Consider the following 57,671-nt stretch of genomic DNA (forward strand, 5'->3'; position numbering starts at 1 on the left):
ATCTGCAGGCCAACCCGGCCAACATCGCTTCCCGTAAAGCTTCTCAGAACGCGCTGGAAGCCTTCGGCAAAATCCTGCCTGAATTCATGGGCGGCTCGGCAGATCTGGCACCTTCCAACCTGACCATGTGGTCCGGTTCCAAGTCGCTGACCGCAGATGACGCATCCGGTAACTACATCCACTACGGTGTGCGTGAATTCGGCATGACGGCCATCATCAACGGTATCGCCCTGCACGGCGGTTTCGTGCCTTACGGCGCGACCTTCCTGATGTTCATGGAATATGCCCGTAACGCCATGCGCATGGCCGCGCTGATGGGCGTGCAGAACATTCAGGTCTATACCCACGACTCGATTGGTCTGGGTGAAGACGGCCCGACGCACCAGCCGGTGGAGCAAATCGCTTCGCTGCGCCTGACCCCGAACATGAGCACCTGGCGTCCGTGTGACCAGGTTGAATCTGCCGTGGCCTGGAAACTGGCCATCGAGCGTAAAGACGCGCCGTCAGCGCTGATCTTCTCGCGTCAGAATCTGGCTCAGCAGGAGCGTAACGACGCGCAGGTTGCGGATATCGCGAAGGGTGGTTACATCCTGAAAGACTGCGCCGGCAAGCCTGAGCTGATTTTGATTGCCACCGGCTCTGAAGTAGAGCTGGCGGTGAACGCAGCGGCTGAACTGAGTGCCGAAGGCAAGCAGGTGCGCGTGGTGTCTATGCCATCAACCGATGCGTTCGACAAGCAAGACGCCGCTTACCGCGAGTCTGTACTGCCATCGGATGTGACCGCCCGTATCGCTATCGAAGCCGGTATTGCCGACTTCTGGTACAAGTACGTGGGCTTTGACGGCCGCATCATCGGCATGACCAGCTTCGGTGAATCGGCCCCGGCCGGTGAGCTGTTCAAGCTGTTCGGTTTCACCACTGAAAACGTGGTCAGCACAGCGAAAGAGCTGCTGGCGTAAGTTAACCAGACACGCACCCAAAGCCAGTCTGCGGACTGGCTTTTTTTATCTGTAGGTCAATACACCACCTTCGGATACCACATCTACTGGTAATTGACTCTGGTTTGCTAATTCTACTAATACGCTGACAGGTTCAAGATACAGCGCATAGGTAGAGTGATGAATCGGCAACGTTCTTCCCGGCTGCAACTGCAAAATTGCCTCCCTAACTTCCTGAGCACCCATTGATATCATTCCCAGCGGTCCGGTTGTCCCTACCCTGCCGACATGAGGCACAAATACATCTGGCTGACCCAATTTACGTACCGTACTGATCAATTCTGGAGTCATGAAACTGTCGCCACTCCAGTAAAGTGATTTTCGCCAGTCGCCCTGCTCAAAAGTCATCCAGTAACCATTACCATGGCCCAGCAACGATTCCATTGCTGGTGCTAGCGTATGATAAGCAGGTATAGCCGTTATCGTAACTTTATGGCTGCCATCTTCTAATCGCCAAGTATCACCCCAGATTAACGCCTGACTGTTGCTGAACTTCAGCGAAGACATTAAAGCAATATCAGACTCAGGTATCACCACAGGTAAGGATTTAGGCAAAATCTCACGCGCCACCTGATCAAAATGGTCTTCATGCGTATGACTGATCAGTACAGCATCGACCTGCTGGAGATCGAAATCAGGCAATGGGGCTAATCGAGCATGATCCTTCACATTTGGGCCTTGTTTAAGATCAAACGCTTCATTAGGATCCGCCATTCGGTAAGCTTTCTCTCCTTCACCCAACATAGGATCTGTCAGTAATTGTATGTTTCCAAACTCAATCAGCATCGTTGGTCCACCCAACCACTGTATATTCAACTCATTTGCTTGAGCTATGGGCAAGCTCATAACCATAGCAGCAGCAATCGCAACCCGTTCAAATCTCATTTTTATTCCTTTTTACTGTTCATCGACAATAAGTGAAGAATACGCTGAGATTTAGTGGTAAAAAATATGAGATATTCGATACAACTTGGCTGATTATTTTAGACAATGAACTTACTCGCCCCTTTTAACAGCTTTATACTGGTCGCTGAATGTTTAAACTTCTCAGAAGCAGCGAGGCGCCTGAACGTACCCAGAGCAACAATCAGCGCACGGATAAACGAACTGGAAAAACAATTAGGTGTCCGGTTATTTCTGAGAAATACACGGCATGTCTCTTTAACGCCAGAAGGCGAACAATACCTGCTGGCCTGCAAAACAGCTTTAAATACATTAGAGGCGGCAGGGGCACAATTTACGCAGGCAGCAACACTGGCAGGAGACATCCGTTTATCCGTACCGGCAAGTTTACCAAATGCACACTTTCTCTCATTGTTACAGTCTTTTCACCACAAATACCCGCTAATTCGTATCGAATTAGTATCAAAAGATGATGTACTGGATTTGGCTGAACACCGGATTGATATTGCCATCAGAGGCAAAGATCCTGTCAATACTGAACTTATAGCCAGACCGCTGCCACCAGCCGAGATGCTACTGGTTGCCAGCCCTGAGTGGCTGGCAAAACATGCGCCAATCAGTGAATGGCATAACGTCGAACTGCATGACCCGCTTGGCCTTAGCCCGTTCAGCGGCCAAAACCCAGCCATTCGTTCTTCCAATCTGGAACAGTCGTTATCCTTATGTCTGTCTGGTACTGGTATCGCACTACTGCCATTGCCGCTTTGCCAAAGCAGCTTGCAATCATCTGCCTTGAAAGCCGTTCCTCCGCCTGTACCTTTACCCTCCTTACCGCTGTTTCTGATTTATCAGCAACGTCGGCTACTGCCTCAAAGAGTTAAAGTGCTCATCGACTTTCTGCTTTCAGCGATGAGACCCTAACCAACCAGACACTGGTGATTCAGCCCAGTATTCTGGGCTACCCGCCACTGCGCCTGAAAACCTGTCGCCGTATCTCTTTTCCATCAGTCAAAGATTTTCGCAGTTCTGCGTCGACAATATTCTGATCCAGCCCTATATCATCCAGTAAATAGTCAGGTAATTCACTTAAGTGGCGTAAGTCACGCTCCCGCTGACGCCAGCGTCGATAATAAGAAAAGCCAGACTTAATCATATTCACCACTTCTCTGCTCGCGGTAAACGCAAGCTTATATGTTGTCATCCCCATATCAACCACCTATCATCATCGAAAGATAGATTTATCTTCGACCAGAGTCAGCCGTTCCTCAAACGATAGATCCTGACAGTCAGTTAAGGAAAACTAATGTCATCGCCAAATGAACTCCGACACCGTATGCCACCATTACAGGGTTTATATTATTTTTATCAGGCGGCACATTACGGCAGTTTTAAAGCCGCAGCCGAGCACCTGCATGTCACTGCGGCTGCCATCAGCCAGCAAATCCGGTTATTGGAGGACTGGCTGGGTACCGCCTTGTTTTACCGCCAGCACCGGCGAGTGGTGCTGACCCCGGAAGGTCAGACTCTGTTTGAGCACAGTCAGGAAGGCTTCAAACACATTCAGAATGGCGTTTGGCTGATCAACAATGACCCGGAACCCCAGCGTTTATCCCTGTCGACACTGCCCTCTTTTTCCGTCCATTGGCTGGTACCTCGCATGACAGCATTTCGTTCGGATCATCCAGACATCTCTGTGTTAGTTGAGTCGAAAAATGAACTGGTGGATTTTGAGCAATCTTCGTTAGATCTCTGCATCCGATACGGTGAAGGCTGCTATCCGAATTTAACCTGTCAGTGGCTGATGGATGACTTGCTCTACCCCGTCTGCCATCCGATTTATCAGAAAGAACATCAGATTTTTGCGGTTGAGGACTTACAAGATGCTCATCTGATTGGTGATCTTTTACCGGATATGGATTGGGAGCGCTGGATGTCGATTGTTGGCGTTAAAGGTGGTTCCACCTCATTGGTATACGATGGTGCCAGCTATGTGCTTGAAGGGGCCTTGTCTGTACAGGGTGTTGCGCTGGCTCGGCACAGCCTGGCTCACCGATTTGTCGAAGATGGCACCCTGGTACGTATCGGTAACATTGCGGTACGGCCCAATTACAGTTATTTCCTGTGTGCACCGGAAGGTTATTTTAAACGTGAAAAGATCCGGTTATTCAGTGACTGGATTCGCCGGCAGGCAGAAGCGTTTCAGCACACTCGGCCTGCCGATCTGGTTATCAAAGAAGCATGAAGGCAGCAAACAAGAGGGTATAACAAGTACTGTTCGCTATATCTATCCCTGTCACTGTCTCTGCCTCTGCCTCTGCCTCTGCCTCTGCCTCTGCCTGAACATTTTACTACCTGCTATTTTTTCAGCGCCGCCTGTAACAGGGCAATGACAGCTTCAGGAGCAGGTAACGAGGGATGACCAACCATACGACTGAGCGACGCATCAAAATTCTCATGCCAAACCGGTTCAACCACGTCATAACCGTCTTCTCGCAGTTGCTGGACATTGCGCTGAACCGCCGGCTTCTTCCACATTACGGCTCCCATCACGGGCAAAAAGCACACGGGAAAATCCGCTGCCAGGATCACGGTCGTCAACCGATTGGTCGCACCGCCCTGTGCCGCAGTCGCAAGTGTATTTGCTGTGGCTGGCATCACAAACAGCACATCATGATCGGCGACGATCCGGGAAGGTTTATCCGTCGGCCAGTCCCGGGGCTGCTCACCCGCGATCACCCGGTCACAATACAATGCCATGCTGGATGCGGGTATGAATGTTTCTGCCGTCGGTGTCATCAGAACGGTCAGTTCACAATCAATTCCCCCTTTGATCGCCTGTAAATATTTTGGCAACAACATAATATCCACAGAACCTGATGCTCCGATCAGTATCTTAGGCTTTGCTGTTGGTTGGTTCTGGAGCTTGTCCATATTTGATTTCCTTATTTATTGCCGAATCTGTCCCTGACACAGCTCAACATTTCTGTAGTGCTGTTCGATCTGAAGCCTTACATCAAGAGTGTGTCGAGTACCGTTAACATGCCGGACACATCACGGCCATGCCTGTCTTTCGGGTAACCTAAAGACACTTCAACATGCGGTATTCCTTCCAGTACCGTGGAACCATGCATATGAAGATGCCCGTACACGACAAGGCAGACCGGATAACGGCTTAACCAGGATGCAACCAGTTGTGTGCCGCACCAGATTGAAAACTCCTGCGGTTGCACAGACTGAGTCAGGACCTGCAGCATTGGAAAATGATTGATAAATATCATGGGAAGCTGTCCCGATACTGCATTCAGTCGGGCTTCTGTGTACTGAACACGCTCGGTACACCAGCTTCGGATATCCGGATAGGGATACGTTTTGAGAAAAAACGCGTCTGAGCAAACCGCACCTGCCCGTCTTGCTCTCTCCAACCCCTGCTCTGGCGTGAAGTCAGAAGGGTGGCGAAACGAGTAGTCATACAAGGTGAAAATAGGGGCAATCAAAAATGATTGCCCATTCTCAGCGGTATAAACCGGATAGTCATCCTCCGGGGTCAGGACGCCATATTGGTGGCAAATCTCGATAAGCTGGCGATATCGCATTTCACCGGGTAACGCCATCGGCTCTTTGGGTGTACACCAAAGCTCATGATTACCGGGCACCCAGATGACCCGGTAAAACCGCGCGGCGACCAATCGAATAACCCACTCAAAATCGGTGAGATCGTCGGCCACATCACCACCCAGAATAAGCCAATCCTCGCAATGTCCAGCGCACAGTGCTTCTACAGCCCGCCTGTTTTCCGGGTGAGAGACATGCAAATCACTGACAGCCACCAACATAGCTTTGCTCCTAAAGTGTGCCCGGAGGCGCTTCTCCCCATCCCCATCTGGGCACGGTATCTCGCTTCGAAGGCTTAGCGCCCGGTTGTGAATTAGCCATTGCCCTGCGAGATCCCCACTCTATGTATGCCGTAAACGCTGACCGGAATTCCGGATCACTTGGCAGTTCAATTTCATCCGCACTTTGCATCATCAAAGATACCCAACGATCACGCTGTTCCGCCTGAATCGAACGCCCCCTGTGCTTGCGGATCATATTTTTGAACCCTCCTCTGTCATTGGTATACAGGGGCTCACCGCCAAAGACTTCTTCAAACCACATAGCAACATGGACATGGTGATCTGGTGGCATATGCTGAAAAAGGGGCTGAAGTAAGTCATCTTTTTCGACTTTTGCGTAAAATACTTGCAGCAAGTGACGGATCGCGTCGCGTCCCCCCATCCACTCCAGCAATGTGGGTGTTGATGTACTCATCGCTTGGCCTTTTTCAGCTGTCTCAACGTTCTCAGCCATGGTTTCTGTCATAGTTTCTGTCATAGTGTTTTCACTCATGATTAACCAAGCTCCAATGACGCAATGCACCAAACCTTGTGCTCCTGCTCTTTCGGCGGCTCGCCGCGATACATACGAAGTGTATGGAAGATGGATTCAAATCCATGCTTTTCTGCCAGCTTGATCAACGTTGGATCTGCTTTTTCAGGGACATCTAATGTGACTTGTCTCCCCTGCGGTACAGCGGATAATGCCGCGACGAACAGAGGTTCCACCAGATCGGGAGTATTGGCGAACAGCGGACCAACTCGGTAACCGTCTTGCGACTGACGGACTCCAACAATACCTGTCACTTCCTGACCGGTTCTGCAAATGAAACCGTAACGTGTTTCACCGATAAACCAGTGTTTCAGTAAGGCACTGCGGTCGATACCAGTACAGCTTTTATCGTATGCAACGATATCGTCGATATCCGCAGCCTGTACCAACTCAATATAATCGGGACAATGGTAATCCTGCTGTACCTGGCCCACCATGCGCAGGTTATTCCGGCCCCCTGCAAACCCCCATTTTGCATAGTTATCAACCTGGGCCGGCATTCCATCCAGTCCCATGCAACGATCCCCACCGTGGGCGAACGCACTTTGGCATAGCTTAAGACCATAGCCTTGCCCACGGTACGTTGGGGAAACCAAATAGTGCCCGAGGAAACTAAAGCTGGACGAATAATTAACGATTGACATCGCAGCAACAGGCTCTTTACCCAAATAACCGATAAAAAAGCCCTGATCATCAACCTCAAAAAAGGCGTTGGCATCACCAAGGCCCATGTCCCAGCCTTCATCTTTTGCCCACGCCATCACCGCTTGCCATTCCGCCAGAGTAGCGTGCTCTACATGCCAGACGCTGTTGGATGTTTCCGTTTTGTTTTTTACGATATCCATTATTTCCTCTCTAAAGCCCCATGGATTTACTGACGACTTCCAGCATGATTTCACTGGTGCCGCCATAAATTTTCTGAACCCGGCTGTTGACCCACAATTTGCCGATCGACGAATCGCTCATATAAGCACTGCCGCCATGCAGTTGCAGACATTCATCCGCCACCTTGTTCTGCACTTCTGTTGCCCACCATTTCAGTCGGGCTGCATCTTCCAGACTTAACGATCCCGCATTAAAACGTTCAATGGCATCATTGAGATAGCTGCGGGTGACTTTGATTTGAGTATCCAGTTGCGCCAGCAAAAAGCGGTTGTACTGAAACGCACCGATCGGCTGACCAAACGCCTTGCGCTGCTTAACGTAAGTCAGCGTCTCTGCCATCATGATTTCCGCGCTTGCCACCGCCACGGTACTGATACTTAAGCGTTCGCGTGTCATTCCTGTCATAAAGTAATAACTGCCAAGATTTTCACGTCCGAGCAGGTTACTTTTTGGCACAACACAGTGATCAAACGCTAAGTTCGCCGTATCACTGGCATGCCATCCCAGCTTTTTCAGCGCTTCACCCTGAGAAAAACCAGCCATGCCTTTTTCCACCACCATCAGGCTGATTCCCTGCCCTCGCGGCCCGGCGTCAGTCTTCACAGCGACGATGAACAGATCTGCATTCACGCCATTGGTGATAAACGCTTTACGGCCATTGAGCACATAGTTATCGCCGTCTGCTGTCGCTTCCGTGCTCATCCCGGCCGAATCTGAGCCACCGCCTGGCTCGGTAATGGCAATAGCGGCTATCCGTCGGCCACTGCACAAATCCGGTAACCAGCGCTGTTTCTGCTCTTCGGAAGCAAACTGGTTGATATAGCTGGCAATCACATCGTTATGGGAAATCACAATCGGCGCTGTCATTCCAATTGCCAGCATTTCTTCAGTGAGTGCCAGCGCGTAGCGATAATCTGATTTATCTTTTCCTCCCAGATCCTGGCTGACGCCCATCCCCAGCAAGCCATGTGCTCCCATGGTTTGCCAGAAATCGCGGTCAACCAGGCCCTGCATCTCCCATTTTTCAAGATGGGGCTTCGCGTAATGGTCAAAACACTCCCGGCAAGACAGCCGGAATTCCTTTAGCTCATCTGTGGTTGTACTCACTGAAACACACTCCAACTGTCCATTTTGTTTTCCGCCGCCAGCCTTAATGAGGCTTCGGTATCCATTGCCTGCTGAATCACAGGCCAGTGCCGGTAAACCGCAAAATGATCGCCATCCACCCGGATCATGCTTGTACGTTCCGAGGTATGCTGCCGCCACTTCTGAAGCTGCTCCTCAGTAACGTGCGGATCGTCCGATGCGGCCACCAGCAGCAGGGGCTGCACGACTCGAAGATCCCTGAGCGAAGGAAACTGACTGCGCACCAGAAAATCACAGCGCAACTGAGCCACATAGCGCCTAGCCAGCGCCGGTTCATTCAGCACAGTATTCGGTGTTCCCTGATCCTCACGCATTTTTTGCAGCAGCGATTCATCCGACCATAAGTGCAAATCATCGATATCTTGCTCACTGGGCGGGACTGATCCCGACACCATGCTGTACACAGGCTTGATCCCATACTTTTTATGCATAACGTCTGTGACTGCTACACTGAGCACACCGCCGAAGCTGTGGCCAAATGTCGCCCAGCACTGAATCCCCTGCTGCTGCTTTTGCTGAAAATCGCTAAACAGGGTATCTGCCAGTTTTTCAGCCAGCGTTTGCAGGCATGTCACCTCAGGTTCACGACCCAGCATTCCACGTCCGGGTATTTCAACCGGATGTAAAACAGCCGTCCCCTTGTCCTGATGAAGCTGGCAGAAAGGGCGGTAGACATTGGCACTGGCACCGGCATGGGGGAAGGCATACACAACCAGATTTTTATTTGCTGACATCCAGACCTCCTGTTTTCAATGCATGCGCGATACGCTCTGCCACCATGATGGTGGTTAAATTAGTCGGCATGGAGGGAATCACAGGAAACAGTGAGGCATCGGCAACAGTCAGACCACTGACCCCGTACACTCTGCCGTTCTGATCTGCCGCGCAATCCGGGTTATGTTCAGGCCCCATCCGAACCGTTCCGGATGCGTGCCAGCCCGGGTTGAGCATGTTTTTTACCGCGCTGTGCATCACACGATCACTGTTAATCATGGCGTCAGACCAGAACTGAATCCCATCCAGAAAGCGGGCAACATCCGGGTCATGCAGTGCGCGCCACATTTGCCGTACAGCACCTACCATGCGGTGAACGTCCTGCTCGTTTTCACGTAACGGGAGCTGGATAGATGGCAGCACTTCTGCCTCGCGGCTGGTGATAAAAACCTGTCCCCGCGCAGCAGGCTGCATCAGCATGGCAGAAGCGCCAACGATCATGGGATACTCAAGCCTGTGCCTGAATTTGGGAACGGTATGACTTTCGACATTGTTGAGCAGACCAATCTGGACATCGGTTTCCTCACCTGCACCACTGCAAATACGGGCGGCAATCTGGCGCCACGGCAAGCCACGACGGCAGACACCGGCTTTGGGAAGCGCCCAGATCACCAGAGAGGCATGATCCTGCAAATTGCGGCCAACGGCTGGCCGGTCAACCCGCACAGGAATGTTCAGGGAATCCAGGTGGGCCGGATCACCAATTCCGGAACGCTGTAACAGAGCAGGGGTGCCTATTGCTCCTGCTGCCAGTACAACTTCACTGGCTTCAAAGCTATGGCAGCGCCCCTGATAAATCGCTTCAATGCCTGACACCGCCGTCCCGCTGAACCTGATGGCAGAGACAAGAACGTCTGTCAGTACCGTTAAGTTCGGTCTGTCCTGAACCGGTGCCAGATAAGCCTGATAGGCATCCAAACGCTTGGCCTGCTGTTTAACGTTGGAAGGTACAGGACCGATACCGGGTGCTTCGCCAGCATTCAAATCTTCTACATAAGGAACGCCTTGCTTCTGGCAGGCGACAGAGAAAGCCAGATCTAACGGATGCAAGCTGTCTGTGTCGGGACGACGCAGTACCATAGGCCCCTGATCGCCATGCAGGTCATCACCAGAAAAATCCGTATCGGTTTCCAGACGGCGATACCAGGGTAGTACGTGTTGCCACGACCACTGCGGACATCCCATCTCTGCCCAACGCGCAAAGTCACGAGGAAAAGTCCGCAGTGCAACGGCGCCATTCACTGCTGATGATCCGCCCAGCACTTTCCCCACTCTGTAGTCAAAGGGAGGCGGATATGTCTCCTTCTGTTGACCACGAACCCGGTCACAGGCCGGGCTAAGGCTGCCTTTTAATTGCGCTTGATACGACCAGTTGTAACCTTCGAGCACCAAACGTGATGCATCAGCAAGCGGACTGTCAGCAAGGTGAGCATCTGACTCGGGTCCGGCTTCGAGCAACAACACCCGTTTATTGCTGTCTTCCGTCAGGCGGGCTGCGAGCACACAGCCCGCAGACCCTCCACCGACAATGATGAAATCAAACTGGCTCTGAGCCAGTGGTTCTTCGGCTAGAGCACTCATCCCAGACTGACTCCATCCAGTTGTTTCATTGATTCAATAATCTGGGCAAACTGACGGATGCTGGTGTTCATGAAGAGGCCTTCGATCAGATCCTGTTCCTGTACAGCCGTGACCTTGAACTCTTCGCGCAGCGTGCTTAACAGCGCCACGGCAATCAGCGAGTCTCCGCCAACATCAAAGAAACCGGCATTCACATCCAGATCATCATGTTGAAGCAGATCCCGCCAGAGATTGAGCAACCGGCTTTCCGTAACAGAAACGGGGGTGCTCTCTGCTGGCTGTGCATGCTCTTCCGGCCAGGGTGCCGGCAATGCTTTTCGATCTATCTTTCCGTTTGCGGTGAGTGGCATGTAAGGCAGAATAACGAAGTAAGTGGGCACCATATAGGGTGGCAAGGTGCTTTGTACCTGCTCCCTGCAGCGCTGTTTCAGGGTTTCATGGTCATAAGAATCTGCGCTCTCATGCAGTACCAGATAGGCGACCAACTGCCGTTGTCCCGATTGAGGATGAGCCGGCGCATCAATCACAACATGGTTGACAGCTTGCAAACCCAGCAAAGCAAATTCCACTTCACCCAGCTCAACCCGGTAACCATTGATTTTCACCTGGTTATCTTCCCTGCCCAGAATTTCTATCAAGCCGTCCTGGATATAGCGCCCCAAATCCCCTGTTTTATACAGACGCTCTCCGGTTTTCGGATGGGTAAAAAATCGCTGCGCCGTTTTCTCCGGATCGGCCCAGTAGCCTTGAGCAACCCCTTCACCCGCGATATACAACTCACCAATCCCCCATTTGGGACAATCTTCCAGCCACTCGTTGAGCACATGAAAGCGCTGATTCGCCAGGGGTTTACCATACGGAATGCTGACCCAGTCTTGCTCAACATGCTCAATGGGATAGCAGATAGACCAGATGGAGCCTTCCGTTGCACCGCCAAGGCTGATTACCTGAGCGTCCGGCAGTGCGTTGCGGATCGCATCCGGTAAATCCACCGGAATCCAGTCTCCGCTCATTAAAATCAGTCGCAACTTGCTGCTGGCTAGCAGATCACTGGCCCTGTCAACCATCACTTTGACCGGGGCAGGAACGCTGTTCCAGATTGTGATGCCGTGATGAATCAGAGTCTCACACCAGATTTTGGGATCGTTCTGGGCGTCTGCGGCCTGGAACACCAAACGGCCACCTGCACCCAACACCCCGAAATAGTCATACACAGATAAATCAAACCCTGCCGGTGCAATAGAAAGGACGGCATCGTCGGCTGTAACCTGGAAGCGACGGTTAATGTCCTCAAGCGTATTGACGGCATTGTTGTGACTGATCATGACGCCTTTCGGCTCGCCGGTAGAGCCGGAAGTGAAAATCACATAGGCCAGATCATCAGCGCACTGAATGGGTGACACAGTTGCCAAAGGTGTATCGTCCGGCAGGGTATCCAGATCGACTCTTAAAAAAGACTGATATTCGTCAGGGTTGGTGAAAACCTCTGTGCTGGTCACGACCGCTTTGGCCTGACAACGGTTCAGCAATTGCAGTCGCCTTTGTTGCGGTAAAGCAGGATCTATCGAGACATAGGCGCCGCCTGACTGCAAGATCCCCAAAATACCGACGATCAGTTCAGGCCCTTGCGGCAAGGACACCGCTATGATGTCTCCGGCTTCAATAAGCGCAGATTCCCGTAAGGTCGCTGCCAGTTGCGTTGATTTGTCAACCAATTCGCCATAAGTGAGATGGTTATCACCTTGCTCTATGGCAACAGCATCCGGACGATTTTTCGCCGCATCCAGCAGCCCGTCCTGCAGTAGCCTGGGGCTTACATCAACAAAAGTGTCATTCGCCGCCTGGCGTTCTGCCCTGTCTGATTCAGGAATGCTCACCACAGCGCCGGTTTTCTGCCAGATTGTTTGCTCTGAGAGCGCTTGATCTGAGACAGCTTCATCTGAAAGAGCCTGATGCAGCAATTCCAGATAAGCGTCCATCATGTCTTCGGCCAGGTTGGGCGGGAACAAGCTATCCACATAATTAAAGTGAATTCCCAGACCTTGCTGTTCGAGGGTGATCTGGTTTTCCAGCCAGATCTGCGGTGTTTGATTGCTGGCATACACCTGCTTGCTGTCTGGTCCCCGCCAGTCGGGCACCCACTCCGCTAACTCAGGGGTCAATGTATTACTGAACACTACTGGCATTGAGATCGCGCGATTTTCCTGTTTACGACTGGTCAGATCGCGCAACACTTGAATGCCATTAAATGAGGCATGCAACTTTCCCTGATAAAGCAAGGTTTGCACTTCTAGCATCCGCTCTGAAAAAGTCCTTTCCGCAACACAAGAGACTGGCAATAGTTGGGGCTGAAGAAAGTTTCCTACCGTTTGATCAATCGCATCTTCGTAAGGCCTGCGCCCCATCTGAGTCAGTGTCAGGGTGAAATCCTGCCGTTTTGACCATTGACGGATGACCTCTGTGTAGCACCCCAGCAATAAGGCTTCCGCTGTCAGGCCATGCTTATCAGCTGCTTGTTTTAATGACGCTAAGGTCTGCATAGGTAACAATCTGGAAAGGCGTTGAATATTGGGGTGTTCAATTTGTTGCGGGGAAATATTGAGTGGCAGTTCAGGCGCTGGGGGAAGATGATTAATGCGTTCAAGCCAGTATTGCTGGTCGTTCCGGCCCTGCGCCTCCCCCTGAAGTATGCGCTCTGCGGCGACATAATTCAGGAAATCCGGTAACTTTACCGGTGTGGCATCTCCCTTCTGCTGATATTCACGCCAGATATCTTTCAGCACTAGCCTTACACTGATCACATCCAGAAACATGAGATCAAAATGGCAATGCAAACGCCATGTCTTTTCCGTTAACCGGGTGATTCGCATTTCAAATGACGGCGCCTCGTCTAGCGTTAGCCGCTGCTTTTCCAAGCTTTGGCGCAGTGTGGTGAGATACTTGTCCTGCTCTGAAGCTTCCCAGGCACTAATATCTTTTGATTTAATGCAATACAGGCTGCAAGCCGGCACAATTTTTTGTTTGCCGCCAGATACAGCAACGGCCCTTAGCATGGCATGCCTGCCAATGATCTGGTTCACGGCATACTTGAAACGCTCCTCATCCAGAGCGTCGACATCCAGTTCCAGATAGTAACTGCTGGATAATCCTCCGAGCTCCAGGCCTGTATTCCGTCCAATCAGATACGCATACTGGATGTCTGTTAATGGCTGTTCCTGTGGTTCAGAAACAGCGGTTGTTTGCTCGGCCAGTGGCTGATGCAAGGGAAGTTGCCCGCGGTACAGGGCATCAAGATATTCTTCTTCCCGGTCTGCTTCGTGCGACGCTTGCCCGTCCTGCCTGAATGACAGACGGCCGTGATTTTTAACTATCTGTTTATTAACGACCTGTTTTTTAAGGGTTAGTTTGCCAACTTGATCAACGTTCATAATGGGTCATGTGTCCTTAGTTTGTATTTCAATATTTGCATTTAATAAAATTGTTATTATCTAAAACGCAAAAACCTATCTACTCGTTACTATGCAACAAGTGGATAGGTTACAAACTAGAAGGCGATATGTTATTCGGTCAAATAATCAATTGATTGTTTTTTATGCACCTGTGACATATGTGATCAAAGACAATACTTACAGCAACTAGAGATGTCGCTCTTTAAGCACTTTATTGCTTCATATCACGGCTAACCTGATTGCTCACTCGCTGTTTGCACTGTCGATTGATATCGACGCCTGGTGATCAACCATGCCAGCAAGGCTGCCGCTACATAAATGCCCGCAGCTGTAGCAAACGCCAAACTATATCCCCCGACTACATCAGAGGCTATGCCCGTAATTGCCATCAAAGAAGCCAGTCCGAATGTGGGGCCTAATTCCATAGAAGTATTCATCACACCTCCCGCCAGACCGGCCTGATGCTGAGGGACATTCATAGTGGACAACACAGCTGATCCCGAAAACATCAGCGATGTCCCCAAAGTCAGAATAACGATGCCCGGCAGTAATCCTGACACATAGGTGACTTCCTGATGAATGCCCGCCAGCAGGCTTAACCCGATAGCACCAATCACTAAACCGCTGATTGTTACTTTCAGTGCCCCCAGACGCCCGACAATGCGGCTTGCCGCCTGATTCATGATCAGTAAGGTTAAGGTATAAGGCACAAAAGCGCCTGCTGTTTCAAGCGGAGTCCAGCTTTGCTGAATCTGGAGGAACAGGGACAACAGGAAAGTGACCAGACCCATACTGGCGGCAGCCAGAAGAATACCCACCAGCCCCACGATACGGTTTGGTTCACCAATAAACCCTTTTGGCAGCAACGGATCATTGACACGCCGTTCAGCAACCAGAAACAGGGCGATAAGACAAAGACCCACCAGTACGGGGACAAAAACGACAGGGGTTGACCAGCCCAGTTCGCCGCTGGCTATCAGACCATAGCTACCAATGGAAATACCCAGTGTAGCCAGCAAGGCGCCGAGAGGATCAAGCCCGATCTTATGTTTAACTGTCTGGCTATCCTCATCTTTCGGTAATACCCATTTCACAGCCATTAGTCCGATAATGGCGATAATCACAGGAACAACAAACATCCAACGCCAGGAAACCCAGGTCGTTACCACGCCTGAGGCCAGAAAACCCACACCACCACCAAGCACAGACACGCCTCCCCATGTTGCCATTGCTCTCATAAAAGCGCTCGGATCCGGAAACAGTGTGCGCAAAACAGCAACAGCAGCAGGTGCTGTCAAAGCGGCACCCACTCCTTGCAAAAAGCGCATAGCAACCATCATGTTGAAGTGGGTTGAAAAAGCCGCAACCGCGGAAGCCAGACCAAAGACACAAAGGCCAACGGTGAATAGTTTCAATCCGCCAAATCTGTCGGTCAACCGGCCTCCGAACAACAACAATCCACTGAAAGGCAAGCCATATGCAGTGCTGACCAGAAGCAAATCTGAAGCCTGCAGCCCGAATTCACGCCCTATATCCGGCAATGGAATGCCTATCATAACAATGGTGAAAATCAGTGTCGCCTGCACCACAGCCAGCAGGGGGAAAGCCAGTTTAGAAGCAGACGACAAGTCCGTACCCATTGCCACCTGTGCATCCTGTTGTTCCTTGAGAGTCATCCCGGAATCCTTATGTAAATAGCCAACGAACGTCTGTTGAACCTTAAAATATCATTCAATTGAATTATTGATTGATATTGAGCATAGGATACGGATGACCTATGTGTCAACGTTCAACTGATATTCTGGATGTTTATTCGGGGGCTTGCTCTGGATGCTTAGAAAGACAGGTTTCTCACCGAACCCTCTCAGTGTGAAACCTGTCTCAATAGGAAACCCATGTCATTATAAACCATTAAAGCACTCAGTTTTGATCAGGTAGCATCGACTTTAAAGCCGGCCGCTTTCCATTCAGGTACACCATCGTTTAAACGGCGGGCAGATAAACCTTTTTCTTTGAGCGCATTAACCGCAGTAATAGATAACGAACAATAAGGGCCACGGCAATAGGCCACAATTTCCTGCTCTTTCGGCAGCTCTGACAGTCGCACTTCGAGCTCGCCAAGGGGAATATTGATAGCGCCGGGCAAGTGCCCCTGTTCGAATTCTTCTTCAGGGCGTACATCCAGTAAAGTCACACTGTTTTCCTGCATTCGGACCAGTAACTCTTCCCGTGAAATGGCTTCCACATCCTGCTGATGATGCAAAGTGCCTTTAACCAGCATTCTGATCTCTGAGTGATTAAACTCGGCAAACTGACGCAATGCCATCAAGAGTTCAACAACAGGCGCATCAGCGAGACGATAAAACACATGCTTGCCTTCACGGCGGGTCTGGACATAACCATTTCGCTTTAGCTGCTGCAAGTGCTGGGACGTGTTGGCCACAGTCAGATCCGCCAGTTCTGCCAACTTTTCAACGGACTTTTCCCCCTGGGCGATATGTTCCAGCAGTATGAGCCGGTGGGCGTTTCCTAAAGGCCGGGCGAGGTCAGCCAACTCTGAATAAATATGATACTGATTGTTTATTATTGACATAGAAGATTAACTGCCCCATCATTCAATCGATTTATTGAATTATATAGCATTATCAGTGGATTGATACCGCCGCTGCCTCATTTGCTGACATTTTTATAGTTAACCGCGCAGCAGCCTGCGATAAACCAACAAGGAGAGAACCAAGATGGAACCTGATTTCATTCTACGCGCCATCGCTCTGGGTATAGGCGCCACCCTGGTCATGGACCTGTGGGCACTTTTCCTGAAAGTCTGTTTTAAGATCCCTTCTCTGAACTATTCCATGGTTGGCCGTTGGATCGGGCACTTCCCTAAAGGGCAATTCACCCACGCCAATATCGGCAAGGCAGAACCCGTCGCAGGTGAAGCTCTGCTTGGCTGGACGGCACATTATGCGATAGGCATTTGCTTCGCCGCCGTGCTGCTGTGGGGCTGGGGACTGGAATGGGCGGCCTCTCCGACCTTACTGCCCGCTTTAATTGTGGGTGTCCTGACTGTAGTTGCGCCATTTTTCCTGATGCAACCGGGTATGGGGGCTGGCGTGGCTGCGTCCAAAACACCACAACCCAATACCGCCCGATTACGCAGCCTGCTTGCACATACTTCATACGGTGTGGGGTTATATTTAACGGGGATAATATTGTCAGTTTATTGAATGCCATTTCAGGACGGTACAGACAGAGTCAGCAAAAAAGCCCCCGAACCATTCGGGGGCTTCATCAATCTGAATCAAACTGTTTCTGCACCAGAAGCTGGTTGAGATTTTTACGGCAACCGAGTGATTCAGCTTGGCGCGAGGCCAATTTCACTTACAGCGAAAACATCGGAGAAATACCGGTATCCTGCCAGTTCATGAGCAATGCACCGATCACCATCAGCAACACGCCACCAAGTAACTGAAGAGCATAACCGGCCAGTTGCCACCCTGCCTTCCTGTGACTGTTGCCAGTCATCAGATACCGCTGAACCAATTGTTTCCCTGTGAGTGTCATGATTGCAATCATGTTGATATCGGACTCGACTGCCCGGATCACCACGACGCCAGGCGAGATCCTTGTATGGCAAAAACGTCATCACAATCTTTCAGTCAACTTCTTAAGAAAGATAACAGATGCCTTGGTTTGTTATATGCAACTTGCTAATAGTTGCTTTTGAAGCTTTGTATTTTCACAGCCAATAATATCTAGGCCAATGACAACCTCATTAGACGAATAGACCAACATGACCGTATACACTTTGTCTCCCGTAGGGAACGAATCTTCAATATTTTCGCCATCTGCTGAAGTGAACGCTATGGTGAATGCTGAGTCATCAGATGCAAATGATTCGCAAGTTTTAATCTTAAGTTTGTTAAGTTGGCGGGCGAATTTGTCCAAACCGTCCGCTACCAAAGACGCGTGAACCTCAGCATAAAGATCTGGAAGGTAATCCTTAAACACTAAATCCTCCGTTGTATATAACGAATGACATGGACTCCCCCTCATCAGGCTCTGCCACACTAGGTAAGTCTGACTACGAAATTACCGGAGGCCACCATGTCACAATCTGTCTATGGCATTGATTTAGCCAAACATAGCTTCAGTATCCACGGTGAAGATCATCAAGGCAAGGTGTTGATCCACGGACCACTTTAAAAAGACATCAATTCTTGCTGATCATATGTCGCGCTTGAGTTCGGTGCTTCTCTCATCATTGTCTGACGCGCGCCAGTTACTCTTTGCTGGCACAAACAGTAACCAGAAATGCCTTTGTTTCTCTGATATTGGCCGGGGCGGTTGTAGGCGCTCCCGGCGCCGACAACCTAAAAATACATCCATGTATTTTTCCCCTGATCTGTGAATACATCTAAGTTTCAAAATCGATAGTAGAAATTTGTTACAGGGCACAATAACTGGCGAAGCTCGACCATACGGCAAAGATCATGGCGTCGAAGTATGTGGCACCTTTCAGAACGGGTGCCAAAAACGATCTCAATGACGCCGTTGCCATTTGCACAGCTGTCATCCGTCCTTCAACGCGCTTCGTCCGGATCAAATCGGCCGACCATTGACAAAACCCGAGGGTGCAACCCCCACCGAATGCCAATCGAACAATTTGCTTAATAAGGCTGCCCGGGCTTGTTCAACACCCGGATAGAAGTGTCGGCTGCGCGACACGTATCCTTATTTGTTATATGCTTTTGCGAACAGAGCCCCAATACACTTTGTGCTTATCAGCCAAAGGAATGATCCTGTATTTTTGGATACCAAGCAGGCACCCAACCCTTGAGTGCCCCTCAACTAAATGAGGTATACAAGATTTTCCACCAAGAACGTTTGCATCTAGAAATATAGGTGGAGTTAACCAAGTCCCATGCTTTTTCCAATGATTGAGCACTACCTCCCGGCAATTAATAACAGCCTCCCCAACATCTTCGAAATACGATGCATCTTCAGAGACCTCCTCAAGGAAATCTGGAAATGAAGCGTTACTACCTATTTGCAAAAACTTCGTCGTATCAAGTTCAATTAATTCCCACTTTAGATCATGAAGTGATAGATCACCGTAGAGTTCTAAAAAGCGACTGTTAGCATTATGGTCAATGTAAAACTGTTCAATCACAGAATCTGGCGCACTAACTCCATGCTGCTTGAGCAACTCGATACTCTTTTCAGTGCTATATGGATCTAATGCAATTTTCGACAAGTCTTTATACTTCAATTTATTGCCTCAAAACTCTGGTGGCACATAACGAATGACATGGACTCCCCCTCATCAGACTTTGCCACACTAGGTAAGTCTGACTACGAAATTACCGGAGGCCACCATGTCACATTCTATTTATGGCATTGATTTAGCCAAACATAGCTTCAGTATCCACGGTGAAGATCATCAAGGCAAGGTGTTGATCCACAGACCACTTTAAAAAGACATCAATTCTTGCTGATCATATGTCGCGCTTAAGTTCGGTGCTTCTCTCATCATTGTCTGACGAGCGCCAGTTACTCTTTGCTGGCACAAAAAGTAACCAGAAATGCCTTTGTTTCTCTGATGTTGGCCGGGGCGGTTGTAGGCGCTCCCGGCGCCGACAACCTAAAAATACATCCATGTATTTTTCCCTGGGGATGGTGAATATAAACAAGCAGCTGTGTTGGTCGGCGTATCGCCTATGAACCGTGAAAGTGGACGCTATAAAGGACTTCGAAAAATACAGGGCGGCCGGGCTCAAGTCAGAACTGTTCTGTACATGGCTATGATGTCCGCTATGCAGTGTAACCCTGTTTTTAAACGCACCTATCAACGACTTCTGGCTGAAGGAAAACCCAAAAAAGTGGCGATTATCGCCTGTGTCAGGAAGATGGTTATCATCCTCAATTCTATGTTACGCGATGGCGTCTTATGGAATGAAAAATCAGCATGATTTTAACGATTGACGCCATAGTCGTTTGTTATAAAACGGGATCGACTACCTCTACATTAAACCGACTAACTGTAAGACCCGCTCCAAATACTCATAAAAATCAGGGTACTGTTCCAACAAATATTCAGGGACATCAATTCCTGTTAGCTTCTCAAGAAATTCATCCCAGTTTTCACTGATGAAGTCTTTAACTTCTTTCTTTACGCTATGGACTAAATCTCCCAACTCATCAACAGCACTCAAAGCATCTTCTAGAGTAACTACAACTTGGTCTTCTCCAGCAACAACTACATCGTCACCAACCATTACGCGATAAACATTCTTTGCCATTTCAGTAGCCTATTGTGAAATTAAACTAGTAAATACAATAGCAAATAAATAGTTGTAGCTCTGATTTGAACTCACAGTCTCAGCTTAACGTACATAGTTTTATAACGCCTGCATCAGGTGCGCCGTAGGCGTCACCTGGATGCACTTGTTACAACACGGTTACATCATTTCGTTGATATCATTTTCTAAATTACTCATGCAAACCCTGAAGTATGCAAATTGCTCTTCAGATATCTCTTTTGCGTGAGCATCTGCTCTGGATGCATTGATGAACTCTAGCTGCTTAAACGTATCCTGTTTAGTTTTATCGAAAGAGTTTTTAAAAACATCCCACTGCTTGGAAATGATTTTTCCTAAGTCGAGGAAGTATATTTCACTCTTTGCTGCATCAAATAACTCATCATAGGCAAGACCTGCAAGTCTTGATTTTCGTGGCTCACCGAAAATTTTTAAAATCACAGTTTTAGCTTCTGCTGGTCCCATATTCGCTTTGAGCAGGAACTTTACTAATTTTCTAAGCTTTACTTCAGCCGAGTTCCTTCTGTGTGAGATTTCACTCCACATTTCTTCTTTAGTGAGGCCTATTTTCTTGTACCTAGATTGGTTCAATATGTAATCTTTTATAGAGTCAATATTGAAGTCAAATCCTAATCTATCTTTTCTAATTAGGCCATATCCTAAAAGATGAGCTGTATATGATGGATGAAGGTCAGCGAACTCTTGAAAAGTTGAAACGTCATCATTTGCCAACATTGATAACATCTCATATTCATCCGGATAATATTCTTTCAAAACACCAATTATCATTTCAAGATAATTTGAATGATTCAGCATGAAGTCATTCTTTGCATCTTTGTAAGAGTACCTGCCTATATTAACCGGACGCTCCAACTCTTTCACACCTTTAGATATAAGACTGCAAACATGACGCATTAAAAATGGGTGACCACCAAAATCATCAGTAAGGCTTGAATAAACACTCTCTTCAAATTTAAGCCCCATTCTCTTACCAAGCTTACGCACCATTTCTCTCGTGTCTCTTACTTGAAAGCCAGGTATATATACAGGATTAAAATGATTGAATATTGGGTTGTCGATATTGTCAATCTTTGGAAGCTCTATACACGTTGGATTCGTACCAACAATTAGATAAGATATGAGATTTGCATTTCTTTGGAAAATTGAACGAAGGGTTTGCCAAAACAAAGCAAAGTCTTTTCCATTACACCAATGATTAGCTGGAGCAGTATTTCTCGAGATATTCTCAATTTCATCGAAAATTAAGAATATTGCCCCCCTTAATTTCGCTCTACATTCTTTAAGGAATTTCTCTGTAAGATGTGAAGCATCTTTTTCTGTAAATTTAGATTCTTCTGGGAATTCCAGTTCGATTTTTAGATATTCCTTGACTTTAAAGCACAAATAATACAATGCTTCATTCCAGCGCCTTTGGTTAAAAGAGGTTTCTTGACAGTCAACTATTACAGCGTTTATGTTTTCTTTTAATAAATTTCTTTCTATCCCATTGATGAGTGATGTTTTACCAGTTTTACGGAGCCCGAAAAGGCCTGAGTTTTCTCCACTTTTTAATCGATTGGTGAGCTCTTGGATTAGGTCATTTCTTCCAAAGAAGTAAATGTCTTTTTTTAGTGGAGCTTCAAATGCAAACAAGTCACGCGTATAAAAGTATTTCCTAAACCTATTTCTGAAGAAGTATGAGTCTTTTATTTTATCTAATTCTCTGTAGTAAAATGGAATTATCACCTGTGTTTCTGGTTCGTTTTTAATTAGTATCTGCAGGGATTCTTCCACATTGGCGTCTGCACTAACCAATATGTTGCATATTTTCTCGATTCTGAGGGATGAATGCTTTTTAGATATGTATTCAAATACATCAAGCGTTCTAGCTTGTATGCTTTCATAGTTACTAAATACTACAACTATCTCCCTATCGAGATTAAACATATCCGCGTAAACTTCTGTTGGATTTAAAACAATGTATTTGTATACACTATTGTATCCAAGATTTATTTCTTCTCCGCCATTGGTTATGAAGAACTCTTTAGATAATGTTTGAATGACTTTTTTCTCATCCTCAGAGAAGTGAGAATCTTTAAACGATGGATGAATCCCTGGATATGTTTTTTCGCTCATTTCTTCATATCACCTAATTTCGTAATGTTCATAATTAAGGGTTGTAACATTTTATTCAACGACACCATGTCGTATAACTCTTTCAATCAGAAACAACTTAAGATATTGATTATATTAAATTAAATTCGCTTAACCAGATAAATCTATCAGTAAGATACACGACATCATGTCGTATATCCTACTCAATCCACTTCTGCTAACAAACTGATATTTAATACTTTTCTTGTATTTCATGACTTACCGCAAAAAATCAGCGACACATAAGCTAATGAAAAAAGCGACATCGGTCACTTACCCAGCACAAAGAAACCACAGAATTACACTCGCCGCATGGATTCTCACCTGCACGGAAATGGTATTAAGCCATTGAATTATAATTAACTTACCTGGTTTTTGACATGTATCTTTAAAGCCGAAATGAGAAGTTCGATTCTCACCTCTCCCCCAGGGGAAAAATTCAGGACGAATTTTTAGGTTGTCGGCGCCGGGAGCGCCTACAACCGACCCGGACCACACCAAAGAACAACAAGGCATTTCTGGGTACTCTTTTTGCCTCAAAAGAGTACCTGGCGCGCATCCGGAAATGGTGAGATTGCCACTAAATGTAAGCGCGACATACCCGCAAAATCCTCAGAATTACCCCAAACCACGCTACCGCCAAAGCGCTCTATCAAGACCCCCTAAACATCCCGTTTCCAAGACTAGAACACGGTTTCAGGGTTGATGTATTGAATCAACCACAGTGTGATTTCAGGCAACAAATCAGTACAACGGCCTTGTTTTGCAATGTCTTCACCGCAGACGAGCGACCTGAAAGTACGCTCGTCTGGGTTAACTCAACCTGAAAGGTTTGCCCGCTTTGCCGGGCCACAAAAAATACCCGGACAAGCACTGCCCCTCTAACCAACAATGGGGCAAAAGCCTGTCACATATTCCCTCACCAACACAACTCTTGAAATTCATAGCCCTGGCTATCGCACCCCAATAAAATACATTTCTCATTTATTATCATATGGTTAAGTCGTCATTCCCGCGAAGGCGGGAATCCATATCGCACGGTATCAGAAGCAAATGAAGATCGGATGCATTCATTTAACCCTAGGTTGTATTCTCCACCGTCACTGGCTCCCCGCCTTCGCGGGGATGACAGGGAGAGGCGGGGATGACATTTTCTAACTTTATATCGATGAGTTAATCAAAAAGTCACCGCAAAAACGAATTCCATATATTTCACAATCCAAAGCTGGCGATTAGGCCAGCTTAAACCGGTTGATCATCGTCATGAGATCAGCAGAGACATGGATCAGTTCATCACTTGCCTGCGCCATTTGGTTCGACTCCGTTGCCACTGACAAGGACATGTCTTTGAGGCTGACTACATTGCTGTTGATATCATTGAGGGTCAGTGTCTGCTGCTCGGTCGCCGTGGCGACATGCTGATTCATCGCCTGAATTGTCTGCACTTCAGCGTTAATATTGTTGAGTGCCTCTCCGGCTTCTGCTGATATTTTCGAGGCATTGGTGGCTTTTTCTGTGCCTGTTGCCATCACTTTCACCGCATTTTCTGCGCCGTGCTGAAGTTGCTCGACGATTTTCTGGATCTCCAGCGTCGACTCCTGAGTGCGCTGCGATAGCGTCCGGACTTCATCGGCAACCACGGCAAAACCGCGTCCGGCTTCTCCGGCGCGGGCGGCTTCAATCGCGGCATTTAATGCCAGCAGGTTGGTTTGCTCGGCAATCCCGCGAATTACTTCCAGTACGGTATCCACATTGCGGCTGTTGGCGGCCAGTTGCTCTACCACCTTGCTGGCCTGATCAATATTATCCGCCAGCAGATTGGCTTCTTCGACATTTCTGTCAACAATGGTTTTTCCATTCAAGGTGCCTTTGGCTGCCGACAAGCTGGCATCGTTGGCTTCAACCGTGCGGCGGCTGACTTCTTCTACCGTCGCCAGCATTTCGTTCATGGCGGTTGCCAGTTGTTCAACATCGTTTTGCTGCTGGTTTAAATTGCCATCGACGGTATGAATTGATGACGAAACCTGATTGGCGGCCGTCGCAACCTGAGTGCCCGCCGTACTGATCTGCACCATGATCTGCTGAACCGATGCGACAAACTGATTGAAATACCGTGACAGATCCACCAATTCCCTCGCGCCCTCTTCTCTGAGGCGCTGGGTTAAATCGCCTTCACCACGGGACAAGGCTTTCATCGCACCCACGGTCTGTTTCAGTGGCTTGGTAATTGAACGGATCATCAGCGCAATCAGAACAGACAGCACGACCAGCATGATACCGACATTCGTCAGGGAGATAATTTCAGCTTTCTGTACATCCGTCTGCAGCGCCTGCATATTCATACCACTGCCAACCAGCCATTGCCACGGGGCGAATTCCAGCACAAAACTGGTTTTAGGCTCAGACGCATTGGTACTCTGGCCACTGTGCCAGGCATAATCGACAAAACCCCCGCCGTTTCTGGCTTCGACATATAACTGGCGCACAAACTGAAAGCCTTCCGCATCTTCCAGACCCATTGTATTGGTGCCAATCAGGGACTTCACGCCCGCCAGTTGAATCCCGTTTCGGTCGTTCACAAAGATATAGTTACCCTGATCAAACCGCATGGCTGCGATGGCCGCAATGGCCTCTGACTTCGCCTGAGATTCGCTCAGAACGCCAGACTGACTGAGCCCGTGGTAGTACTCAATCACGCTGACGGCACTCTCGACCAGATTCACTACCCCGCGCTCATAATTGTCTCGCATAAACTCACGCGATTTGCTGGCATTCACAAAGGTATTCACCACTAATCCTGCGGCAAACAAAGCCAGCAGCATCCATATCCGTGCGGCAATACTTAATCCAGAAAACCAGGTTTTCATTCTGTCCTCTCCTTTGTCCGTGCTCACTGACTTTCATGTGGTGCAGCCAATTCCAGACAGAGAGGATCTTGCCGGTGCAGTTCACGTATTGTGTCCTGATTCAGTGTCAAGTCCTCACCGCTATGCGCAACAAAGTGGTTCACAGCATCTTCAAGTGTGGCCAGTAAAATATGCGACTGAGCTTGCTGTTGCTCAATCGTTTCTTTTTCTGCTTCTGCGTTATTAGTGGCTTGTTGAATGTGCTTATCGCTGGCCTTCTGAAATACCTTATTCATACGGTTTCCTTATGATCATGAGGTTCAAAACAATCAATACCGACACTGTGCAGCCTACAGCCTGAATACATCCCGCAATGATCGACCGCCATTTCCCGCCCGCGTATTCAGAGACACATTTCCAAGATGTATTTTGAGAGTCTTCCTGTATGAATAGACGAGCATATGAGTAATGAAAAAAAACGCTGTTGTGAAACTTGATAACGCTCAAAATTCACACAAAAGGTACAGATTCAGTGACAATAAAATTGGTAATTCCCAGAATGATGTTTTTTACCAGTGTCAATTTTTCGACAATGTAAGCCATTGAATGAAAAAGCCAGCCATGAGGATCCCTCTGGCTGGCTCGTACCGCGTCACGCAATGATGCGCGGCTTTTTTTATTCTCTGAGTGAGGTGCAATTTGTCGTATTAACCGGGCGCGTTTATGAAGTTGTGTCTACCCACACCTCCCCTTTCTCTACTTTCACTGGCCAGACAGGCACACTGACGTCGGGCTGTTCCAGGCACTGGCCGGTTTGCAGGCTAAAATGCTGTTTATACAGGGGTGAGGCCACACACACTTCCCCTTTGATGTCTCCCACTATGCCTCTGGCAATCACAAACGCCTTACCGATGGGGTCCCAGTTATCCAGCGCAAAGACCGCTGGCTCTTGGGTTGGCAGGTAAAAAAGGGCCAGTTGCCGCCCTCCCACTATTGCGCCCATACCTGAATTGGTAATCAGGGCATCCAGATCGCAGACTTTATCCCAGCTCATGCGCCCTCCTGTTCTGTTTGCTGAATTAACTCCGCCTTAGGATCGACCATCCGTACCGGAATACGCTGACCGCGTTCGCGTCGGTAATCCGGTGTTGCAGCGGCGTCACCTTCATTGACAAAGCGGCGGAAGCGGGCCAGTTTTTCCGGCGTTGACAAGGTGGTTTTCCATTCACATTGGTAGGTATCCACCACATGATTCATTTGCGCTTCAAGCTCGGCGTTGAGGCCCAGGCTGTCTTCCACCACTACACTGCGCAGGTAGTCCAGACCGCCTTCCAGATTTTGCAGCCACACGGAGGTGCGCTGCAGCTTATCGGCCGTGCGGACATAAAACATCAGCACCCTGTCTATCATGGTGACCAGCTCATCGGTAGACAGATCAGACACCAGCAGATCCGCATGGCGCGGGCGCATCCCACCGTTGCCGCAGACATACAGGTTCCAGCCATTTTCTGTCGCAATCACACCGATATCTTTACTCTGTGCTTCGGCACATTCCCGGGTACAACCGGACACGGCAAACTTGAGTTTGTGCGGTGAGCGGAGGCCCTTGTAACGGTTCTCCAGCATAATGGCCAGGCCCATTGAGTCATCCACACCATAGCGGCACCAGGTGGAACCAACGCAGGATTTGACGGTTCTCAATGACTTGCCGTAGGCATGACCGGTTTCAAATCCGGCGTCAATCAGCGCCTGCCAGATATCCGGTAACTGTTCGAGCTGAGCGCCAAACAGATCGACACGCTGGCCTCCGGTGATCTTGGTGTACAAATCATATTGTTTAGCCACTTCCCCTAACACAATCAGTTTTTCCGGCGTGATCTCGCCGGCCGGTATCCGAGGCACGACAGAATAACTGCCGTCTTTTTGCATGTTAGCCAGGAAGGCATCATTGGTGTCCTGTAGCGGCTGATGCCTGGCATCCAGAACATGTTCATTCCACAGGGAGGCAAAAATCGAGGCGGCGGCGGGTTTGCAGACATCACAGCCCATTCCCTGACCATGGCGGGCGATCAGCTCGTCAAAACTGCGGATTTGCTCGACTCGGGCAAGATGAAACAGCTCCTGACGGGTATAAGCGAAGTGTTCGCAGATATGATTATTAACTTCCATGCCCAGGGCGGCCAGCTCTTCATCGAGTATGGCTTTCACCATAGTGCTGCAGCCGCCGCAGCCTGTGCCGGCCTTGGTGCAGCTTTTTAATTCAGACAGCTCGTGCGTCCCGGCCTGAACCGCGTCGGCAATGTCACCGCGTGTCACATTGTGACAGGAACAAATAATGGCACTGGCGTCTTTGCTGCCCTGCAAAGAAGAGCAATCAAACAGCAGCTCGGCCGGATGAGCAGGCAGCGGCATGCCATTGAGGTAGCATTGCAGCAAGGCATCATAGTCCTGATTATCACCAATCAGGATCGCCCCCAGCAGTTTGTCGCCGGCATCATTCACCACCAGCTTCTTGTAGACACCGGCGCGCATGTCCTGCAGCACCATCTCCTGGCAGCCTTCACCCTGACCCAGCGAGTTGCCTATGGCAGACACATCAACGCCCATCAGCTTCAGCTTGGTGCTCATATCCGCCCCGCTGAACCGGCTGTCACCGCCAAGAATCTGATCGGCTGTAATACGTGCCATGCTGTAACCCGGCGCCACCAGCCCAAAGATTCGCTGCTGCCACAGGGCGCATTCTCCGATGGCGTAAATATCCGGATCGCTGGTCTGGCAGGCATCGTTGATCACAATGCCGCCGCGCTCGCCGATCTCCAGACCACACTGGCGCGCCAGCGTATCCTGCGGCCGGATACCGGCAGAGAAGACGATCACATCCACTTCCAGCGGCTCATGGTCGCTGAAGTTCATTCTGTGAAAAGCGGTTTCACCATCGGTGATCGCCGTAGTAGCACGCTGAGTGTGGACCTGCACACCCAACTCAGACACTTTGCTTTTCAGCAGCGCACTGCCTGCATCATCAATCTGCACCGGCATCAGCCGGGGCGCAAATTCCACCACATGGGTTTCCAGACCCAATAAACGCAATGCGTTTGCCGCTTCCAGCCCGAGCAGGCCACCGCCCACCACGGCACCGGTTTTAGCACCGGCACAGGCGGTTTTGATGGACGACAAATCATCCAGGGTACGGTAGACAAAGCAGTTGTCCCGGTCGCTGCCCTGCACAGGCGGCACAAAGGGGAATGAACCGGTTGCCAGCACCAGCTTGTCATAGGCCAGCTGGGTATCGCTGGCGAGTGTCACTCTTTGCTTGTCGCGATCAATCGCCACAACCTGCTCACCGAGCAGCAACTCAATGCCATTGTCCTGATACCACTGCTCACTGCTGAGCAGCAGATCCTGATGTTCACTGCCGGAAAACAGCGATGACAGATGCACCCTGTCGTAAGCGACAAAGCGCTCTTCACCCAACACAATGATCTGATAACGCTGATGGGCGTTCTTCGCCACCAGTTGTTCAATAAGGTGATGGCCGACCATGCCGTTGCCCACCACCAGTAATTTTTCTCTTTGCATCAACATAATACTCTCCTGCACATTCGCGATGTCACTGCTGCGCCCGATCAGGCCACTTTCTTGTTGCTTTTCTTGTCCGGGATCGGCTCCACTTTGCGTTGTTTCTCATAGAGGAAACGCAGCACGCTTTGTCTCAGCCGCTGGTAAACCGGATCATCGGCCAGCGCGACCCTATCCCTTGGCCGCGGTAAATCGATATCCAGCACCTCACCGATCGTCGCCGCCGGGCCGTTGCTCATCATCACGATGCGGTCTGACAGCAGCACCGCTTCATCAACGTCATGGGTGATCATAATGACGGTGTTATTCAGCTCGGCCTGAATTGCCATCAAAGCATCCTGCAGATGCGCCCGCGTCAGCGCATCCAGCGCGCCGAAGGGCTCGTCCATCAGCAGCACTTTAGGCTGCATAGCCAACGCCCTGGCAATGCCGACCCGTTGTTTCATCCCACCGGAAATTTCATCCGGCCGCTTGTCGTGGGCGTGATCCATCTGCACCAGTTGCAGGTAATGCATCACTTCATCACGGATCGCGGCCGACGCTTTGCCTTTGCAGGCCTGCTTCACCGCCAGTTCGACGTTCTGGTACACCGTCAGCCAGGGCAGCAAAGCATGGTTCTGAAACACCACAGCCCGCTCAGGGCCCGGACCGTCAATTTCACGGCCTTCCAGGATCACCCCGCCGTCCGTTGCATCGAGCAAGCCCGCAACCAGATTGAGCACAGTGGATTTACCACACCCTGAGTGACCAATCAGAGAAATGAACTCTCCTTTATTGATGGTGAAGTTGACGTCTTTCAGCGCCACAAACTCGCCGTTTGGCGTCGGAAATCGCATTCCCAGATAACTGAGCAATAAATATTCGCGTGACATGGTTCTCTCCTTGTCTTCAGCTGACTCAGCGCAGGCTCAGCTGTTTATTCCATGAAAAATGTCGTTGCAGGCTGAGCATGCCGCGGTCGAGCAGCAAACCAATAAAACCTATGGTCACAACGGCCACCATGATTCTGCCCAGTGAGGCTGAGCTGCCGTTTTGAAACTCATCCCAGACGAACTTGCCCAGCCCCGGGTTTTGCGCCAGCATTTCAGCGGCGATCAGCACCATCCATGCCACACCGAGTGACAAGCGCAGACCGGTGAAAATCATGGGCACAGCAGACGGCAGCACTATGGTTCTGACATGCTGCCAGCGCGACAGCTTGAGCACCCGGCTGACGTTGAGCAGATCGTTATCGACCGCTGTGACGCCCACAGCCGTATTGATCAAGGTCGGCCACAGGCTGCACATCGCAACGGTAAACAGTGAATTGAGAAAAGACTTAGATACCAGCGGATCGTCACTGACATAGAGCGCACTCACCACCATAGTGACGATGGGCAGCCAGGCCAGCGGCGACACCGGTTTTAACAGCTGAATCACAGGGTTAAAGGCCGCGTACAGGCTCTTGTTCAGCCCCAGCACGATCCCGGCAGGAATGGCTAAAGCAGAAGCCAGCAGGAAACCGGCGGCCACTGTCAGCAAACTGGTGCCAATCTGATCAAAGAAAGTCGGTTTACCTGTGTACTCACGGGTTTTCACCTCTGCCTGCGGATTTTGCGCCAGCGTGGCCGCATTGCGTTTTTCCTGACGCTCGTAGAACGCGGCTTCGCGGCTGCGTTCACGCTGATGTTCGTCCACCAGACCGCTAAATTGCTGCCAGGTCTGCGCGGGACCAGGTAAGGTGCCCAGCGAGGTATTGACCTGACTGGCCGCCAGATGCCAGATCACCAGAAAGACAAGCAGTCCCAGTGCTGGAAAAGCCAGTCCGCGACTGAAATAAATCACCTTGGCCGGTTTAGGGATAGCCGGTAATGTGAGAATCGATGCCATGAGCGGTACTCCTTACAGTGTGTCGTCGCCTTTCAGACCAATCGCGAACTTGTTGAGGTAGGCATTGGGCTGTTGGCCATCAAAAGTGATCTGATCGATAAAACCTTGCTGCGGAGGACGGAAACCGTCTTCCTGATCAAAGTCAGGAAAATCGGCCGCAGTCAGCTTGCCTTCTTCGATTAAGGCTTCAGCGGCCTGACGGTAGATATCCGGGCGGTAGACTTGTCTGGCGATCGACATATACCAGTCATCAGATTTCGCTTCAGGGATCTGCCCCCAGCGACGCATCTGGGTCAGAGTCCAGACGGCATCACTGTAATACGGATAGGTGGCGTGGTAGCGGAAGAACACATTGAAATCCGGCGCCGGGCGGATATCGCCTTTTTCATATTCGAAGGTGCCCGTCATACTGTTGGCAATCACCTTGGCATCTGCCCCCACATACTGGCTGCGGGCGAGTAAGGCCACCGCTTCTTGCCGGTTGGCATTGTTTTTTTCGTCAAGCCAGTGAGCAGCCCGGATCAGGGCTTTCACCACACGAATATGGGTATTGGGATAGGCATCGGCCCAGGCTTTGCTGACCCCGAACACTTTCTCCGGGTTGTTACGCCAGATGTCGTAATCGGTAATCACCGGCACGCCTATACCTTTGGATACGGCCTGCTGATTCCAGGGTTCGCCGACGCTGTACCCCTGAATGGTCGCGGCCTCCAGCGTCGCGGGCATTTGCGGCGGTGGAGTAACGCTCAGCAGCACATCAGCCTGACGCTGGCCGCTGTTATCGCCGTGGGCCGGGTCGTAATACCCCGGATGTATTCCCCCGGCAGCTAACCAGTAACGCAGCTCATAGTTGTGTGTGGAAACAGGAAACACCATGCCCATGTTGAACGCCTTACCTTCCGCCTGATACGAGGCAATCACAGGTTTAAGCACGCTGGCACTGATTGGGTGCCGGGGGGTGCCGTTGTCCGTTTTCGCCAGGTTCGGCTTGATCGCGTCCCAGACGTTATTGGCAACCGTAATGGCATTACCGTTGAGATCCATGCTGAAAGCCGTGATCACTTCCGCTTTGGTCCCTATACCTACGGTGGCGCCAATCGGCTGTCCGGCCAGCATGTGGGCGCCATCCAGCTCGCCGTCAATCACTCTGTCCAGCAGCACTTTCCAGTTGGCCTGAGCTTCCAGTGACACGTACAGGCCTTCGTCTTCGAAGAAGAAGTTTTCATACGCCACGGCCAACGGGGCCATATCGGTCAGCTTGATAAAGCCGAACTTCAATTCATCTTTTTCCGGCGGACCTACCTGGGCCTGTGCCGACAGCGATATCAGACTGGCACTTGCGATGCCGGCTATCATCCATCGATTGATCGATTCCATATCCAAACCTCTTCCATAGATAAAAAACAAAGCGTTAAAAACAAAAAACGCCGCTCTCCCCGAAAGGAGCAGCGACGTTGCTGTATTGATCAATTTTTTCAGTGGTGCGTGACGTTAGCGCGGGTTTATACCGACTAGACCACCTTACTTTTAATTCACCAGTCTCTGCTCTGTAGATCTCCGCCTACGCGGGGATGACAGGCTAATGCCACCGGCATTCTCTCGCTCTCTCGTCATTCCCGCGCAGGCGGGAATCCATTAGCGTATTACCGGGTCATAAACGGTTCAGGCTCAGCAGCAGGTTTTTCGCAATCTGGCCTAAACTCTGGCTGTTGTGCATGGCGGCTTCACGGAGCAGGCGATAAGCTTCTGCCTCATCCAGCCCCTGATGCTTCATCAGCAGTCCTTTGGCCTGCTCCACCAGCCGCCTGTCCTCAAGGCGGCGATTCAGCGTCGCCAGCGCATTTTCCATCTGACTCTGGCTGTCCCTGACCTGGCATGCCCTTTCTACCCATACACTCAGCGCCGTTGCTGAGTCTGCCGGTAAAAGCACATAGCCATTAGGTGCAGGGAGCCGGTCAATATCCTGATGCTCAAGCTGCCGGAGCAGTACCACCAGCGGCCACCGTTGGCTGTCTGCATGGTCTACCAGCATCCTCAGCTCGGCATCAGCTCTGGCCCAGTTGATCACCAGTGCACTGCCCTGCGTCTCTGCCGTCAGTGCCGCAAGCTGGCTGAAGCGACAACCGATAACATTGTCATATCTGGCCGCCAGTTCGCCGGTCAGCTTTGCCTGTTCCCGGGTACAATCGCTGCAAACCAGTATCTGACTGATGTCTTTATGGTTGCTGGCGACTTGCTTTCGATCTGACTTTTCTGGCTTGGCCATTGGCCTGTCTTCCTTGTACACAATGGTTCAACACGCATTCATACATAAAGAAGCAAGCAATCAGCCACTTAGTCAAAATCAGCCGTAAAATACCTCTTTAGGGTTAGTCTCAGCGGCATCGTTGCAGTTAAGTGCTTGATTCAGGGTTGCACGCAGTTCAACAACATCGCCGATAATGAGTAATGCCGGTGACTGTCCTTTTAACTCCTGCCCCAGTTTGGTGAGCTTGCCCAATGACGACACATGAACTTTCTCATCCGGTGTGCAGCCTTTAATGACCACAGCCAGCGGGGTGTCCTTGCTCAGGCCACCCAGTGTCAGGCCGCTTTGGATCTCTCTGGCCTGCTCAAGCCCCATATAAAAGACTATGGTTTGCCCCGCGCCGATTAACTGCGCCCAGGCAGGTAACGCGCCGGACACCACATGGCCGGTGACCAGAGTGACTGAACGGGACATTTCTCTGTGCGTCAGCGGGATAGAGGTGGATGCCGCGCAGCCAATGGCAGCGGTAATGCCGGGCACGAAATCAAACGGGATTGCCTCTGCCGCCAGCGCCAGCCCTTCTTCCCCGCCTCGGCCGAAGATCAGCGGGTCGCCACCTTTCAGGCGCACCACATAGCGGCCTTGTCTGGCCTGCTCTATCAGTACCTGATTAATGGCTTCCTGCTTCATGCTGGGCTGGCCGCAACGCTTACCCACATAGATACGCTCAGCATCCGGGTTCGCCATCGCCAGAATGGCATCGCTGACCAGGCGGTCATACACCAGCACTTCTGCCTGCTGGATGGCTTTGAGGGCTTTTAAGGTCAGCAGTTCAGGATCGCCCGGCCCCGCTCCCACCAGACTGACGGAAGGGCGACGCGGCACTGACTGGAGCCGGGTTACTGACGCTGCGCTGTGTGTCGATATCATTGGTTTTACTGTACTCATACCTGTTCTCCTTCCGTCACTGCTTCTTCCGTGTTCACTTGCGTCTGTCTGAGCAGCGCCTTTACTTCGCCAAGGCAAGACCCGCAGTTAGAGCCGCATTTCAGTTGCGCCTGCAATCCCGCCAGACTGGTCAGCCCATTGCGCTCAATGGCTTGTACAATCTGTCTGTCCGTTACCCTGAAGCAGCTGCACACCAGTTTTGAGGGTGCCTGTCCCTGCATCGCCAGTGCCAGAAAAGCACTGACCGAAAACGCCTTATCAAACAAGCCGGTATAGGGCTGGGGATCAGGCCGGAGTGGCTGCTCGCTCACTAGGCACATGGCGGTTAACCGGCTGTCGGCTGTCATCAGAGCCGTCCAGTCGCCGTTACCTGTACCGTCCATCACCAATGCCTGCGGAGTAATGCCATACAGATGGGATTTAGACAGCGGCGTGCGGCAGGCAAAGCGCCAGATATTGATCGTTTCTCCGGTCTGGAAACTGAGGAAATCTGTCTCAAACGGCGGTGGCAGCGCGCCCATCCAGATCCCGTAACTGGCTGCCCGGGCCGGTGACAGCGTCACAGCAGCCGATTTAAAGGCAGGCTGGCCCGACACGGGATCAACCTCAGGCGCAACCATCTGATTGACCCGGCTGGCAAAACCAAATACCCCTGCCCAGTGCATCGACATGTAGAGCTGGTTTGACGACAGGCCATCATCGACCGCCAGCTTGGCCAGCATGCTGTTGCCGTCATAACCCAGTGACACCAGCTGTCCTTCGCTGAGCTGATATTTACTGGCCGAGAGCGGATGAATATACACAGTCGGCTCCGTTTCGCTTTCAGCCAGCCTGGCTATGTGCCCGGTGCGCGTCATGGTGTGCCATTGGTCGCGCTGGCGTCCGGTATTGAGCCACCAGACACCGGGCTGGACCTCTTTTTCGTTATGATGAGCAGTGATCAGATTGGCGCGGCCGCTGGCAGTCGGAAAGACCCCGTCACTGAACAGGTGTGACTCTCTGCCCAGCGGCCAGCGCTGCGGCTGCCAGTTGGCATATTCGGCATCTGTCATTGACGCTAACTTTGAAATATCAAACAGATAAGGTGAATTTTGGTTAATGCGGCTCAAGGCCGCGTATTCGCGATACACATCCGCCACAGTGGCAAAATCAAACCCGCTGAAGCCCATTTCTTTAGCCACTTCACAGATAGCCCACCAGTCGGCTTTGGCCTCTCCGGGAGGAGGCAAAAACGCCCGCTGACGGGAGATCATTCTTTCAGAGTTTGTCACCATGCCGTCTTTCTCGCCCCAGCCGGCCGCCGGCAGCAGCACATCGGCAAATGCCGCCGTGTCCGCTTCCGGTGAAATATCAGACACAACCACGCACTCACATCGCGCCAAGGCTTCCGCCACTTTGCAGCTGTCAGGCATAGACACCACAGGGTTGGTCGCAATAACCCAGACAAACTTGATCTTGCCCTGATGGATAGCCTCAAACAGCTCAACCGCTTTAAGCCCGGGTTGAGTAGCCATATTCGGCGCCTGCCAAAAATCGCCGACTGCTGAGACAGATTGCGGATCAAAGCCTCTGTGAACCGCCAGCTGATTTGCCAGCCCGCCGACTTCACGGCCGCCCATGGCGTTGGGTTGCCCGGTCAGCGAGAATGGTCCGGCCCCCGGTTTACCGATTCGCCCGGTGGCCAGATGGCAGTTAATAATCGCGTTGGCTTTGTCGGTGCCGTTGGCCGACTGGTTAATACCCTGACAAAACAGGGTCAGGGTATGCGGGGAATCTTTGAACATCGCGTAAAAATCGTTGAGCTGCTCCCGGCTCAGTCCCAGCGTCTCAGCGCAGCAAGCCAGACTGTAAAGGTCACGGCTGATTTCAGCTTTCAGCGACGCAAAGCCCTCACAATGCCTCGCGATAAAATCGTCATCCAGCGCATGATGATCAGACAAATAACGCAACAGGCCGTTAAACAACAGCACATCGCCGTCGTTCGCAATCGGCAGATGGAGATCGGCCTGCTCCGCCGTTGTCGTGCGCCTGGGGTCGATCACGACCAAACGCAGATCCGGGTTTGCTTCACGGGCCTGCTGAATACGGCGAAACAGTACCGGGTGCGTCCAGGCGGTATTGGCACCGACGATGACGATAAGATCCGCTTTTGCGATATCGTCATAATGAACCGGTACCAGATCTTCACCGAATGCCCGGTTATGCGCCGCTACCGCCGAGGACATACAGAGCCGTGAATTGGTGTCGATATTGGCTGTACCAATAAAGCCTTTCATCAGCTTGTTGGCGACATAGTAATCTTCTGTCAGCAACTGACCGGAGACATACATAGCCACACTGTCCGGGCCGTATTTGGCAACCGTCTCCTTCAGCTTCTGTGCGATAGCGCCGGTGGCAGCAGACCAGCTGACTTCCTTGTCCCCCAGGCGCGGATACAGCAGGCGATTGGGTATGTTCAGGCTTTCTTTCAGCGCAGATCCTTTGACGCAGAGCGCCCCATGATTGGCAGGGTGAGAGACATCACCAACTATTTCAGGCTGCTTGGTCAGGCTGCCGGGCTGAAACTTGCCTTTCACCGCCACACCACAGCCTACACCACAATAGGGACAGGCAGATTTCACTGCTTCACCTTGCTTACATCCTGCAACCTGACCGGCTGTGTTGCTCATATTCTTCTCCTTCGCGTCCCGCTTAGCGCCGGTTTCAGGCATAAAAAAAGCCACGCCCCCGGGAGAGGACGTGGCTGCAATGCCTAAAACCAAAGTATCAAGTGTTGAATGTCGTGTACCTTGGTTGTATTGCATCTTGTGTGCCAGTTTTCATCAAACAGCCAAAGTTGTTTTATTTCAGATGATTACCGCTGATAACACCACCACCACATGATGTCGCGCAGGTTAAGACAGCCAATCTTAGTGCACAGCTGCACTGAGTTGGGGAGCCCCTTAGCCAAGCCGCGCCTGCCGCTGCCTGAACCACACCGGGCCGAACGTGTTGAACAGGGTCGCCAGTACAATCAGGCTGACACCCACCACTTTGTTCCACACCAAAGTCTGCTCAAAGAAGCTGATCTGCCAGATGAAAGCAAACAGCAGATTGGTCAGAATGAGCGGCGCCAGGCTGGAGCCGGATTCCACCAGGCGGTAGGCTTTGACCCGAAAGACCTGGGTATTGACGATGCAGACGGCCAGCAACAATAGCGACGGTAACAGCAGCGATTGCAGATCGGTTAACTGCTGCCAGCTGGCTGCCAGCCTGTCAGTACTGTGGGTAAGGAGTACCAAAGGCAGCAACATCAGACTGGCGAGCGTAAAGCACCAGGCATTCAAGCCAAAGGCCGACATGCTCCCTTTACTCACCCGGTACAGGCTGACCTGGGATCCGGCATTGAACACCCCCGCCGCTACCCCGATGATCAACTCCGGCCGCAGGGCATAACCGCCGGCATTACCTGCCATTAACACCACCCCTAAAAAGGTGATCATCAGATTCATGACTGTCATCGGAGGAATCCGGGTGTGAAATAACAGTTTTTCTAACACAGGAATAAACAGCGGACCGGTACTGAACAGCACCACAGTTTCCACCAGACTCAAATGGCTCAGTGAAAAGAGGAAACACAGCTGAGCGGCAGCAACGCAAAAGGCCCGGATCCCCAGTGACTGCCAGAGCTTTTTGCTGTCGGGTACGGCCCACTGAGTCAGCGACATCAGCCACATCAGTAACACGGCTGGTATTGAGAATCGCAGAAAACTGAGCATTTCTATGCTGATCTGATCACTTAACAATTTGGACACCAAACCGTTTACCGACAGACTGAAGGTGGAAGCCAGCATGAAAAAAAGAGGGCGCAAATCTGTTGTCATTAAGTACTCCTTAGCTGGTGAGGAGTCTAACGAGGTTACAAATGATAAAAAAGCGAATAATATTAACCAAAACTGTTAGAAAAACTTACAGATGAGAAAACTCGTAGCACTGAAATCACTCTATGCTTTTGTAGCAGTGGCAGAAACGGGCAGCATGACTGACGCCGCTGAAGTCCTGCATGTCAGCCATTCGGCTATCAGCCAGGCGATAAAGTCACTGGAAAACCAGCTTGGCCTGCCGTTGTTCCAGCGGGTGGGCCGCCGGGTGGAGCTGAACCGAAATGGCCGCAAATATTACCGCCAGGTGGCTCCGGCACTCGAACAGATAGTGTCAGCCGGTGAAGCCTTGCAGCAGCAGAACCCGCACCGGCTGACACTGAACATGGTGAACTCGCTGGCGCTGCACTGGTGGATTCCCAGAGTGCCCGATTTTCAGGCTCTGGCGCCTCAGATTGATATTCGTATTTCTACCCTGACCCATGTGTTTGATCTCGACAAAGAGGGGGTAGACGTTGCTTTGATCCACGGCCGTTCGGATGACTGGCAAGGCTATCATTACGAAAAACTCGGTGACGACCAATTGATCCTGGTTTGCGCGCCGTCACTCATCGATACCGGCAGTGCTCTCAGCGCAGACGCCATGCTGTCGGCCCATCACCCCATTTTTGTCACCAACCCAAGGCGTGAGAACGACTGGCAAATCTGGTGTCAGGCCAATCAGCTGCCGGTGCCGGCACAGCGCCACAACCTTTGCTTTACCGCTTCGATCCAGGCGGTGCAGGCAACGCTGAGGGGATTGGGTATTTTGGTCACTCATCGCCTGTTTGTCAGAGATGAAATCAGGCAGGGACTGCTGACAGAAATCGGCCCGTCGGTGCGCAATCCATACCAGTCCTACTATTTTGTCTGCCAGAAAGAGAAGCTTGTTCAGGAAAGCGTATTGACGCTGCGGGCCTGGCTGCATCATGAATTCCGGCTGGCCAGTGCATAAAACACTGGCACTGATTACTCTTCTTCCGCCAGCAGCAGGTAATCTGAGAACAGGAAGTTGCCTAACAGCATTGACTGATTTTCGGCGCCATCGAAATAATCCAGATAAAAGCGCACCAGTACATAGCCGGGAGAATCCCCCTGACCGAGATCTAAAATGTTGAGGGGGATTTCCAGCGCTTTGTCCTGCTGATGCTGAAGTACGACAGGCTCGGCCAGAATCACAGTCTCATCATTCTCCGGCCCCAGGCTCATCCCTTGTGCGGGAACCGTGAGCCTTGGCGGTACATGCTCGCCGGGATAACCCGTCTGGGCCGGGGACGTGACAACAAATACCCGCTCACTGCGCACAGTATTCAGGGTCGCCTCCCTTGCTCCGCTGTTGGTAAAGCTGAAACGCAGTGTGGGCTGCAACCCGGCATTCACCTCATCTTCTATATAAGCCACAGGTTGGGGTAAATCACTCAAAGGCAGGTTGGATAACTTTCCCTGCTCGTCGTAGCGGTAGTAATGCTGCTCACCGTCATCATGGATATAAATATCCAGCCGTGACAGCAAACTGCCTTTGGCGTCCGGATCACGTTTGATATGGTATATGTACAGCGCATTCTGGCGCGTATTCGCCTGTAGCAGCCCTTCAACCACCAACTGAGAGGGAGAGGCAAACTGCTTCATCTGATCCGTATGCTGAAGGTAACCGGGATCGCCGCATAATAACCAGGGAGGCATGATGGCTGACCAGCGCTGGCACTCACCAGACATGGGATCTTGTTCAGTCGACGCCTCTCGCTCAGCAATCAGGGCGTTATACTCTTTCTGACTCATGATGATCAGTTCGGGCAAAAGGAACACCGACTTTTCGCCCGAAAACGGCGCCAGTTCAATGCCGGAAAGGTGCAACTCAGCCGGGCGGGTGTTATGGGTGTAAATATTAAGTACAACAGCACCCAGGATCATAGCGAGCAACAGCGGCAGTATGAACCTTAACAACAGATTTTTTTTGGTCATGGCGACAACTCAGCAATCAGCACCAGGAGATTGTGCTAAGTATAGCCTTCATGCGGGTACTATTATTTGCGGCTCTGACCGTTACGCTCGCTGAACCAGTGCCGCGATAGATTCGCCGGAATAAATAACACCTTGTTTCTTCAGGTACGTATCACAAAATCACACGATAAAAGGCAAAACCCGCATTCAATTATGAGCAGAAGGGCATACTCAGTCGCTCATTTAACCTATATTAGAGCACTCAACGGCACCTTTATGTTCCTGTCCTGTATCATCACCAGTCAGGAACTTCATCAGGTGGCAACAGTCGAATGCTTTTGTGCGACTGTATAACAGATGTATTTTTTCTAAATCTAAGGATGCTGACTATGTGGCAACTCTCCGATCTGGCTCCCCTGCTGTCTGACCATGACGGTTGGGAGGTCGACGTACAGGGTCAGGCGTTACTGATCCATAATGAAGACAACATTGAAGCTTTTCTGGCGGTTTCAGGTGAGCAGATTCTGGTTGAAGTCTTATTATTTGACGCCGGACAGGTGAAAGACACCGATGCACTGAACCGTGAAATACTGCGTACACATAAAATGTTCCCGCTGTCGACCATAGGTATCAACGCGATCAACGGCAATGACTATTACGTTGCCTTTGGTTCACTGTCTTCCCAGTCAAAAGCAGAAAGCGTTGTGATTGAAGTCGCCACGCTTTTCCGTAATGTTGAAGCCTTTATTGATTTGTACCAGGACTTCCTCAAGGAGCAAACGGCATGAGTGTCTGGAAAAAACTCTTCACCGCAATGAAAGGCGGTGCCAACGAAGCCGCAGAAGCCGTCGCAGACAGCCAGGCGCTGCGTATTCTCGATCAGGAAATCCGTGAAGCCAAAGCGGAACTGCGCCGCTCTGATGAGGCACTGGTTGGCATAGTAGCCAAACGTAAACTGTCTCAGCAAAAAGTGGAAAGCTTTAATCTGGGGATCACCGAATACGAAGCCTATGCCCGTAACGCGATGGAAAAAGGCCAGCAGGACTTAGCGCTGGAATGTGCACAGAAAGTCGCCAACCTGCGCAATGAACAGCAAGCGGAACAGACGTATCTGGATCAGTTCACTCAATCCGAGCAGACACTGAGAACCAACATCGCCCAGGCCAAAGATAAACTTCGTCAGCTAGAGCAACAAGTGGATGTTGTAAAAGCCAATGAAGCGGTGCAAAAAGCGCAGTCTGCGGTGTCATCCGGTCATGTTGGCGCTAATGCCAAAATGCATACCGCAGCTTCGTCGCTGGAGCGTCTCAAGCAGCGTCAGGCAGAAAAAGCCGCTCAGCTGGAAGCTTCTGCGGAAATGGCAGCCGAACAATCAGGCAGTGCGCTGGACAAGAAACTGGCCGACGCCGGAATCAAGAGCGGGGGCACAGCCTCTGCCGAAGATGAACTGGCACGCATTCTTGGTCGATAATAAGCGGTAACTCCGGGGGCTGAGGTCATTGCTGTGGCTGCTCAGCCCTTAGGATTGAGGAGAAATGCATGTCTATCTGGTTGTTGGTCCGCCGTTGGGCCCATCAACAATTCAATCAACTCAATGGCCGAAATCTGCTCATTACGCTGCTGTGCTATGTCGGCTTATCCTGGCTACTTCTTGAACTTGCGGGTGAGCAGGCGCTTACACACTCATTAACTCACTTTTTCTACTATCTTGTCGTGACGGCTTCTACCGTCGGCTACGGTGATTATTCCCCGGCAACTCAAGCCGGAAAGTGGGTGGTCGCCCTGTTCGTCATTCCGGGCGGTTTGGGTCTGTTCGCCATCGGGATTGGCCGCCTGGCTACGCAATTTATTAGCTATTGGAAAAGTGGCTTGCTCGGAAAACGGAGAATTAACGTGGAGAACCATATTCTGGTACTCGGCTGGAATAACCAGCGAACCTTGCACCTGATTAAAATGCTGCAGCACGAAGAACGACAGCGTCGCCACATTGTGCTGTGCGTGCGCCCTGAAATGGAAAACCCGTTGCCGGGTGAGATTGATTTTGTACGTGTTGTCAGCTTTACCGACAGCGCTGACATGGACAAAGCCGGTGTCAGCACAGCGAGCTGTATCATCATAGATAACGAGCAAGACGATGTGACGCTGGCGGCGGCACTGTATTGTTCAAGCCGCAATCCCGATGCGCATTTGCTCGCCTACTTCACGGATGAAGGACTGAGCGACTTGCTGAAATCCCATTGCCCCAAAGCCGAATGTATTCCGTCCGTGGCAGTGGAAATGCTGGCCAAGGCCGCTGTCGATCCGGGTTCCAGCGAACTGCACCATGAACTGCTGAGTACCCATCACGGCATGACACAGTATGCGGTACGCTTTCCTGAGACCGCTTCCCCGACGCAAATCAGCCGACTGTTTACCCTGTTCAAAGAAGAACACGAGGCCACTCTGATAGCCATTGATCGCGGGCAGGGTGTGGAATTGAATCCGCCGCTGGATCTGGCCGTATTACCCGGTGCCAACCTGTTCTATATCGCCGATGAACGTGTCAATGATTTCAACTGGCCGTCTTAAACCGGCAAGGAGTAGCTATGTTCGACTGGTTAAAAAAACGCAAGCAAGCCGCAACCACTGAGCCGGCAGCCCCCGAGCTCATCGGTCTTCGTTTAGGCGGTGCCTTTGAGCTGGATGATTTGAAACTGCGTCTTACCGAACCGTCTCTGATGATTGAAGGGGCTGCGCGTACCCAGCTCATTCAGGCTGTCGGGGAAGTCTGGCTGGACGAACAAACACGCCTGGTACGCTATTACACCGATGACGAAGGCTTTGTTCAGGTGCTGACCCACGGTGCTGGTGATGCTGATGTCAGCGAGGTAAAACTGTTTTACTTCTATGACAGCAAACCTGTCGATACAGACAGTGAATGGCAGCATTTACTGGACAAAGGGATAGTCAAAGGCCAGTGGCAACTGGAAGACTTCACTTATCAACAAGTGTGGGAAAACAGTCGCCCTGTTGCTATGACAGAAAAAACCTGGCTGCAGAACGGGACGGCCAGCTCCACCGATCAGTTTGTCATGGTATACGAGCGGGACGCAGAAGCCGGGATGAAAGAAGTGCTTCTGGTGTCTGCAGAAGAGAAAATATTCAACAACAGAGCTGAACGCAGCCTGGTGTTGAGCACAGGATTTGACCTCAGCCCGACAGATTTTAAACTTATTGGCTGAGTCAGATAATAACCACTAAACATTTATAATTTCAGGGATTTCCATGGATCTTTTGACACAATCACTCGCCGGGCTAGGCTCATTTGTCGCTTATTTTGCTATCTCTATCGTGTTCTTAATGCTGTTCAAAGTCATCTTTGTCCGCATTACTCCTTATGACGAATGGAAACTGGTCAAAGAAGAAAAAAACACCGCAGCAGCCATTACCCTTGCCGGTTCAATTCTGGGTTACGCACTGGCGATTTCTGGTGCTGCCAGCAACTCAGTGAACTTCATTGACTTTGCTATCTGGGGTGTCGTGGCATTACTGGCGCAGATGCTTGCCTATGTGATTGTCCGGGTTGGTTTCATGCCCCGTATTGCCGAGCGCATTGAAGCGGGAGAAATTCCTGCCGGCCTGCTGATGGCTGCCACCTCAGTGTCAGTTGGCCTGCTCAATGCGGCCTGCATGACCTATTAAGGGGGACTGTCATGAAACGGACTAAAGACGTCAATCTTTCCGGCATGCGAAAACAATGGCGTCCCTTTGCCATTGCGCCTGTTACCGCTGCCATTACAGCGGGATTGCTGACAGGTTGCAGCGATCCGCAGGAAGATGCCGTGATCTACCATACGGTCAATGACTGTAAAGATGACAACCCGGGCTATTCCGAACAGTGTGAAGCGGCCTATCAGAATGCACTCAAGGAAGCTGAGCGCACGGCACCGAAATACAAAAACTTGCAAGAGTGTACCACTGAGTTCGGAACGAACTCTTGCATGAAATCAACGGAAAACAACTGGTTCATGCCTGCAATGGCCGGCTTTATGTTTGCCCGATTGCTGGACAGTAACCGCGGTTACTACAGCCAGCCAATGTTCAGCTCCTACTATCCGGGCAGCCGTTATTACGGCCGCTGGACCACTTCCGACGGCTACGACTACGGTTCATACCGCTATAAAAAGTCAAAGATCAAAGTCGGCCCGGATCAGATGAAACCTAAGCCTACCGTCAGCCGCACCATCTCGCGCGGCGGCTTTGGCTCCAGTGCTGCAGCAAAATCCAGTTGGGGCAGCTCTTCCAGCCGGAGCTGGGGGGGATAATAGGTTCCGACTTGATCCAGAGCGCCGACAGGCGCTCTTTTCATTAAAACTTACAGCTCAAAACAATCGTCCACGAATTTTTATCAGCCACCCCAAACTGATATATTTCTATTAATAAACAACAACATATATTAACACTTAGAGCATAAACGCAAAAACAGACCAAGATCACACTTTGAACACTAAGCAAAATATTGATAATATCCTCACGTTTTTCATAAGCAGAAAATCTGAAATACCTGCTTTACATGAGGTCTGGACGCAGTATTTTGCGTCCAACATGGCCTATTTCACTGTCCGTTAAATTGATCTACATCAATTTTCACTAAGGCCTCTGCCACTATCATGGCGCTCCCCTAATCGGACATAGCAACCGTAAGATTTGAAGGATTTATGGAAATTAAGTCAGATTTAAATAAACCGGTATTTTTTACCTCGGCAATTTTCATTGCCGCGCTCTCTTTTATAGGTGTGATGTGGCCGCAAGCCATGGAATCCTATTTTAAAAACATTCAAGGCTGGATCATCACACAGGCTAGCTGGATCTACATCCTGGCTGTAGCCATCTTTTTGATTTTCCTCATTCTGGTCATGTTCAGCCGCCTGGGTGATATCAAACTTGGGCCCGATCACTCCGAGCCTGATTACAGCTACAGCTCCTGGCTGGCGATGCTGTTTTCCGCTGGCATGGGCATTGGCCTGATGTTCTTTGGCGTCGCAGAGCCAGTCATGCACTTCACATCTCCCCCGGTCGGTGATCCGCAATCGGTAGAAGCGGCACGTGAAGCCATGAAGATTACTTTTTTCCACTGGGGACTGCATGCCTGGGGGATCTACGCGCTGGTGGCACTGGCGATGGCCTACTTTGCGTACCGCCATAAACTGCCACTGCTGCCACGCTCTGCCCTGTACCCTATCCTTGGCGACAAAATCTATGGCCCTATCGGTCATGTGATCGACATTTTTGCCGTGATCGGTACGCTGTTTGGTGTGGCTACCTCTTTAGGCTTTGGTGTGGTGCAGGTCAACGCAGGTTTCAACTATCTGTTTGATATGCCACAGAACACCACAGTCCAGGTGCTCCTGATTGCCGCCATCACCCTGATTGCCACCGTCTCCGTTGTCATGGGCCTGGACGGCGGTATCAAGCGTCTGTCGAACATCAATATGTTCCTGGCCGTTCTGCTGCTGGCCGTTGTCATCATTGCGGGTCCAACCGCTCTGATCATGAAGTCTTTTGTGCAGAACACCGGGGCCTACCTGAGCGATATAGTCAATAAAACCTTCAATCTCTATGCATACGAGCCGAAGGAAGACTGGATCGGTGGCTGGACCTTACTGTACTGGGGCTGGTGGGTGTCCTGGTCACCGTTTGTGGGTATGTTCATCGCCCGTATTTCACGTGGCCGTACAATCCGCGAATTCCTGGTGGGCGTACTGCTGATCCCATCGCTGTTCGGTTTCCTGTGGTTCACCGCCTTTGGTAACACAGCGATCGATGCCATCATGAATCACGGTGCAACTTATCTGAGTCAGGCGGTGAGTGAAAATGTGCCCGTTGCCCTGTTTAAGTTCTTCGAGCACATGCCTATGTCGACGGTACTGTCAGTCATAGGTGTAGCACTGGTGATCACTTTCTTTGTGAGTTCCTCCGACTCAGGCTCGCTGGTTATCGATACCCTGACCTCAGGCGGTGCGGCTGAGCCACCGGTCTGGCAGCGTATCTTCTGGGCCGTGATTGAAGGTGTGGTGGCCGCTGCGCTGCTGGCTGCCGGTGGTCTGTCTGCCCTGCAAACCATGACCATTGCCAGTGCCTTCCCTATCATGATTCTGATGCTGCTGTTCTGTTACTGCCTGTTCAAAGCACTGCGCAATGACTACATGCTGCAAAACAGTATCCAGACACACAACACCAGCGTGCAGTACACTCAGGCCAGTGTGAGCTGGAAGTCCCGCATTTCGGCCATGGTGAACCATCCGAAGCAGGATGAAGCTGAGAATTTCATGACCTCAACGGCCATACCGGCTTTGAAAAGCCTGGTCGAAGAAATGAAACTTCAAGGTCTGGCTGTCAAGCTTCAGGTTTTAGATGAATCTCGTGTCCGGTTAGTGGTTGAAAAAGAAGATGTGGAAGATTTTGCCTATGGCATTCGCCTGCGCCACTTCGCACTGCCGACCTATGCTAACGAATCGTATGACAATTACTACCGTGCAGAAGTCTTCCTGCTACAGGGCGGCCAGCAATATGATGTGATGGGTTACAACCAGGAACAGATCATTGCTGATGCGTTAACCCAGTACGAACGCCACATGCACTTCCTGCATCTGGCAACGTCGGAAAACATTCAGGAAGAGCCAGCCCTGTCATAAGGTTTCAGCTTTCTGAAAATACTGAAAAAGCCAGCATCGCAACACGGTGCTGGCTTTTTTATATGGGATGTCACTTGATAATAACGTGGTCAGGATCTTCTTACTTTTTCTTCGCCAAACAAATATTTTTCTTAATTCAGTACCACCAAAGTCTATCGACCAGTCTTAACAAAAAATCCTTTTCCACTTTTTCATTAGTGTGTATTGCTTTCGGCTAACCATGCGATTGCAGAAAGCAGAAAGCTCAGATTAAGATGCGTGAATCTCGATAAGCGGTACACAAAATACGCCGTCAGAGCTTAAGTTGACTAATAATGATGTAGACACCTAAAAGAAGCAGTGAGGAAAAAAATATGCGCTGGAAAACAATGACAGATAAGCGTTGACGTATCCTTCCGCCCATTGCCATTCCGATGAACGCTGGTAGTAAAGCCAATAAAGAAAGGCCGCTGGCAGCAAATGTCAGTATATTTTGCAAAAACAAACCCAGCATCAGCCCGGCAGAGGAAAAGGTGAATAAGATACCCATTGCCTGAACCAATTTTTCTTTGGGTAACCCTGCTGACTGCAGGTAGAACACCCCGGGCACAGCAGAAGAACCCGTGAGGCCGGTAAATATGCCATTACAGGTTCCCATTGCCAGACCAAAAGCATTTTGCCACTTAGCCCGCACAGACAGACGCACATTGAATAAGCCGGTTACAGCGTACAAGCTCAACAAAACACCTAAACAAAAAGACATATAGGCGGTATCAACCATCAGTGCCAGCCAGCAACCGACACCCACTGAAACCGTGGCGGACATGAAAAACAGCCAGTGTTCGCGGCTAAGTGACCGGGCGTGCTTACCGGTAACAGCCTGATAGATATTGGTCAAAAATGCAGGTAATGCGACCATCGACATGGCAGAATGAATGCCAATGACAGTGGTCAGCAAACCCAAAACCACAGGGGGCAGGCCGAGGCCCACCACTCCTTTAATCATGCCAGCAAGCGTAAATACCAGCATGATGGTAACGATCGTTGTTGTGTCATACCCCATCAAGCGATCTCTTCTGGCATCAATGGATATACCGATTCAACCCCATACCTGGCAAAATATTCCAGTGCCTCGATCACATCACTGTTTTCCTCCTCGGTAAGCTCCTCAGGTCTGTTCTGCGCAAAGCGGCGAGCCAATCCAAGGATGTCTTGCTTACGATCCTCAATGTAAACCTGCGTATTATCAGCACTTTGTAGCAGCGTATCGAATAATAAAGCCTGCATTTCCTGTGTGTCTTTCACGAATTCAATATCAAAGTTGCCAAGCTGTACGAGCACATACCGGCTTTTTTCGCCTTCAGGAGCACCATTGGCAAACCTGTGCTTAACTTGTGACGGTATCTGAAATGCTTTCCCTTTAGGAACCGTAAATAGCTTTCCCAGTTCAGGCAGTTCAATACGGATCATCCCTGCTGAGCAGAAAATCATATCTGAAACCGTCTGATGAAAGTGATAAGGTACCGCTTCATGATCCAGATTAAACAGGCTAACGCGTATCTCGTCCTGATAGTAAAACTCTTTCATTTCCATAATTCCATTTTCCTATATTTATTTTTGGCTTGCTGATTCAGCAACCACAAGTGCCGATTGACCAGTACAAAATACAGACCATTCCTCTGACAACCACATCGCCGCTTCAACAAACGCTGCTGAAAAGTTCCTTTCGTTCTGCCAATATCGAGTCAGCACCCCATAAGACGCAATAAAGGGGGAAAGGATAATCTTTCCCGTTTCCGGATCACGGCACATCACACCATAAGACTCATCACTGTCGAGCATGATCCCCCCAGTGGAATAATGACCTTCCATGTTGGCAAGCAATTCTTCACGCTCTGCTAACGCAGCGACAAGTCTTGACGGATGCAGTGAGAGACGAAAGTCTTGCCCGGATGCACGAATCACAGTATCGACTTGCCTTGAAACGTCATGATCATCTTCAATAAACGTTAATTTGTAGTGGTTGTCATGAATGGCAGGGTTAGCAGACGCCTGATAGCCCATTTTTACTGACTCCAACTTTCCGGATTCAAATAAAGCGATAAGCTTTTCTGCATTCGACTGAGGAATAGGTACAGCAATTCGAATAAAGTGGGTATCAAGCTCTTTGTCGTAGATTTCTTTTTCAAACTCATTCAGATGACGATAGAACTTCATTCTGCGAGCCTTAAGAAGAATCGTATGAATCAGGTTATTTTCATGCGGGCACATCACATCAAACCTGAGTTTTTCGTAAGCACTTTTGAACTTTGGTTCTATAATATCCTGCCAACCGATCTTACCGGATGTGGCATCTCTCAGTTCACAATCGATCATGGATAAAATATCAGTCAGACCCAACTTTCTGCCGAGAATCCGTTCAAGCTCACTGAACGAATCTTCCGTAAGGTACTGAAACTGATAATCAACTGATTCCCCCCGCACAGCAGGAAAAAATCCACATCGACTACCAGCCACAATAGTTACAGATGCTTCGTCAGATGCCGGCGTGTAAGCAGTCACATGAGCGCTGTCGGAGTAATGAAACTGCCCTGACTCCGCGAGTGACATTATGGCATCAATCCCACTCGGCCCCATCCCTTTCACAAAACATGTCAGTGTTTTGCCTCGAACGCTTTCAGACCATGACGTCAGACTGGTCCGGAGTTTCGCATAAGGATACGGACTGTTGAGAAACGTATCTGATATCATTGCCCAATCAGTATCTTCAGGCACCCAGTGACCAGTAGAAAGCAGCAGCTTATCTATTCGAGACAGTACTTCTTTGCCACTGCCATCGGAACGTTCAATGACCACGCTAAACTTGCCCGAAAGCCTGTATCCGTCGACCGCGCGGTATCCGTTCAATGATGTGACTTTTATGCCATGGCGACGCGCTTTAAGCACTGTGGCTTTGAAGCGCTCCTCAAGATACACACCAAAGAGTGCTCTTGGATAAAAGGCATCAGGATCAGGTTCCCACTTACTTAACAACACTGCCGGATGCGTTTCCCGGATAAGAGCCGGAAACTCAGAAGCCAGACGGAGCCGGTTTTCACTCAGCCAGTCATAAAAATCATTCCCGGCAAGCGACATCATCCGGGCCTGGTTATTACAAAGATGGCTGGGTAACAATTCATACGGCGCATAGGGATAACCAGGACCATTCACCGGGCGCTCTTCAATAGTGATGATTTCCACAGACGTAATACGATGCTTGTTATCGATCAAGGCATTAACCAAATGAAAGAATGCAGCCGTTCCGGAAAAACCGGTCCCTACGATACACAACCTTGCTAGATTTGCTTCAGACATAATCTCCCTCTTGAATCATCCCCCGGGAGCAGATTCGCTTGCTTTCGGGGGAAATCCAACCTGAATCTACAGGCTTAACAATGCATTCCTGATGCGCTCAGCGGCTTGACGCAACGTGGATTCAGAACGTCCCGCATTCAAGCGGATAAAGTGCTTTAACTCAGGTACTCCTTCAGCAAAATGAAGGCCACCTATAGAAGCAACCCGCGCACGATCCAAAATAAATTCCTGAGCGCTGCCATATCCCAGCGTTGCTATTTTTTCCCCGTAACCAGAAAAATCAGCAAAGATGAAAAATCCTCCTTCAGGAATCGGCACACGGACTTGCGGTATCGCATTCAATTTTTCTACAAAACCTTCAAGATTTAATCGGGAATTAATCGCTCTGGCTTTGGCAACTTCATCCATACATTCCTGCATTGCGGCATGTGTAGCGACTTGAGCATAGGTTGCTGCAAACGAGTTCAGGTTGACCTGTACTCTAGCCATCATTACCAGTTTTTCCGCCGTACTGCAGATATAACCGACACGATCGCCATGCATCCCGTATGTTTTACCTGGTCCGGTGACAAAAGTGGTGCAGTCTCTCATCGCATATTCAACACCGTTTTCAAAAGTCACAGTGACATTAGAAATCGTGGCCGGGCCGTTAAGAATGTGTGATTCATAAGGGCAATCAAACAGTACTTGAATTGGAGGCTGATTATTTTGCTGACGATGCAGGTTATGCCGTGCGATCACTTCAGATAACGTCGACAGGTCCTCATGTCGGTAAATTTTGCCGGAGGGGTTCAGACAATCGCCAAGAATAACCATTTTGGTGCGATCTGAGATTGCCTGGTCCAGATCTTCCGGTGTGAGGGGGTTGTCATAAAAATCCCTGACCAGAATGCCTTTCATCACCCCTCCATGCAGCTCAATCATATCAGCGTAATGCGGCCAGTTAGGCAGAGGAACTATCACCTCATCTCCCGGGTTTAGCAATGTATGAAAAACCACAGTGATGGCCCCTTTAATCCCTCCTGGAGTCACCATGATTTCATTCTCAGGAGCATATTTAACACCTCTGAGGCGGAAAATACGTTCACTGATTGATTGCCGCAGAAAACCAAACCCAGTGACAGGTGCAAACTCATGAATCGTACGTGGCTGTGTCTGGATGAAGCGTATCACAGCTTCATTGATACGATCGTCAGCCAGATCATCCAGCGTCCCTATACTGAGATCGATCACTTCCTCACCTTCTGGTGCACTGGCATTCAAAGCCGTAATTTTTGCTTTAGTCCCATGTGTGACAGACTCTCGCAACTTCATCGCAGTAGCAGAAAAAACACTCTTAAGCATAGGTATTTTCCCCCTGAGCGATAGGAAACGCGTCTAGCTCTGCTGCCTGACGATACATGGCCAACCACATAGCCTGTTGAGCTTTAAACATTTCTGTTGCCCCGTAGATAATCTCATTGAGATCGCTTTGAGAATGGCAGTTGTTAATCACACAGTTTCTCGCATCTTCTGCATGTCTTTCTTCAACTCCGTTGTCCACATGAGCATTGAAATACACTTCAACTTCATTCTTGTATTGATCTTCTTCAAGATGTGCTCTGCTCAAACGGAATGCTTCTCTGAACGCGGTCAGCATTCTATCTGCATGCGTTTCCAGCGCCATAACGACCCCCAACATGCGTGGATAACTGTCTGTCAACAATGCCTGTATGCGCTCTCGGTATGCCAGGGTTTCAGGAATAATAAATGGACTATTTTTCGCATCCTGTACTTTCAGGGACGCAAGTTCATACTCTGCTGCGCCAAAAAGATTCAGAGCATTTTCCATGAAAATTTCATGGCAATGGGCTTTATTCCCCATCCCGGTTTCTTCGCCCAGGATGTACGAAAATAAAATCAGGGTATCCATGTCATTCATCGCCGCAGAACGGGCACAGACCTGTGCAATACCTTTAACGGTCAGCTCAGTTCGGTAAAAAAAGTTTGCTCGGAACAATTCATAACTGGCAGGTGTCCATGGGTGCTTTGCCAGATGCCTGAAGTAACTGTTTTCAAAGATTGAATGGTTTTCCAGATCCGTTAAAAAACTATCCAGCTTGCCAGTGTGCAGATGATTTTCGTTTGACATTTTTGCTCCTTGATTCCACAAATTATCGGGCCTGATTTTTATGAGCCCCTCATCTTGTTAACAAAATAATGCAGAAATGATAACAATTGCACAATACACTAAATGCATAGTCACCTGGTTTGATATTAGTCACATTTCCTATCGGTCAATAAAACAGCAGATCACGACGCCAAAATTGCGCTTTTAAACAATAACGACAACGTGAGACACCTTTACTCACTGAGTCAGCCAGTGCAGGGCACTTAAGATGGGATGAAGAAGAAGTAACAGAACAGGAAGACACCGTTCGTTGAGTTTTTGATTAACGCTGCACGATCTGCCCGGCAGTCTAGCGATGTAGTGACCGAGTCATATAACACATAAGCAGTACCCGAGCTGGATCTTCAGTTTCGGCATCTGAATACTGGCTTTTCTAACCTTTGCACTTTGGCTTGCGATTTCAACCCAGGTCTTGCCTCTTGGTTAATCAAAGACATCCCGCATATCAATGATCGTTGAATTGTTACTTACTACGGTTGGTATACCTAAAATGATCAAGGTTTCCCGGTACGCTCAGCATTCACAATGTTTAGCTCACTGAGTGCTCAGGTGTTTTTGCAGATGCTCAACGAAGATTGTGATTTTTTTAGCCAAATGTTTTCGCCCGGCATAGAAAGCATAAAGAACCAGAGGCTCAGGTTCAGCGTCTAGCTCTATGATCTGCAATGTGCCTGCGTTAATTTCATCGGTACACGATTCCTCAGGCAATATCGCGAAGCCAAGACCTGCCAGCGCACCAAACTTTGCCATGTTGCCACTGTTTACTTTAAATGACGATTTCACACTCTGCGTAAGCAACTGACCGTTTGAATGCCTGAATACCCAGGGGGAACCATTTAGCGCCGTTAAACTACTGATACAAGGCAAGTGGTTCAAATCGGCCAGTTTATGAGGACGGCCATGCTGTCTGATCAAGTCCGGTGCAGCGACCACTGTGCTTCGCAACCTGACTATCTCTTTCGCGACCCAGCTACTATCGGTAATTTTTCCACGGTGATAGCTCAGGATCAGATCGAATCCATCCAGTAAACTCTCTTTAGGGCTCAGGCTGGTTTCACAAGATAGCGATATTGCAGGATGCTCTGCACAAAAAGCCACAACTGCCTTTGCAAGTACCGGGATATCTGGCATCAGGATTCTGAGTTGACCCGTTACCGTTTGAGAGTACTGATTGACGTCTTCAAGCGCATCATTCAGCGCCGCTAACAAGACCCGCGTCGTAGAGTAAAGCTGCTCACCCGCCTCGGTTGGGGTCATACGACGCGTCGTTCTTTCCAGTAACCGGGTATTGAGCTTCTCCTCCAGTAAAGCGACATGACGGCTGACATTTGATGTTGGTAAACTAAGCTGCTCTGCTGCCTTTTTAAAGCTGTTGTACTCATAAACACAGTGAAAACTTTTCAACCACTGCTGCTCGATCTGCTCAATCATTTATTATCCCGAAATACTGGATTATCAAACCAATAAATCGCACTTTATTACTCAATTCGGGTTAATACAATAAGATCTTTCATAGGAATTTACTCCTCAAGACCAGAAAGGCTTAACAATGCTCACTTCATTTTTTTCATCACGTCGCATGTCTGATTGCAGTCTCTATATCTGCTTTATGATTCATTTTCTGGTTGCACTGGATGCATTAGTCATTGTGCCTTTCAGCTCGATAATGGCACTGGCAGCGAGTGTTCCAGCTTCACAGTCTGGCTATCTGACGTCTGTTTACGCTATTGCCGCAGCACTTACTTGCCTGATGATAAAAGGCTCACAGGATATGACTCGTGAAAGAAAAAGAATCCTTTTCTATCTTGCTGGTATAGCTATTACAACGCTCATTACCTCAATGCTGGATGACTTTGCTCTTTTGCTGTTGGCTCGGATATTTACGGGAGTTTTTGGCGGAGCATTAGCTGTTGTAAACCTGAATTATTTAATATTGATGTCTGATGAAAAGAAAAAAAAGAAAAACACGGCAATTCTAATCAGTGCATTTCCGTTAGCGCTCGCTCTTGGTGTACCTGGCCTCATCATGGTGTCCTCAGGAACTCACTGGCAGTTTGGCTTTCAGCTATTAGGAATGGCTTTCATATTGTCAGCCTTCTTGTTTTTATTCGTTCATTTAACCTCTCCCAAATCGTTGCCGACCCCAGGATATACAAGAGTTACTAAGCAAAATACGCCAATTAGCTCACTCCGAAATCACAAGATATTACTTTTCTCTGCTGTGCTGATTTTCACCGCCATTTTGAGCACTTTTGTCGTATCAACCCAATACCCTGTCATGCTAACGATAAACCTCGATATACCTGAAAAGCTTCTGAGCCTTTGTTACACAATAAGCGGGCTGGGTTCTTTTGTATTAATACAATATTACGCAAGAGCAAGAATGAGTGATATTACAGTTAGCAAGTTAATAGGGCGGCTTTCATTAGTTATGGCGATCGCTGTAGCATTGGGCTTTCATACAGAAAATGTAAATCTTGCCGCACTGGCCTTTGTCATTTTTATCATTGTCAGCTCTGCTCGCACTCTTATCTTAATTACCGAATTAATCAGCGCTCTCACGCCACAAGATCGTGTGATTATCATCGGTCTGCAAAACTCGCTGCAACACTTTGCGGTTGGTCTGGGCGGCGCCTTAGGTAGCCTGTTTGTTACCTCGCAAGCGGATTTATCGGTAGATTTTTCAGCAATGACCTATGTGGCAATCGCCTTAATTGCCTGCACGCCTGTGCTATGGAAAGGCAAGTCATTGATTAGCTTTGATAAGGTCAATCAGACGGGATGAGCCGTGTGCTATCTGAGAATAACCGGCTCTAAAAAATCGCCGGTAGAGACATAACCACAATTAACCCAGGCAGTGGCTGTCAGTTCAGCCACTCTCAAAATCACCCGCCTTTTTGATGCAAATATGAAATTCATATTTGCGCAACACATTGCTTATTTGCACCTATACTCCTTCCAGACTCTCGCTTAAAGCGTACGACAGGACGTCATCTAACCAGACAGGAGTTCAGGATGCTGCGCACTCTGCTACAACGTTTATTGACCTTTGCCATGCTGTTCTCTGCTTCAGCTCAGGCAACAAACGTGCTGCTTCCGCCATTGAATGCACAAGCCAATCAAACCTCGATTTCTGGTCTGTCGTCCGGTGGTTTCATGGCGGCGCAATTTCATGTGGCATTTGCTGAATCACTGGTCGGGGCGGGGATTGTTGCGGGTGGTCCCTGGAACTGCGCGGGCAATAATCCCTTTGTGAACCCACTAATCAACGCGACGACAACTTGCATGAACCCCTGCGCAAATAGCCTGAGTGGCTGTTCGTCAACCCTGTTTCCCAACAGCGGATACTTAGCGGAGCTGGCGAAAGTAACAGCCAGCAACGGCCGGATAGACGATACTGAGCACCTCAGAAACGATCAGGTTTACCTTTTTTCAGGCCGGCTGGATGAAACAGTCGTCACAGGTGTGGTCGATTCCGCCGTGACCTTTTACCAGAAACTGGGAGTGCCTGAAGCGCAGATCCGCTATAACAACAGCGTTGATGCCGGCCATGCCTTTATCACCAGCGATCCGGCAGATACCCCCTGCGATCTCACACAAGCTCCTTATATCAATAACTGTGACATCCCGCAGGCAATGCGAATTCTGGCGCACATTTACGGCCCGCTGAATCCTCCCGCTGCAGCGCCCGGCGGTGACTTAATGGCCTTCGATCAAAGTGAATTTATCAGTAGCCCGCACACCAGTATGGACGACACGGCGTATGTCTACATTCCCACCAGCTGCCGCTCGGCATCCTGCAAAGTGCATGTTGCTGTCCACGGTTGCCGCCAGGGCATTGCCGCTATCGGCACGACTTACATAAAAGAAACCGGCTACCTGAACGTTGCCGATACCAACGAGATCATTGTGCTGTTCCCGCAGGTGAAAAAGTCTGAGTTCATCCCCTACAACCCCCGCGGCTGCTGGGATTTCTGGGGTTACAGTACTTTAAGCCAGCCGCCCTACAACTATTACACCAAAGACGCCCCGCAGATGAAGGCAATAAAGGGAATGATAGATCGTTTGGTCAGTGCAGGATAATCAGTCCAGTGCGAGAAATGCCGTATCAATCCTATTTCCCTGCTACTGGTCAAAAACAATAAGGGCGAATAAGCAGAGCATTCGTTCAAATTCTTCTGCAGCAGACGCCTTCTTTCTAATGCTGCTTTTAACTGCCAATATTTCAATTAGTTACAGTGAATACGTCGCGAGAGTCACGATTTTAACCTCCCATCGCCCCGCAGAACGCAATGCAACAAGACACTTATTATTTCTCGCCATAAAATAATCTCAGATAATGTCAGGACGGCCAATGCCCCCGTCACGTGGCCAATTGCTGCAAGCACAGAAAACATAAATCAGGACAAATACATGCAACGTCAACTCCCTTTATTAACACCGATTCGCGGTATTGCCGCGCTCATCGTCACCTACTTTCATGCGCGTTTAATTCTGTTTCCGCAATGGAGAGACAGTATTGCGGAATCCACACATTTTCTTGAAAACGGCTATCTCTGGGTGGACATTTTTTTCATCTTGAGTGGTTTTGTCATGATGTATGTTTATCAATCCACTTTCGCCACAGGCAGTAGCTTGAAAAAGTGGCGAGGATTTATGTGGTTGCGTTTCAGTCGTATCTACCCTCTGTTCTTTGTCACCCTGGCTGCACTCTTTATCTGGGAATATTACAAATCTATTCACCAAATCGGCTTTTATGCCGGCCCGTTATTTGATGCCTGGGGTGCAACAGGAATTCCACCTTTTTCCGGCCCGTTTAACCGAACCGAAACCCTGGTACCAAACCTGTTTCTGGTAAATGGTATCCTTTCCCAGCCTTTAAGCTGGAACATTGCCGGATGGTCGCTGAGTATTGAATGGCTGTGCTATCTGGTCTTTCCATTGCTCATGTCAGTGCTCTTGCGGCCAGCAAAGAGTAATGCCTGGCTGCCAGTCCTGATTATGATGGTACTTGGCGGTATGGTTAGCATGCATGGAACATTAGATATCACTTCAACACTGAATGCATTTGTCCGAGGCATTTGTGGCTTCACATTAGGCATGTGGTTATCCCGAATCTCATTCAGTCCCAGAATGAAAAGCTGGGTGAATCATGACGGGTTACTGATTGCGCTCATCATTGCTTTAATCTCAGTGCTTCAGTTCAGCATCAGTTACACAGTCACTATGACAACTTATGTGCTGTTTGCACTTTTGGTACTCGTCGCGGCCAATCAGCAGAATCGTTCTTCGTTGTTACTCGGTTTACTCGATAACAAAGTCACGCAATTTCTGGGCGATATCTCTTATTCCATCTATCTGTGGCACTCAGTATTACTGCTGGCCGGTGTGGAGATTCTCCACCATATCAATCCTGACTGGACGGCATGGTGGTATGCGCAAACATCTGCGACAACCGTGCTGACAGGTATTTTTATCTTTACCGCTGTACTAATTATTGTGTCTGTATGCAGTTACTACTTGTTCGAA

Annotated in this window: 50 protein-coding genes and 2 pseudogenes (2 of these 52 cut by a window edge); 17 read left to right on the forward strand and 35 right to left on the reverse strand. The window is 49.8% G+C overall.

What is annotated here, in order from left to right; genetic code table 11:
• Window positions 1-959 carry the 3' end of a transketolase gene (gene tkt / locus L6J37_RS14495; protein WP_237795620.1) on the forward strand. It extends 1,033 nt beyond the left edge of the window, so only the last 959 of its 1,992 coding nucleotides appear in the window; its start codon lies off the left edge, out of view; it ends in the stop codon at window positions 957-959.
• Window positions 960-1,004: 45 nt separating this feature from the next.
• Here the strand turns inward: tkt and L6J37_RS14500 are convergent, their stop codons facing one another.
• Entirely contained in the window at window positions 1,005-1,883 is an 879-nt protein-coding gene (locus L6J37_RS14500; RefSeq protein WP_218386026.1) for an MBL fold metallo-hydrolase, read from the reverse strand.
• Between the two features lie 105 nt (window positions 1,884-1,988).
• Between L6J37_RS14500 and L6J37_RS14505 the strand changes: the two genes are divergently transcribed.
• A complete protein-coding gene (locus L6J37_RS14505) occupies window positions 1,989-2,822 on the forward strand; it encodes a LysR family transcriptional regulator (RefSeq protein WP_218386028.1) in 834 nt (277 codons plus the stop codon).
• A 37-nt stretch (window positions 2,823-2,859) separates the two neighbouring features.
• Here L6J37_RS14505 and L6J37_RS14510 read toward each other — a convergent pair whose 3' ends face one another.
• Window positions 2,860-3,102, reverse strand: a complete 243-nt coding sequence (locus L6J37_RS14510) for a DUF1127 domain-containing protein (protein WP_192017676.1) — start codon at window positions 3,100-3,102, stop codon at window positions 2,860-2,862.
• Window positions 3,103-3,204: 102 nt separating this feature from the next.
• Between L6J37_RS14510 and L6J37_RS14515 the strand changes: the two genes are divergently transcribed.
• Complete coding sequence (locus tag L6J37_RS14515) at window positions 3,205-4,143, forward strand: LysR substrate-binding domain-containing protein (protein WP_192017677.1); 939 nt, start codon at window positions 3,205-3,207, stop codon at window positions 4,141-4,143.
• 113 nt (window positions 4,144-4,256) lie between these two features.
• On the opposite strand, the gene L6J37_RS14520 is transcribed toward L6J37_RS14515, so the two are convergent.
• The 10 genes from L6J37_RS14520 to L6J37_RS14565 all read right to left on the reverse strand — a co-directional run bounded on the left by L6J37_RS14520 (window position 4,257) and on the right by L6J37_RS14565 (window position 16,754).
• Window positions 4,257-4,832, reverse strand: coding sequence for a flavoprotein (locus L6J37_RS14520; RefSeq protein ID WP_192017678.1), 576 nt, complete (start codon window positions 4,830-4,832; stop codon window positions 4,257-4,259).
• 77 nt (window positions 4,833-4,909) lie between these two features.
• Window positions 4,910-5,734 (reverse strand): metallophosphoesterase family protein, encoded by an 825-nt coding sequence (locus L6J37_RS14525; protein ID WP_237795621.1) that lies wholly within the window; start codon window positions 5,732-5,734, stop codon window positions 4,910-4,912.
• Between the two features lie 10 nt (window positions 5,735-5,744).
• A complete protein-coding gene (locus tag L6J37_RS14530) occupies window positions 5,745-6,287 on the reverse strand; it encodes a group II truncated hemoglobin (protein WP_237795622.1) in 543 nt (180 codons plus the stop codon).
• Window positions 6,288-6,289: 2 nt separating this feature from the next.
• Entirely contained in the window at window positions 6,290-7,171 is an 882-nt protein-coding gene (locus L6J37_RS14535; RefSeq protein WP_237795623.1) for a GNAT family N-acetyltransferase, read from the reverse strand.
• 10 nt (window positions 7,172-7,181) lie between these two features.
• Entirely contained in the window at window positions 7,182-8,318 is a 1,137-nt protein-coding gene (locus L6J37_RS14540; RefSeq protein WP_237795624.1) for an acyl-CoA dehydrogenase family protein, read from the reverse strand.
• The gene (locus L6J37_RS14545) at window positions 8,315-9,091 is read right to left on the reverse strand and encodes a thioesterase II family protein (protein WP_237795625.1); all 777 of its coding nucleotides are present in this window, start codon (window positions 9,089-9,091) and stop codon (window positions 8,315-8,317) included. Before L6J37_RS14545 ends, L6J37_RS14540 begins: the two co-directional genes overlap by 4 nt.
• Window positions 9,078-10,712, reverse strand: a complete 1,635-nt coding sequence (locus tag L6J37_RS14550; RefSeq protein ID WP_237795627.1) for a GMC family oxidoreductase — start codon at window positions 10,710-10,712, stop codon at window positions 9,078-9,080. Before L6J37_RS14550 ends, L6J37_RS14545 begins: the two co-directional genes overlap by 14 nt.
• Window positions 10,709-14,140: a non-ribosomal peptide synthetase gene (locus L6J37_RS14555; RefSeq protein WP_237795628.1), complete on the reverse strand. Its 3,432-nt coding sequence runs from the start codon at window positions 14,138-14,140 to the stop codon at window positions 10,709-10,711. The genes L6J37_RS14550 and L6J37_RS14555 overlap by 4 nt, the downstream gene beginning before the upstream one ends.
• 251 nt (window positions 14,141-14,391) lie before the next feature.
• Window positions 14,392-15,837, reverse strand: coding sequence for an MFS transporter (locus L6J37_RS14560; protein ID WP_237795629.1), 1,446 nt, complete (start codon window positions 15,835-15,837; stop codon window positions 14,392-14,394).
• A 254-nt stretch (window positions 15,838-16,091) separates the two neighbouring features.
• Entirely contained in the window at window positions 16,092-16,754 is a 663-nt protein-coding gene (locus L6J37_RS14565) for an ArsR/SmtB family transcription factor (RefSeq protein ID WP_192017685.1), read from the reverse strand.
• A 145-nt stretch (window positions 16,755-16,899) separates the two neighbouring features.
• On the opposite strand from L6J37_RS14565, the gene L6J37_RS14570 reads away from it, so the two are divergent.
• A complete protein-coding gene (locus L6J37_RS14570; protein ID WP_237795630.1) occupies window positions 16,900-17,388 on the forward strand; it encodes a DUF2938 domain-containing protein in 489 nt (162 codons plus the stop codon).
• 154 nt (window positions 17,389-17,542) lie between these two features.
• On the opposite strand, the gene L6J37_RS14575 is transcribed toward L6J37_RS14570, so the two are convergent.
• Entirely contained in the window at window positions 17,543-17,725 is a 183-nt protein-coding gene (locus L6J37_RS14575) for a hypothetical protein (protein ID WP_237795631.1), read from the reverse strand.
• A 132-nt stretch (window positions 17,726-17,857) separates the two neighbouring features.
• A complete protein-coding gene (locus tag L6J37_RS14580; RefSeq protein ID WP_218386051.1) occupies window positions 17,858-18,172 on the reverse strand; it encodes a hypothetical protein in 315 nt (104 codons plus the stop codon).
• Window positions 18,173-18,624: 452 nt separating this feature from the next.
• Here L6J37_RS14580 and L6J37_RS14585 point away from each other — a divergent pair.
• Window positions 18,625-18,777 (forward strand): annotated as a pseudogene (locus L6J37_RS14585) (IS110 family transposase); the annotation flags it as partial.
• Window positions 18,778-18,902: 125 nt separating this feature from the next.
• Here L6J37_RS14585 and L6J37_RS14590 read toward each other — a convergent pair.
• On the reverse strand, window positions 18,903-19,433 hold the full coding sequence (locus tag L6J37_RS14590; protein WP_237795632.1) for a hypothetical protein: 531 nt from the start codon (window positions 19,431-19,433) through the stop codon (window positions 18,903-18,905).
• A 415-nt stretch (window positions 19,434-19,848) separates the two neighbouring features.
• On the opposite strand from L6J37_RS14590, the pseudogene L6J37_RS14595 reads away from it, so the two are divergent.
• Window positions 19,849-20,133, forward strand: a pseudogene (locus L6J37_RS14595) (transposase); the annotation flags it as partial.
• 51 nt (window positions 20,134-20,184) lie between these two features.
• Here L6J37_RS14595 and L6J37_RS14600 read toward each other — a convergent pair.
• From L6J37_RS14600 to L6J37_RS14660, 13 genes are all read right to left on the reverse strand, one after another.
• Window positions 20,185-20,463: a hypothetical protein gene (locus tag L6J37_RS14600; RefSeq protein ID WP_237795633.1), complete on the reverse strand. Its 279-nt coding sequence runs from the start codon at window positions 20,461-20,463 to the stop codon at window positions 20,185-20,187.
• 159 nt (window positions 20,464-20,622) lie between these two features.
• Window positions 20,623-22,617: an AAA-like domain-containing protein gene (locus tag L6J37_RS14605; protein WP_237795634.1), complete on the reverse strand. Its 1,995-nt coding sequence runs from the start codon at window positions 22,615-22,617 to the stop codon at window positions 20,623-20,625.
• 1,250 nt (window positions 22,618-23,867) lie between these two features.
• The gene (locus L6J37_RS14610; RefSeq protein ID WP_237795636.1) at window positions 23,868-25,502 is read right to left on the reverse strand and encodes a methyl-accepting chemotaxis protein; all 1,635 of its coding nucleotides are present in this window, start codon (window positions 25,500-25,502) and stop codon (window positions 23,868-23,870) included.
• Between the two features lie 23 nt (window positions 25,503-25,525).
• Window positions 25,526-25,777, reverse strand: a complete 252-nt coding sequence (locus L6J37_RS14615; protein ID WP_237795638.1) for a hypothetical protein — start codon at window positions 25,775-25,777, stop codon at window positions 25,526-25,528.
• A 425-nt stretch (window positions 25,778-26,202) separates the two neighbouring features.
• Window positions 26,203-26,535: a nitrite reductase small subunit NirD gene (gene nirD, locus L6J37_RS14620; RefSeq protein ID WP_237795641.1), complete on the reverse strand. Its 333-nt coding sequence runs from the start codon at window positions 26,533-26,535 to the stop codon at window positions 26,203-26,205.
• On the reverse strand, window positions 26,532-29,060 hold the full coding sequence (nirB, locus tag L6J37_RS14625) for a nitrite reductase large subunit NirB (RefSeq protein WP_237795675.1): 2,529 nt from the start codon (window positions 29,058-29,060) through the stop codon (window positions 26,532-26,534). The genes nirD and nirB overlap by 4 nt, the downstream gene beginning before the upstream one ends.
• Before the next feature lie 47 nt (window positions 29,061-29,107).
• The gene (locus tag L6J37_RS14630; RefSeq protein WP_192017694.1) at window positions 29,108-29,932 is read right to left on the reverse strand and encodes an ABC transporter ATP-binding protein; all 825 of its coding nucleotides are present in this window, start codon (window positions 29,930-29,932) and stop codon (window positions 29,108-29,110) included.
• A 25-nt stretch (window positions 29,933-29,957) separates the two neighbouring features.
• Entirely contained in the window at window positions 29,958-30,929 is a 972-nt protein-coding gene (locus tag L6J37_RS14635) for an ABC transporter permease (protein WP_237795642.1), read from the reverse strand.
• Between the two features lie 12 nt (window positions 30,930-30,941).
• Window positions 30,942-32,285: a CmpA/NrtA family ABC transporter substrate-binding protein gene (locus L6J37_RS14640; RefSeq protein WP_442957014.1), complete on the reverse strand. Its 1,344-nt coding sequence runs from the start codon at window positions 32,283-32,285 to the stop codon at window positions 30,942-30,944.
• 295 nt (window positions 32,286-32,580) lie between these two features.
• Window positions 32,581-33,195: an ANTAR domain-containing response regulator gene (locus L6J37_RS14645; protein ID WP_192017697.1), complete on the reverse strand. Its 615-nt coding sequence runs from the start codon at window positions 33,193-33,195 to the stop codon at window positions 32,581-32,583.
• A gap of 78 nt (window positions 33,196-33,273) precedes the next feature.
• Window positions 33,274-34,125 (reverse strand): uroporphyrinogen-III C-methyltransferase, encoded by an 852-nt coding sequence (gene cobA / locus L6J37_RS14650; protein ID WP_237795644.1) that lies wholly within the window; start codon window positions 34,123-34,125, stop codon window positions 33,274-33,276.
• The gene (locus tag L6J37_RS14655; RefSeq protein WP_237795645.1) at window positions 34,122-36,794 is read right to left on the reverse strand and encodes a nitrate reductase; all 2,673 of its coding nucleotides are present in this window, start codon (window positions 36,792-36,794) and stop codon (window positions 34,122-34,124) included. The genes cobA and L6J37_RS14655 overlap by 4 nt, the downstream gene beginning before the upstream one ends.
• Window positions 36,795-37,067: 273 nt before the next feature.
• A complete protein-coding gene (locus L6J37_RS14660; protein ID WP_192017700.1) occupies window positions 37,068-37,988 on the reverse strand; it encodes a DMT family transporter in 921 nt (306 codons plus the stop codon).
• A 91-nt stretch (window positions 37,989-38,079) separates the two neighbouring features.
• Here L6J37_RS14660 and L6J37_RS14665 point away from each other — a divergent pair, with 91 nt between their 5' ends.
• Window positions 38,080-38,979, forward strand: a complete 900-nt coding sequence (locus tag L6J37_RS14665; protein WP_237795646.1) for a LysR substrate-binding domain-containing protein — start codon at window positions 38,080-38,082, stop codon at window positions 38,977-38,979.
• A gap of 14 nt (window positions 38,980-38,993) precedes the next feature.
• On the opposite strand, the gene L6J37_RS14670 is transcribed toward L6J37_RS14665, so the two are convergent.
• Window positions 38,994-39,986 carry a hypothetical protein gene (locus tag L6J37_RS14670; RefSeq protein ID WP_192017702.1) on the reverse strand — a complete coding sequence of 331 codons (993 nt, stop codon included), beginning with the start codon at window positions 39,984-39,986 and terminating at the stop codon, window positions 38,994-38,996.
• Window positions 39,987-40,354: 368 nt separating this feature from the next.
• Between L6J37_RS14670 and L6J37_RS14675 the strand changes: the two genes are divergently transcribed.
• The 7 genes from L6J37_RS14675 (at window position 40,355) to L6J37_RS14705 (ending at window position 46,639) form a co-directional block, all read left to right on the forward strand.
• Complete coding sequence (locus L6J37_RS14675) at window positions 40,355-40,753, forward strand: DUF2170 family protein (protein ID WP_192017703.1); 399 nt, start codon at window positions 40,355-40,357, stop codon at window positions 40,751-40,753.
• Window positions 40,750-41,436, forward strand: a complete 687-nt coding sequence (locus L6J37_RS14680; protein ID WP_218386079.1) for a PspA/IM30 family protein — start codon at window positions 40,750-40,752, stop codon at window positions 41,434-41,436. The genes L6J37_RS14675 and L6J37_RS14680 overlap by 4 nt, the downstream gene beginning before the upstream one ends.
• A 68-nt stretch (window positions 41,437-41,504) precedes the next feature.
• Window positions 41,505-42,533 (forward strand): potassium channel protein, encoded by a 1,029-nt coding sequence (locus tag L6J37_RS14685; protein WP_237795647.1) that lies wholly within the window; start codon window positions 41,505-41,507, stop codon window positions 42,531-42,533.
• Between the two features lie 17 nt (window positions 42,534-42,550).
• Entirely contained in the window at window positions 42,551-43,186 is a 636-nt protein-coding gene (locus L6J37_RS14690; RefSeq protein WP_237795648.1) for a YjfK family protein, read from the forward strand.
• A 43-nt stretch (window positions 43,187-43,229) separates the two neighbouring features.
• The gene (locus L6J37_RS14695; protein ID WP_192017707.1) at window positions 43,230-43,646 is read left to right on the forward strand and encodes a DUF350 domain-containing protein; all 417 of its coding nucleotides are present in this window, start codon (window positions 43,230-43,232) and stop codon (window positions 43,644-43,646) included.
• Between the two features lie 11 nt (window positions 43,647-43,657).
• Window positions 43,658-44,269, forward strand: a complete 612-nt coding sequence (locus L6J37_RS14700) for a DUF1190 family protein (protein WP_237795650.1) — start codon at window positions 43,658-43,660, stop codon at window positions 44,267-44,269.
• A gap of 393 nt (window positions 44,270-44,662) precedes the next feature.
• Complete coding sequence (locus L6J37_RS14705; RefSeq protein ID WP_237795652.1) at window positions 44,663-46,639, forward strand: BCCT family transporter; 1,977 nt, start codon at window positions 44,663-44,665, stop codon at window positions 46,637-46,639.
• A gap of 292 nt (window positions 46,640-46,931) precedes the next feature.
• Here the strand turns inward: L6J37_RS14705 and L6J37_RS14710 are convergent, their stop codons facing one another.
• From L6J37_RS14710 to L6J37_RS14735, 6 genes are all read right to left on the reverse strand, one after another.
• Window positions 46,932-47,681 carry a sulfite exporter TauE/SafE family protein gene (locus L6J37_RS14710; protein WP_237795654.1) on the reverse strand — a complete coding sequence of 250 codons (750 nt, stop codon included), beginning with the start codon at window positions 47,679-47,681 and terminating at the stop codon, window positions 46,932-46,934.
• The gene (locus L6J37_RS14715) at window positions 47,681-48,205 is read right to left on the reverse strand and encodes a cupin domain-containing protein (protein WP_218386087.1); all 525 of its coding nucleotides are present in this window, start codon (window positions 48,203-48,205) and stop codon (window positions 47,681-47,683) included. The genes L6J37_RS14710 and L6J37_RS14715 overlap by 1 nt, the downstream gene beginning before the upstream one ends.
• A gap of 24 nt (window positions 48,206-48,229) precedes the next feature.
• Window positions 48,230-49,972: an FAD/NAD(P)-binding protein gene (locus L6J37_RS14720; RefSeq protein WP_237795656.1), complete on the reverse strand. Its 1,743-nt coding sequence runs from the start codon at window positions 49,970-49,972 to the stop codon at window positions 48,230-48,232.
• A 66-nt stretch (window positions 49,973-50,038) separates the two neighbouring features.
• Window positions 50,039-51,316: a pyridoxal phosphate-dependent aminotransferase gene (locus tag L6J37_RS14725; RefSeq protein WP_237795659.1), complete on the reverse strand. Its 1,278-nt coding sequence runs from the start codon at window positions 51,314-51,316 to the stop codon at window positions 50,039-50,041.
• Window positions 51,309-52,103 (reverse strand): iron-containing redox enzyme family protein, encoded by a 795-nt coding sequence (locus L6J37_RS14730; protein ID WP_218386093.1) that lies wholly within the window; start codon window positions 52,101-52,103, stop codon window positions 51,309-51,311. The genes L6J37_RS14725 and L6J37_RS14730 overlap by 8 nt, the downstream gene beginning before the upstream one ends.
• Before the next feature lie 573 nt (window positions 52,104-52,676).
• On the reverse strand, window positions 52,677-53,573 hold the full coding sequence (locus L6J37_RS14735) for a LysR family transcriptional regulator (protein ID WP_192017813.1): 897 nt from the start codon (window positions 53,571-53,573) through the stop codon (window positions 52,677-52,679).
• A 118-nt stretch (window positions 53,574-53,691) separates the two neighbouring features.
• On the opposite strand from L6J37_RS14735, the gene L6J37_RS14740 reads away from it, so the two are divergent.
• The 3 genes from L6J37_RS14740 to L6J37_RS14750 form a co-directional block, all read left to right on the forward strand.
• On the forward strand, window positions 53,692-54,927 hold the full coding sequence (locus L6J37_RS14740) for an MFS transporter (protein ID WP_218386095.1): 1,236 nt from the start codon (window positions 53,692-53,694) through the stop codon (window positions 54,925-54,927).
• A 230-nt stretch (window positions 54,928-55,157) separates the two neighbouring features.
• Window positions 55,158-56,225 (forward strand): extracellular catalytic domain type 2 short-chain-length polyhydroxyalkanoate depolymerase, encoded by a 1,068-nt coding sequence (locus L6J37_RS14745; RefSeq protein WP_218386098.1) that lies wholly within the window; start codon window positions 55,158-55,160, stop codon window positions 56,223-56,225.
• A 330-nt stretch (window positions 56,226-56,555) separates the two neighbouring features.
• Window positions 56,556-57,671, forward strand: the 5' portion of a protein-coding gene (locus L6J37_RS14750; protein WP_218386101.1) for an acyltransferase family protein. Its footprint extends 69 nt past the window's final position; only the first 1,116 of its 1,185 coding nucleotides appear in the window; the start codon lies at window positions 56,556-56,558; its stop codon lies off the right edge, out of view.

This window comes from Photobacterium sp. WH77 (genome assembly GCF_022014395.1).
GTDB lineage: Bacteria > Pseudomonadota > Gammaproteobacteria > Enterobacterales > Vibrionaceae > Photobacterium > Photobacterium arenosum.

Excerpts from the sequence above, each read along its gene's own strand:
- L6J37_RS14500 (WP_218386026.1), bottom strand. The coding sequence starts at position 1,883 with ATGAGATTTGAACGGGTTGCGATTGCTGCTGCTATGGTTATGAGCTTG.
- L6J37_RS14505 (WP_218386028.1), top strand. The coding sequence starts at position 1,989 with ATGAACTTACTCGCCCCTTTTAACAGCTTTATACTGGTCGCTGAATGT.
- L6J37_RS14510 (WP_192017676.1), bottom strand. The coding sequence starts at position 3,102 with ATGACAACATATAAGCTTGCGTTTACCGCGAGCAGAGAAGTGGTGAAT.
- L6J37_RS14515 (WP_192017677.1), top strand. The coding sequence starts at position 3,205 with ATGTCATCGCCAAATGAACTCCGACACCGTATGCCACCATTACAGGGT.
- L6J37_RS14520 (WP_192017678.1), bottom strand. The coding sequence starts at position 4,832 with ATGGACAAGCTCCAGAACCAACCAACAGCAAAGCCTAAGATACTGATC.
- L6J37_RS14525 (WP_237795621.1), bottom strand. The coding sequence starts at position 5,734 with ATGTTGGTGGCTGTCAGTGATTTGCATGTCTCTCACCCGGAAAACAGG.
- L6J37_RS14530 (WP_237795622.1), bottom strand. The coding sequence starts at position 6,287 with ATGAGTGAAAACACTATGACAGAAACTATGACAGAAACCATGGCTGAG.
- L6J37_RS14535 (WP_237795623.1), bottom strand. The coding sequence starts at position 7,171 with ATGGATATCGTAAAAAACAAAACGGAAACATCCAACAGCGTCTGGCAT.
- L6J37_RS14545 (WP_237795625.1), bottom strand. The coding sequence starts at position 9,091 with ATGTCAGCAAATAAAAATCTGGTTGTGTATGCCTTCCCCCATGCCGGT.
- L6J37_RS14550 (WP_237795627.1), bottom strand. The coding sequence starts at position 10,712 with ATGAGTGCTCTAGCCGAAGAACCACTGGCTCAGAGCCAGTTTGATTTC.
- L6J37_RS14555 (WP_237795628.1), bottom strand. The coding sequence starts at position 14,140 with ATGAACGTTGATCAAGTTGGCAAACTAACCCTTAAAAAACAGGTCGTT.
- L6J37_RS14560 (WP_237795629.1), bottom strand. The coding sequence starts at position 15,837 with ATGACTCTCAAGGAACAACAGGATGCACAGGTGGCAATGGGTACGGAC.
- L6J37_RS14565 (WP_192017685.1), bottom strand. The coding sequence starts at position 16,754 with ATGTCAATAATAAACAATCAGTATCATATTTATTCAGAGTTGGCTGAC.
- L6J37_RS14570 (WP_237795630.1), top strand. The coding sequence starts at position 16,900 with ATGGAACCTGATTTCATTCTACGCGCCATCGCTCTGGGTATAGGCGCC.
- L6J37_RS14575 (WP_237795631.1), bottom strand. The coding sequence starts at position 17,725 with ATGACACTCACAGGGAAACAATTGGTTCAGCGGTATCTGATGACTGGC.
- L6J37_RS14600 (WP_237795633.1), bottom strand. The coding sequence starts at position 20,463 with ATGGCAAAGAATGTTTATCGCGTAATGGTTGGTGACGATGTAGTTGTT.
- L6J37_RS14605 (WP_237795634.1), bottom strand. The coding sequence starts at position 22,617 with ATGAGCGAAAAAACATATCCAGGGATTCATCCATCGTTTAAAGATTCT.
- L6J37_RS14610 (WP_237795636.1), bottom strand. The coding sequence starts at position 25,502 with ATGAAAACCTGGTTTTCTGGATTAAGTATTGCCGCACGGATATGGATG.
- L6J37_RS14615 (WP_237795638.1), bottom strand. The coding sequence starts at position 25,777 with ATGAATAAGGTATTTCAGAAGGCCAGCGATAAGCACATTCAACAAGCC.
- nirD (WP_237795641.1), bottom strand. The coding sequence starts at position 26,535 with ATGAGCTGGGATAAAGTCTGCGATCTGGATGCCCTGATTACCAATTCA.
- nirB (WP_237795675.1), bottom strand. The coding sequence starts at position 29,060 with ATGCAAAGAGAAAAATTACTGGTGGTGGGCAACGGCATGGTCGGCCAT.
- L6J37_RS14630 (WP_192017694.1), bottom strand. The coding sequence starts at position 29,932 with ATGTCACGCGAATATTTATTGCTCAGTTATCTGGGAATGCGATTTCCG.
- L6J37_RS14635 (WP_237795642.1), bottom strand. The coding sequence starts at position 30,929 with ATGGCATCGATTCTCACATTACCGGCTATCCCTAAACCGGCCAAGGTG.
- L6J37_RS14640 (WP_442957014.1), bottom strand. The coding sequence starts at position 32,285 with ATGATAGCCGGCATCGCAAGTGCCAGTCTGATATCGCTGTCGGCACAG.
- L6J37_RS14645 (WP_192017697.1), bottom strand. The coding sequence starts at position 33,195 with ATGGCCAAGCCAGAAAAGTCAGATCGAAAGCAAGTCGCCAGCAACCAT.
- cobA (WP_237795644.1), bottom strand. The coding sequence starts at position 34,125 with ATGAGTACAGTAAAACCAATGATATCGACACACAGCGCAGCGTCAGTA.
- L6J37_RS14655 (WP_237795645.1), bottom strand. The coding sequence starts at position 36,794 with ATGAGCAACACAGCCGGTCAGGTTGCAGGATGTAAGCAAGGTGAAGCA.
- L6J37_RS14660 (WP_192017700.1), bottom strand. The coding sequence starts at position 37,988 with ATGACAACAGATTTGCGCCCTCTTTTTTTCATGCTGGCTTCCACCTTC.
- L6J37_RS14665 (WP_237795646.1), top strand. The coding sequence starts at position 38,080 with ATGAGAAAACTCGTAGCACTGAAATCACTCTATGCTTTTGTAGCAGTG.
- L6J37_RS14670 (WP_192017702.1), bottom strand. The coding sequence starts at position 39,986 with ATGACCAAAAAAAATCTGTTGTTAAGGTTCATACTGCCGCTGTTGCTC.
- L6J37_RS14675 (WP_192017703.1), top strand. The coding sequence starts at position 40,355 with ATGTGGCAACTCTCCGATCTGGCTCCCCTGCTGTCTGACCATGACGGT.
- L6J37_RS14680 (WP_218386079.1), top strand. The coding sequence starts at position 40,750 with ATGAGTGTCTGGAAAAAACTCTTCACCGCAATGAAAGGCGGTGCCAAC.
- L6J37_RS14685 (WP_237795647.1), top strand. The coding sequence starts at position 41,505 with ATGTCTATCTGGTTGTTGGTCCGCCGTTGGGCCCATCAACAATTCAAT.
- L6J37_RS14690 (WP_237795648.1), top strand. The coding sequence starts at position 42,551 with ATGTTCGACTGGTTAAAAAAACGCAAGCAAGCCGCAACCACTGAGCCG.
- L6J37_RS14695 (WP_192017707.1), top strand. The coding sequence starts at position 43,230 with ATGGATCTTTTGACACAATCACTCGCCGGGCTAGGCTCATTTGTCGCT.
- L6J37_RS14700 (WP_237795650.1), top strand. The coding sequence starts at position 43,658 with ATGAAACGGACTAAAGACGTCAATCTTTCCGGCATGCGAAAACAATGG.
- L6J37_RS14705 (WP_237795652.1), top strand. The coding sequence starts at position 44,663 with ATGGAAATTAAGTCAGATTTAAATAAACCGGTATTTTTTACCTCGGCA.
- L6J37_RS14710 (WP_237795654.1), bottom strand. The coding sequence starts at position 47,681 with ATGGGGTATGACACAACAACGATCGTTACCATCATGCTGGTATTTACG.
- L6J37_RS14715 (WP_218386087.1), bottom strand. The coding sequence starts at position 48,205 with ATGAAAGAGTTTTACTATCAGGACGAGATACGCGTTAGCCTGTTTAAT.
- L6J37_RS14720 (WP_237795656.1), bottom strand. The coding sequence starts at position 49,972 with ATGTCTGAAGCAAATCTAGCAAGGTTGTGTATCGTAGGGACCGGTTTT.
- L6J37_RS14725 (WP_237795659.1), bottom strand. The coding sequence starts at position 51,316 with ATGCTTAAGAGTGTTTTTTCTGCTACTGCGATGAAGTTGCGAGAGTCT.
- L6J37_RS14730 (WP_218386093.1), bottom strand. The coding sequence starts at position 52,103 with ATGTCAAACGAAAATCATCTGCACACTGGCAAGCTGGATAGTTTTTTA.
- L6J37_RS14735 (WP_192017813.1), bottom strand. The coding sequence starts at position 53,573 with ATGATTGAGCAGATCGAGCAGCAGTGGTTGAAAAGTTTTCACTGTGTT.
- L6J37_RS14740 (WP_218386095.1), top strand. The coding sequence starts at position 53,692 with ATGCTCACTTCATTTTTTTCATCACGTCGCATGTCTGATTGCAGTCTC.
- L6J37_RS14745 (WP_218386098.1), top strand. The coding sequence starts at position 55,158 with ATGCTGCGCACTCTGCTACAACGTTTATTGACCTTTGCCATGCTGTTC.